At 39.7% G+C, this 46630-nt stretch carries 37 protein-coding genes, 1 tRNA gene and 3 pseudogenes; 16 read left to right on the forward strand and 25 right to left on the reverse strand.

Annotation, left to right across the window (positions count from 1 at the left end):
* Positions 1 to 629: 629 nt before the first annotated feature.
* The 3 genes from AB5062_RS17650 to AB5062_RS17660 form a co-directional block, all read right to left on the reverse strand.
* Entirely contained in the window at positions 630 to 1883 is a 1254-nt protein-coding gene (locus AB5062_RS17650) for a hypothetical protein (protein ID WP_008781520.1), read from the reverse strand.
* Between the two features lie 127 nt (positions 1884 to 2010).
* The gene (locus AB5062_RS17655; protein ID WP_016271276.1) at positions 2011 to 2235 is read right to left on the reverse strand and encodes a hypothetical protein; all 225 of its coding nucleotides are present in this window, start codon (positions 2233 to 2235) and stop codon (positions 2011 to 2013) included.
* A 637-nt stretch (positions 2236 to 2872) separates the two neighbouring features.
* On the reverse strand, positions 2873 to 3178 hold the full coding sequence (locus tag AB5062_RS17660) for a hypothetical protein (RefSeq protein ID WP_032952857.1): 306 nt from the start codon (positions 3176 to 3178) through the stop codon (positions 2873 to 2875).
* Positions 3179 to 3383: 205 nt separating this feature from the next.
* On the opposite strand from AB5062_RS17660, the pseudogene AB5062_RS17665 reads away from it, so the two are divergent.
* Positions 3384 to 3977 (forward strand): annotated as a pseudogene (locus tag AB5062_RS17665) (phage integrase SAM-like domain and Arm DNA-binding domain-containing protein); the annotation flags it as partial.
* Here the strand turns inward: AB5062_RS17665 and AB5062_RS17670 are convergent.
* On the reverse strand, positions 3973 to 4725 hold the full coding sequence (locus tag AB5062_RS17670) for a hypothetical protein (RefSeq protein WP_008669163.1): 753 nt from the start codon (positions 4723 to 4725) through the stop codon (positions 3973 to 3975). The pseudogene AB5062_RS17665 and the gene AB5062_RS17670 sit on opposite strands and share 5 nt — an antisense overlap.
* 603 nt (positions 4726 to 5328) lie before the next feature.
* Between AB5062_RS17670 and AB5062_RS17675 the strand changes: the two are divergent.
* Together AB5062_RS17675 and AB5062_RS17680 are read left to right on the forward strand one after the other, a co-directional pair.
* Positions 5329 to 5732, forward strand: a pseudogene (locus AB5062_RS17675) (hypothetical protein); the annotation flags it as partial.
* Positions 5733 to 6150: 418 nt separating this feature from the next.
* Complete coding sequence (locus AB5062_RS17680; protein WP_085930164.1) at positions 6151 to 6393, forward strand: hypothetical protein; 243 nt, start codon at positions 6151 to 6153, stop codon at positions 6391 to 6393.
* Between the two features lie 124 nt (positions 6394 to 6517).
* Here the strand turns inward: AB5062_RS17680 and AB5062_RS17685 are convergent, their stop codons facing one another.
* From AB5062_RS17685 to AB5062_RS17715, 7 genes are read right to left on the reverse strand one after another with little or no spacing between them, the layout of a single operon-like run.
* Complete coding sequence (locus tag AB5062_RS17685; protein ID WP_005846452.1) at positions 6518 to 6859, reverse strand: DUF1622 domain-containing protein; 342 nt, start codon at positions 6857 to 6859, stop codon at positions 6518 to 6520.
* 51 nt (positions 6860 to 6910) lie between these two features.
* Positions 6911 to 7441 (reverse strand): alpha-ribazole phosphatase, encoded by a 531-nt coding sequence (cobC, locus tag AB5062_RS17690; protein WP_005846450.1) that lies wholly within the window; start codon positions 7439 to 7441, stop codon positions 6911 to 6913.
* Positions 7435 to 8184 carry an adenosylcobinamide-GDP ribazoletransferase gene (locus AB5062_RS17695; protein WP_005846448.1) on the reverse strand — a complete coding sequence of 250 codons (750 nt, stop codon included), beginning with the start codon at positions 8182 to 8184 and terminating at the stop codon, positions 7435 to 7437. The genes cobC and AB5062_RS17695 overlap by 7 nt, the downstream gene beginning before the upstream one ends.
* 2 nt (positions 8185 to 8186) lie before the next feature.
* Positions 8187 to 9224: a nicotinate-nucleotide--dimethylbenzimidazole phosphoribosyltransferase gene (gene cobT / locus AB5062_RS17700; protein WP_005846445.1), complete on the reverse strand. Its 1038-nt coding sequence runs from the start codon at positions 9222 to 9224 to the stop codon at positions 8187 to 8189.
* An 8-nt stretch (positions 9225 to 9232) separates the two neighbouring features.
* Entirely contained in the window at positions 9233 to 9742 is a 510-nt protein-coding gene (gene cobU / locus AB5062_RS17705) for a bifunctional adenosylcobinamide kinase/adenosylcobinamide-phosphate guanylyltransferase (RefSeq protein ID WP_005846444.1), read from the reverse strand.
* Positions 9743 to 9746: 4 nt separating this feature from the next.
* The gene (locus tag AB5062_RS17710; protein WP_005846443.1) at positions 9747 to 10271 is read right to left on the reverse strand and encodes an FHA domain-containing protein; all 525 of its coding nucleotides are present in this window, start codon (positions 10269 to 10271) and stop codon (positions 9747 to 9749) included.
* A gap of 15 nt (positions 10272 to 10286) precedes the next feature.
* Positions 10287 to 11417: an SPOR domain-containing protein gene (locus AB5062_RS17715; protein WP_032952854.1), complete on the reverse strand. Its 1131-nt coding sequence runs from the start codon at positions 11415 to 11417 to the stop codon at positions 10287 to 10289.
* 118 nt (positions 11418 to 11535) lie between these two features.
* Between AB5062_RS17715 and AB5062_RS17720 the strand changes: the two genes are divergently transcribed.
* The 3 genes from AB5062_RS17720 to AB5062_RS17730 are packed head-to-tail and all read left to right on the forward strand — an operon-like array spanning position 11536 to position 13986.
* On the forward strand, positions 11536 to 12849 hold the full coding sequence (locus AB5062_RS17720) for a UDP-glucose/GDP-mannose dehydrogenase family protein (RefSeq protein WP_005846440.1): 1314 nt from the start codon (positions 11536 to 11538) through the stop codon (positions 12847 to 12849).
* A 23-nt stretch (positions 12850 to 12872) separates the two neighbouring features.
* Positions 12873 to 13661 carry a DUF4738 domain-containing protein gene (locus AB5062_RS17725; protein WP_008669171.1) on the forward strand — a complete coding sequence of 263 codons (789 nt, stop codon included), beginning with the start codon at positions 12873 to 12875 and terminating at the stop codon, positions 13659 to 13661.
* A 49-nt stretch (positions 13662 to 13710) separates the two neighbouring features.
* On the forward strand, positions 13711 to 13986 hold the full coding sequence (locus tag AB5062_RS17730; RefSeq protein WP_012055566.1) for a hypothetical protein: 276 nt from the start codon (positions 13711 to 13713) through the stop codon (positions 13984 to 13986).
* Positions 13987 to 14371: 385 nt separating this feature from the next.
* Here the strand turns inward: AB5062_RS17730 and AB5062_RS17735 are convergent, their stop codons facing one another.
* Together AB5062_RS17735 and serB are read right to left on the reverse strand one after the other, a co-directional pair.
* The gene (locus tag AB5062_RS17735; RefSeq protein ID WP_005853389.1) at positions 14372 to 15649 is read right to left on the reverse strand and encodes a DEAD/DEAH box helicase; all 1278 of its coding nucleotides are present in this window, start codon (positions 15647 to 15649) and stop codon (positions 14372 to 14374) included.
* 20 nt (positions 15650 to 15669) lie between these two features.
* Positions 15670 to 16902 (reverse strand): phosphoserine phosphatase SerB, encoded by a 1233-nt coding sequence (gene serB, locus AB5062_RS17740; RefSeq protein WP_005842290.1) that lies wholly within the window; start codon positions 16900 to 16902, stop codon positions 15670 to 15672.
* Between the two features lie 272 nt (positions 16903 to 17174).
* Between serB and AB5062_RS17745 the strand changes: the two genes are divergently transcribed.
* Together AB5062_RS17745 and AB5062_RS17750 are read left to right on the forward strand one after the other, a co-directional pair.
* Positions 17175 to 17669: a thioredoxin family protein gene (locus AB5062_RS17745; RefSeq protein WP_005842288.1), complete on the forward strand. Its 495-nt coding sequence runs from the start codon at positions 17175 to 17177 to the stop codon at positions 17667 to 17669.
* A gap of 158 nt (positions 17670 to 17827) precedes the next feature.
* The gene (locus AB5062_RS17750; RefSeq protein ID WP_005842285.1) at positions 17828 to 18448 is read left to right on the forward strand and encodes an HAD family phosphatase; all 621 of its coding nucleotides are present in this window, start codon (positions 17828 to 17830) and stop codon (positions 18446 to 18448) included.
* Here the strand turns inward: AB5062_RS17750 and AB5062_RS17755 are convergent, their stop codons facing one another.
* Genes AB5062_RS17755 through lon form a run of 3 tightly spaced genes read right to left on the reverse strand, consistent with a single transcriptional unit; the run spans position 18449 to position 23242 of the window.
* Positions 18449 to 19621 carry an LptF/LptG family permease gene (locus AB5062_RS17755; protein WP_005842283.1) on the reverse strand — a complete coding sequence of 391 codons (1173 nt, stop codon included), beginning with the start codon at positions 19619 to 19621 and terminating at the stop codon, positions 18449 to 18451.
* Positions 19622 to 19631: 10 nt separating this feature from the next.
* Positions 19632 to 20762: a tRNA guanosine(34) transglycosylase Tgt gene (tgt, locus tag AB5062_RS17760; RefSeq protein ID WP_005842281.1), complete on the reverse strand. Its 1131-nt coding sequence runs from the start codon at positions 20760 to 20762 to the stop codon at positions 19632 to 19634.
* 2 nt (positions 20763 to 20764) lie between these two features.
* The gene (gene lon, locus AB5062_RS17765; protein WP_005842279.1) at positions 20765 to 23242 is read right to left on the reverse strand and encodes an endopeptidase La; all 2478 of its coding nucleotides are present in this window, start codon (positions 23240 to 23242) and stop codon (positions 20765 to 20767) included.
* 181 nt (positions 23243 to 23423) lie between these two features.
* On the opposite strand from lon, the gene AB5062_RS17770 reads away from it, so the two are divergent.
* Positions 23424 to 24128, forward strand: a complete 705-nt coding sequence (locus tag AB5062_RS17770) for a tRNA1(Val) (adenine(37)-N6)-methyltransferase (protein ID WP_032952853.1) — start codon at positions 23424 to 23426, stop codon at positions 24126 to 24128.
* A gap of 80 nt (positions 24129 to 24208) precedes the next feature.
* On the opposite strand, the gene AB5062_RS17775 is transcribed toward AB5062_RS17770, so the two are convergent.
* Entirely contained in the window at positions 24209 to 25243 is a 1035-nt protein-coding gene (locus AB5062_RS17775) for a diacylglycerol kinase family protein (RefSeq protein WP_005853394.1), read from the reverse strand.
* 244 nt (positions 25244 to 25487) lie between these two features.
* On the opposite strand from AB5062_RS17775, the gene AB5062_RS17780 reads away from it, so the two are divergent.
* Together AB5062_RS17780 and AB5062_RS17785 are read left to right on the forward strand one after the other, a co-directional pair.
* Positions 25488 to 26675 carry an aminotransferase class I/II-fold pyridoxal phosphate-dependent enzyme gene (locus AB5062_RS17780; protein WP_005842272.1) on the forward strand — a complete coding sequence of 396 codons (1188 nt, stop codon included), beginning with the start codon at positions 25488 to 25490 and terminating at the stop codon, positions 26673 to 26675.
* Between the two features lie 87 nt (positions 26676 to 26762).
* Entirely contained in the window at positions 26763 to 27650 is an 888-nt protein-coding gene (locus AB5062_RS17785) for a DMT family transporter (RefSeq protein ID WP_005853396.1), read from the forward strand.
* A gap of 7 nt (positions 27651 to 27657) precedes the next feature.
* On the opposite strand, the gene AB5062_RS17790 is transcribed toward AB5062_RS17785, so the two are convergent.
* The 8 genes from AB5062_RS17790 to AB5062_RS17825 all read right to left on the reverse strand — a co-directional run bounded on the left by AB5062_RS17790 (position 27658) and on the right by AB5062_RS17825 (position 41750).
* Positions 27658 to 30009 (reverse strand): ABC transporter permease, encoded by a 2352-nt coding sequence (locus AB5062_RS17790; RefSeq protein WP_032952851.1) that lies wholly within the window; start codon positions 30007 to 30009, stop codon positions 27658 to 27660.
* 59 nt (positions 30010 to 30068) lie between these two features.
* Positions 30069 to 30743, reverse strand: a complete 675-nt coding sequence (locus AB5062_RS17795; protein WP_005853399.1) for an ABC transporter ATP-binding protein — start codon at positions 30741 to 30743, stop codon at positions 30069 to 30071.
* 19 nt (positions 30744 to 30762) lie between these two features.
* Positions 30763 to 33162 (reverse strand): ABC transporter permease, encoded by a 2400-nt coding sequence (locus AB5062_RS17800; RefSeq protein WP_032952850.1) that lies wholly within the window; start codon positions 33160 to 33162, stop codon positions 30763 to 30765.
* Between the two features lie 20 nt (positions 33163 to 33182).
* Positions 33183 to 35552 (reverse strand): ABC transporter permease, encoded by a 2370-nt coding sequence (locus AB5062_RS17805; RefSeq protein ID WP_032952849.1) that lies wholly within the window; start codon positions 35550 to 35552, stop codon positions 33183 to 33185.
* A gap of 13 nt (positions 35553 to 35565) precedes the next feature.
* On the reverse strand, positions 35566 to 37962 hold the full coding sequence (locus tag AB5062_RS17810; protein ID WP_032952848.1) for an ABC transporter permease: 2397 nt from the start codon (positions 37960 to 37962) through the stop codon (positions 35566 to 35568).
* A 10-nt stretch (positions 37963 to 37972) separates the two neighbouring features.
* Complete coding sequence (locus AB5062_RS17815; RefSeq protein WP_012055571.1) at positions 37973 to 39223, reverse strand: efflux RND transporter periplasmic adaptor subunit; 1251 nt, start codon at positions 39221 to 39223, stop codon at positions 37973 to 37975.
* A gap of 84 nt (positions 39224 to 39307) precedes the next feature.
* Positions 39308 to 40777 (reverse strand): TolC family protein, encoded by a 1470-nt coding sequence (locus tag AB5062_RS17820; RefSeq protein WP_005842256.1) that lies wholly within the window; start codon positions 40775 to 40777, stop codon positions 39308 to 39310.
* A 49-nt stretch (positions 40778 to 40826) separates the two neighbouring features.
* Positions 40827 to 41750 (reverse strand): tetratricopeptide repeat protein, encoded by a 924-nt coding sequence (locus tag AB5062_RS17825; RefSeq protein WP_032938546.1) that lies wholly within the window; start codon positions 41748 to 41750, stop codon positions 40827 to 40829.
* Between the two features lie 223 nt (positions 41751 to 41973).
* Between AB5062_RS17825 and AB5062_RS17830 the strand changes: the two genes are divergently transcribed.
* From AB5062_RS17830 to AB5062_RS17850, 5 genes and pseudogenes are all read left to right on the forward strand, one after another.
* Positions 41974 to 43341 (forward strand): sigma-54 dependent transcriptional regulator, encoded by a 1368-nt coding sequence (locus tag AB5062_RS17830; protein ID WP_005842251.1) that lies wholly within the window; start codon positions 41974 to 41976, stop codon positions 43339 to 43341.
* Complete coding sequence (locus AB5062_RS17835) at positions 43338 to 44669, forward strand: PAS domain-containing sensor histidine kinase (protein ID WP_005842249.1); 1332 nt, start codon at positions 43338 to 43340, stop codon at positions 44667 to 44669. The genes AB5062_RS17830 and AB5062_RS17835 overlap by 4 nt, the downstream gene beginning before the upstream one ends.
* Before the next feature lie 158 nt (positions 44670 to 44827).
* Positions 44828 to 44902, forward strand: a tRNA-Pro gene (locus AB5062_RS17840).
* A 155-nt stretch (positions 44903 to 45057) separates the two neighbouring features.
* The gene (locus AB5062_RS17845) at positions 45058 to 46302 is read left to right on the forward strand and encodes a site-specific integrase (RefSeq protein WP_229097097.1); all 1245 of its coding nucleotides are present in this window, start codon (positions 45058 to 45060) and stop codon (positions 46300 to 46302) included.
* A gap of 134 nt (positions 46303 to 46436) precedes the next feature.
* Positions 46437 to 46630: pseudogene (locus tag AB5062_RS17850) on the forward strand (IS256 family transposase); the annotation flags it as partial.

The raw sequence follows: 46630 nt of genomic DNA on the forward strand, positions 1-46630 counted from the left end.
TTTAACTCCATAAGCTATGAATTTGGAAACAAAGATAACAATTTATAAATTTACCCCTCAGCTTTTTACATTGACCCATGAATACAGGTGGTTTGAACATCATTATGTAAATTGATTGAGCAGTATATGGCTAATGAGAAATATGGGAACAGATTTGTTTATAAAGGCCCATGCAGTATATTCATACGCTAAAGTATCGGCACTTACACGAATTGCATCTGCATTGCTGCTTTCTATAACGATTTTCCTTGGTTGGATTGATGTGTACATCCGATAATGAAAAGACAGGAGAAATATGAAAACGTTATTTTCATAATCTCAAATTATATGTGAAGAAACAATGTCTTTAGAAAAGTAATAAAAAGTGCAATCCATCAATAATCAGAATTGCACTTTTATTTTCCACTAATTTATATTCTTAATTTTCTTTTTTGAGGGATATCCAAAGATACAAAAACTAACTGATTAGCAATAATTTAACTTGAATAGGTTGTATAATTTTGTACTATTGAAAGAATATCCCTAAACATATTGGATTTACTGGGTACAGATATAGAGAAAGTCCTTATTTTTTGATAATCAGTCAGAAGCTTCTTTATTAATTGGTGCAAAAATGCCAAGTACACACATTACAACTCCAGTTCAACCACAAATATCCATTTCCCTATTTTTAAATTCCCAGACACAGCCAGATCAATAGCCGCTTCGTTATTTTTTGTCTTGTCAGTCAAGCCGACACATAAGGTATACTTTCCCTGCAATTCTGCCGGAATATTAAACCGACTCAAATAATTGTATGATATTCCCTTCAACCATTCGGAAGGTTCTGCTTCCGGTTCTGTATAAAGAAATACAATTTCCTTTTTTTCATTCATCAAAACAAAACTAACCTGATATTTATAATTCCAATTGGGATGATTATTAGGCAATACACCCACACCATAGTTTTTCCATGAATGAAACAAAGTCAACGTTTTGTGGTCTTGCTCCACCTTTATATAGTCCGGATAAAGACGATAACCGCCTAAAGTTATAAAACGCTGAACTTGGTCCGGCAGCTCTTCTATCCAGAATTTGCACTGTAAAGGCATACGCAAATCCAGCGTGTTACAATGGCTGTCCAAAGCATCAGTCACAGAAACGGTAAAAGCTTCTTTGAAATCGTTCATGGCAAAACGTTTGTCTCCTTGGAAATGCTTGTATTTTGAGTTATCACCATCTTGTGCGTTAAACCACCAGCATCCCTCACCAATAAGAGCTCTTTTTGGGAAAAGTTCGTCATGCACCATCGCACGTTCTTCATTAGAAAACCAAAAACTGCCTATACCATCCCTGCGAGGAAGAAACCCCAGCTTGTCATATACTAGCGGCTTGGAAAACCTGTAGTCGCTCTGCGAAAGATTCATTACCGTAAGCACTTTTTTGAAGTGTCTTGCATACGATTCGGTTATCTGTCGGATAACGCTTTCCAGATTATCTTGCTTTTCGAGTACCAGTCCATGTCCTTCTCCCCATCTTCCCAATCCATATGCATCAATATAATCTACCTCATCCGGATTGTCATATTCCTTTGCAAAAGCCTCTATGAACTTGTCCAGCTTTTCAAGGAATACTGGATTATCATAATAAGGCTGGGTTTTGCCTTCATCGTCTATTGGGCTTTCTGTGGCTCCGGCTTCGTACACATAGGACGGTACTCCGTCTACACCATGAAAGAACACCCTGAAGGCCAGTTTAAGCCCTTTGTCTTTGGCTTTTTGTATATACCATTTATACCGTTCATTGTAAATCCATGCATATTTGCCCTCCTCGGGTTCCAAATCTTTCCACAGCATTCTGATGTACAGAATATTGGAATAATCAGCTGCTTTGCATTCTTCCATCTGTTTCCAAAAAACTTCGGGAGTATAGATGTTGCTTTTATTGTGGCGTGTTCCCTGAAAAGATCAGCCTTCTTCGTACATCATCCATCCCATGGCAGGATTTTTCAGTACGGTGGTCAAATCCGGGCTATAGTTTACCCATTTGTTCATTTGGGCTTGAAGTGAGGCGGATCCCAATAGGTGCATGCTGCACAAAAGGATTGCGGTTAGGCGTAAAATGGAAATACTTTTCATGGTTAGAATTAATATTATTAAAAATGTATTTTATAAAATCATTACAAAAGGTTTTTGATAAAAAAATAATCTGAGTCATTGCATGAGAGTTAATGAAACGATATACTTTTATGTCCATTGCTAAGACATTTTTTCTTCTCTAGATCCTAATATTGAAAGATACCGCTTTCGTTACTTGCTAAAACTTCAGTTGAATTACCTTGATAAATGTTTATATTAATTATTAAAAGTAAAGTAATTAGAATTGCAATCGTTTTCATGTGTCATTATATTTAAAGTTTATATATAAGCAAATTTAAGGAATAATCTGTTACGTTGTTTTCAGTAATAGGACTTTAACTAAATTTCTTTTAGTTTTTTTTGACAACCTCAATAACATACTCTTTCGGATTGGCTATCAGTCATGCGTCTTTCTTTTGTTCTTTCAGAATGTTTGTGTCAATGACCCTGTATTACAATATTGTTTTAAATGTGTTGTATGTTGGTCTATATATAGTTTATTCTGTGCATTTTTTATGCATAAGATTTTTCTTTAAAATATTTGTTATAGCTTTGCTATCACAAATAACTGAATGTGTTTTTATTTTTAGATTCATTAAACTGGGATGTTGTAAGGCATCTTGATAAGTAAAGCAGTTTGTATTGAAAAAGGCAGGATTGGTGAATCCCGTCTTTTTATGTATCTTTTTGTTATAAGAATAGCCTCTGCTTGTAAAGGTAGAGGCTATTCTTTATTCAAAGAGACGCAAAATATATTATTTCAGTATTTCACCTTTTTCATTGAAGAACACCGTACTTTCAGTTCCTTCCTTGTCTGTCAGAACAACCTGATAGGTCTTGCTGCCATCCTCTGCCGCTTCCACCGCCGCTTCCTTGACGGTTGATTCCGCAAAATTTTTGGCGATTGCTTCCGTTACCGCTGCCGGAAGGTCTTTCACTTCAATAGGGGTGAAGTCATTTACTGCCATGACTGTTTCAACACCTGAGGTCAAATTTTCGGCAAATGCCACTGTTGTTCCTAATCCTATTACCAATGCTACTGCAACAAAAGATTTTTTCATAATCTTATATTTTTAATGGTTATTGTTTTACGATAATGATAGGACAATTTTTATGCCAAAAGAATAACTAATCTGATTATCAGTTGGTTAATATTTTACTAATTATATGTGAAATGGAAAAAATCCTCATATAGTGTGGGATGATGTGGAAATGTTCCACATTGATACCTTTCTTCCATTAATCTTTTCGCACCTTTGCGGAAAAATGGATAAAATCAGATACCGTCTTGTATATAACCGCCAGAACACACTTAACAGGCAGGGCACGGCTCTTGTATAGGTTGAAGCCTATTTGAACCAAAGGAAAATCTACCTGAAGACCAATGTTTACCTCAAACCGGAGTGCTGGAGCCGTGAGGGGGCACAAGTCATTAACCACCACCAATCTAACGAACTCAACGCAATGCTCTATGAATACATCCTGTATCTGCAAGGCATAGAATTGGGGTATTGGAAGCGCGGAATACCTGCCACACTCTCACTGCTGAAGGATGCTGTCAAGAAGAAAAGTGCCGTGAATATCAGCTTCTCCACTTTCGCCAAATCAGCCATTGACAATTCGGACAAGAAGCAGTCCACCAAGGACAACCTGCACTCTACACTGGCGGTCTTGAATGACTTCCGTTCCGGATTGGACTTCAAGGATATTACCTATACATTCCTTCGTGATTTTGAGCAATACTTAAGGGAAAAGGGCAATGCGGACAATACGATAGCCAAGCACATGAAACAGCTCCGTATCTTGGTCAATGAGGTAATCAACCAGGGATATATGCACGCGGATGCTTATCCGTTCAGAAATTAGAGATGGTTTTACCGTTTAGATCCAATACAAGTTCCTTCCCTTTTGCCACCTCAACCGGTTTCTCCAGAATAATGTCATCAGACAATATAAAGCTACCTCCGTTCTGGGCGGCTTCATCAAGAGCACCCGCACCAAAGAATTTCACGATACGGGAAACTGAAATTTCCTGCCCGTTGTTATCTATAAGAGTCACTTTCAGAACGGCCTTTTCTCCACTTATTCCTTTCTTGTTGATTTTGACTGTCGTTCCGGTACATTTCCCATCCGTAAATACAGGTTCCTTAATTTCCACATCCTTATTTTCAGCACGGGGCACAATCTCTATATCTGTAGTACCGTCCTCGCTTCTCAATTCCGCAACCAAAGCCTTATAATTTTCTGTTGTCAAACCAATAAATTCAATATCAATTGTATTACTAACGGAAGTTACCGAGAAAATATCGCAACCATCCTTGAACTTGACAGATAATATTTTGGTACGTGGTACGGTCAGCTTGGTCTTTCCGTCAGCCAGAGTGAATATGACATTATCAGGATCACTTGTGTAGTCCACTCCGTTTTCCGCAAATACCGCATCACCTCTGTCGCCTTTCTCCCCGGTCGCCTTAATCCCTGTCGATTTCCAGTTTTTGCCGCCATCCGTTGAGATTTCCCATTCATTTGTCGTGGCGTTGATTTGAACTTGGGGGGCAATGGCATCGTCCCCTTTGGCTCCTTGCGCCTTTATTTTTGTATCAGTCATACCTATCCACCAATTACCGTTCTCGCCGATATGAGGTGTGATGCCGTCAGATTTACTTTATGATGTAAGAAAAATCATACTATCCCTTCTCATTTGGAGAATCCATATATCCCGATTTACAAGACGAACATAACGCTTTTTAAACTAATGTTATCAGATATTTATTAAATAATTGGTGCAAAATTAACTAAAAAATGATGCTGGCCTGTAATATAATTTTTTACATTCCAGACCGATTCAATATATTTATATTCTTCTTTGGTAAATCGTTTTTTATTCTTATTTTGCAGAGTCTTTTTTATTGACATATCGTGACAATGGATTTTAGTGTTTTGGCAGCGATGGTGCAAGCGGATAGGATTTTTAAGTGTGTATTTTATAATCAATCAGATAAACAATAGGCAGAATGGAATTAAATGACTGGTTGGCTATAACTGGGGCTTTAAGGGATTGGAAGCTGTCCGCTGGGATTCATATTCTGTGTAAACCGCAAAACGCACGGAAGGAGAATGCGTCTGCCGATTCGGTGGAGAATGAGAACGAGCGGAAGCAGGTTGACTGGTTGGAAAAGCGTATAGTCCAGTGTACTGCCAAGAGTGTAGAAAGGACAGCACTCGTAAGTCGGTCAACATCGTATATGGCTCTATCATCTCTTTGAATGAACTGATTGCAACCAATGGCAACTACGTGATTAATTTTCGGATTTATGGTACAAGAAAACCGTCTGACAGCCCGACCAGGAAAGTTTTGTTACTGGCTGACGGTCACGTAGAAGGTGATTTCAGCAAGAATAGAAAGAAGGAAACTACAACCAAAGACTGTACGGAGGTGAAAGCCGACAAGGAAACCACTTCCGATATCCATGAGGAAAAACGGTCAGAATCATAAAGGATAAAAAAGAATCCACTTTGCTTAAACAAAAAGACTTTACCTGTGTTTGTGTAACTGTTTTGTTTGTCGTTGTGCTGATAGTAAAACATTGGCGCAACAGACAATCTTCATCATAAGACTTTAAATTTATAAATTGGACTGCCCCGGCTCGTGATGAGTCGGGGTATTTGTTTAAATACAATTTCCCAATTGGATTACACAATCAACTGAAGAAAATAGAATTTTATGTATTTTTGCCTTGTATTGTGGGGTAGAAGCCAATCTCATAACAAAAATTACTCCTTGTTTTGGGGATCTATTGTAATACGCAATAATGTGACAAAAAATATTTTTAGAAATAGGCAAATCCTTTTGAACAAATTCGTCATTGTTTTGTTCTTGAAGAATAAAGTAGATTGTCAAAACGTAACTAATCTGAACCGTTCCGGCTTGTGATAAGTGGGAGCGGTTTTATTTCAACAATATTTTTGTTAAAAGATAGCGCGTGAATTATATGTTCTTTTATTTTTGTACACAGTTGACATGAATTTATGTATCATGGTGAAAAAGAAATCTTATTCCGAAGAGAAATTAAATGAAATGATCGTATGGCTCAATAATCATGCCAATGAACTTCCTAAGGAAATGCAGATAAATAAATTCGCTTTCACACCAAATTTGAAACTTACTGTTGAAAGTTGCATCATGCAGGCTAAACAATGTTTGGGTAACTATAAGATGGCTGGAGCTTTTAGACTGCTCCAACAAATCGGAGAGAACCTTGAAAACAATAAATGATATTCTTCTATTATTTAGTAAGTAAATCAAGATGTTTCTTTCATCGACAAAAATATGAAAGTATGCAATGTGTGTGCAACTTAAAAAGCCAATATGTATAAATGATTAGTTTTTCAGTGCTTTTTTATTTTTCTTCACTTTCCAATTCTTTTATCTCTTTATTGAGGAATACGGATAGGATGGTTCTTAAAACAACAATACCTCCCAATAGGGCCAATTCATTCAAAGTGGGCTCCAATACTGTTTTCAAAATATCCGAAGCTATCAGAAATTCTAAGCCAAGAAGCAGATAAGTTCCGAATGTAGCTCTTAATTTTCGTATATTGGTAATGGAATACCCTCCGGTAAAACGTCGTATTTCATTCTTCAAAAAAGAGATGATACCTATCAACGCTCCGTATGTGACAATCAAAAGGCTTGTCACACTTATAACAGCTGCTAATAAATCCAAGAAATGAGTAAGCATATTTATTTGTCTTTATGAATAGAACAAATAAATAAGCGATATGTTCTTACATCATGATAACTCTATCTTGACAATTCCTCCATAAGGAGTGAGTGCGCCAAACGCCTCTTCGGGTTTAATGATACCTGCATAAATCTGTGCGTTCAGTAAAATGCCGCCATGAGCAAAGATCGCGACTTGTTCATACGGTTTTTGGCGAAGTTCGTCTAGAAAATCGGCAACACGCCGGTATTGATCTTCAAAGGACTCTCCATTGGTCGCTTTTACATGCAGATAATCTGCATACCATCTTTCCAGATTAGCGTCGGCAATTTCATCGAACCGATGCATTTCCCAATCTCCGAAATTTAGTTCCTTTAGGCGGTCGTCCCGTTCTGCATCCGGGTAGCCGCAAAAGGTAGCCAGGCGTACACAACGGGTTAACGGGCTGGTATAAACCTTATCAAAAGATAAGCCTTGTAAATGGGCTGCCGTTTGAGTTGCCTCCATTTCAAAAGTCGGCTTTAAGGGTACATCCGTCTGTCCGTAACAAACGCCTTGCGGAACATCAACAGCAGTATGACGCATGAAGTATATTACCATAGATTTGTATAGATTAAGTTTATAGTCAGATAAAAAGAAAACTCACATAATAGGAAAGTCGCTCCGCAACAATCACCGGTATATCCTTGCAGGCGTCTGCGCATGAGTGACATTAAAAGGATGAACATCATAGCAGGAGCGATGGCTGCCCACCAGTATCCTTTATCCAGTAATAAAAGCATAGGTAGGGCTCCGGCCATAAAAGCGGATAATAAAACACCTGGGCTCATACGGTCATATATGACTTTTGCTTTCGATTCTTCTTCTTTACGGGCGTATGGAAGCGTGTTGATGATTTGTGCGGCACAAAACTTGCTCCAGGCATCTCCGCTTAATATGGCCGCACATGCCAAGGGTACAGAAAGTGTGGTGAGTATATTCCACATCAATCCATAATAGAATAATAATCCGAGCACTCCGTATGTGCCGATATGTGAATCCTTCATGATGGACAGAATCTTGTCACGTGATGTACCGCCCCCGAAGCCATCGCAGAAGTCTGCCAATCCATCTTCGTGTAAAGCACCTGTTACTAATAACCGGGCAGCCAACGCCATGAGCACAGCTATTTGTACAGGCAGAAATTCTGCTGTGATCCATAGAGTGCCTGCCATGATACCTCCTGTCAGCCATCCAACAAAGGGCCAGTAGTCCACTACTCGTTTAAAGTAAACAGGTGGTACGTCAGCTATTTTCCAAAACGGAAGGCGTGTGAAAAAAATGAGGGAGGCAAGCAGTTTCATGGTTAAAAATATTTAGTGATGGAGGCATGGGCGAAATTGTCCATCTCATTCATCATGTTTACAGAGGAAACAACGATGGGATAAGCGCATATCGCTCCTGTTCCTTCTCCCAAGCGCAGACCTAAATTTAATAAAGGGCGTACTTTCATGGCGTCCAATACTAGTTTATGACCGGTTTCATCTCCCTGATGTCCGAATATGGCATACGACAAAACTTCCGGATGAAGTTTTGAGGCGGCCAGTATGCAGTTGGTCATGATGAAGCCGTCTACCAGAATAATCATTCTTAATTCTGCCGCCCGGAGCATGCCGCCTATTGCCATAACCATTTCATATCCTCCGAACCAGGCGATGATATCTTTTGCAGAACCGTCACCGGCATAATGGTCAACCGATTGTTTCAATACATTGTATTTATGGCGGATGCCTTCTGAATCCAGTCCGCTTCCCGCACCTACACATTGCTCTAATGAAATACCTGTCAGCAAATGCATCCAGACAGAGGAAGGGGAGGTGTTGCCAATACCCATTTCGCCAAAACTGACCACATTGCAGCCGTCAGCATGAATCATATCCGTTATCTTTGCTCCACGTTCCAGGCATAATTCCATTTCTTCCATACTCATTGCAGGACCTTTTAGAAAACTGTGCGTGCCACGTCCTACGCTACAGTTGATAATGCCTTTCTCGTAAGGAAGATCGTAATCGACTCCTGAGTCTACTAATACAAGCTTAAAACCATGTTGGCGGCATAAAAAATTAACTCCGGCACCTCCATGTAAAAAATTACTTAGTTGTTGCCAAGTGATTTCTTTGGGAGACTTGCTTACCCCTTCTTCTACTATACCATGATCGGCTGCAAAAAGTACGTTGTGCGGATGGCTTAATGTAGGGGAGAGGGTTTGTTGGATTAATCCGATTTGCAATGCAAGGTCTTCCAGAACGCCCAATGAACCTTTGGGCTTTGTCAAATTGTTGATTTTGTCTATCAATGCCTCCCGAAGACCTTCATCGGGATACTCAATATGAAAGTTTTTCATTGTATTTATTATTTTATAGGAACAGGAATTCCCGATACCATCAAATATACTTGGTCTGCTTTTGAAGCTATATATTGATTCATCCAGCCCTGTAAATCTGTAAAGCGGCGTTGGATGGCGTTTTCGGATACTGCTCCGGAACCTATTTCATTGGTTACGAAAATAAAAGTGGCATCTTGCCGGATAAAATTATCAAACTCCTGTTTGACAGCCTGCAATGCAGCCTCTACATCCGCATCCAAATCAAAGAAAAAGTTGGTACACCATAAGGTGACACAGTCAATCAATACTACATTATCCTTTACTTGATGGCGGCTCAGTTCTTTTTCTTCTTCTATATTCGTCCATTCCGGTCCGCGCCTTTCTTGATGTTTGATAACGCGTTGGCGGAATTCTTCATCCCAAATACGGGAAGTAGCTATATAAACGGGAGTGGGTGATAAGCTTAATGCCAATTTCTCCGCGTATGAACTTTTTCCCGAACGTTGGCCTCCTGTGATTAAGATAATACGTCTCATTGTCTTACTTCTCGGTGGCACGCAGAATCAACGTAGTCGCACCTAATGTGATGATAGCGCCTTCCTCGATCCGTATCCGGTCCTTGTTCCCCAAAATCTCGTTCATCAGAAATGTTCCTGTAATGCTGTCATTATCACGCAGGGTATAAATGACTTCCCCTTGTTTGTTGCGTTTCACATTAATGATACAATGCCTTCTGTCCATGCTCGGATCTGATGTTTCGATGGGAATGTCCACTTCAGTGCCTTTGCTTCTGCGTCCTATCAGGTTGTCACCTTCCATCAGGGGTAATACTTGTTTGTATCCGAATACATTTTCTACTACCACGATACTTCCAAAATCCTCTTTATTGGCTTGTTCGTCCAATATTTCTTCTTTACGGGTTGCTTTCAGTTTGGATTTTCCGATACGGATACTGAATTGTTTTTTACAATGGTCGCATACAAAGACCAACGACTGGCCTTCTGTATATTTGGTTTCATCAAAAGTTATATAGTTGTCACATTTGGGACACAAAACTCTTTTCATAAAAAATAATCTTGTTTATTTGGAACTCAATATCCATGCATTCTTGAATGCATCATTTTGTTTCAGTTCATTTAATTTTTTATAAGCAGCGGCTTTATCTGCAAAGTTGCACAAAGACAGGCGATAACGTCCGTTACCTTCTATGATTGTTACCTCCTTGTATCCTTTTTGCTTGTACTCATTAAGTACTTGCTGTGCGTCATTGGCTGTCGGTAAACTGGATACGATGATATAATACTTATTTTTTTTACTGCTCGAAGGTGTTGCTGTTTCTTTCTTCTCAAGGGCAGGTTTACTTACAGTAACAGGCTTGGCAACTGGCTGTTCTGTGCTGTTCAATTTTGCTGCAACAGTATTCTTGGGCACTGCTTCTTGTGCTTTTCCTACCTTTTCTACTTTTACAGTTACAGGTTTCAACGTGTTTTGATTATTTTTGATATTCGTCTTCTTGGGTTGCTGCGGTCTGGAAGGAACGGTTACCAAGGTCGTTGCCAAAGATTGGGAACGAATGGCGTCAAACAGACCATCCGTACCTAAAGAAGCATAATTACCTTTGTCCACATATGTGTTCTCTACCGGAACAGACAAGAAGAAAAATAAGACTACAGCTATAGCCACAGCTACTGCATTTCCTATCCACTGACGTTTGAAACGTACAGTTCTCTTCCTTTTTTCTTGTCGGGGAAGTAATTCTCTGGTTGCTGCAGATGTTGTTGAAGTAAGATATTCTAATCTGTTGATGGAAAACGAACTAAGCCCGTATAGGGTAGGTGATAATGCACCGTCCTCATTGGGATGGAACTCGTATGTGCTATGAATATTATAATGTAAGACCCCTATGCCATGCATTTCTGTACATCCATTTTGGTATAGTTGTTCTTTCAATCCGGCTACCTCTTCTTCTATCATGCGTGTGGCATCAGGAAAATCGGTGTGATGGGCTTGCATATACGATTGAACTAATAAACCATCGTTTATAGTCAATTGGGGATTGAAACCAATAGTACGTACAGGGGGAAGATAAAGATTTTCTTCCTTGATATACCGTGCCGGTTGATAGTGCGCTATAAAACCGCCAAAGTCTGGAATAATCACACAGTCATTTTCCAGTAACAGAATTTCTATATGTCTAGCCAATTCAATCATATCGCAAAATTAGCATTTTTATTCCGTTTCAGCGCAACTTTTATGGAAGAAAATAACAACTCACTCATAATTTATTGTAATTTTGCAGCGAAAAAGTTAGACTAACGAATTAAATAAAATGAATATAGCGATTGTAGGAACCGGGTATGTAGGACTTGTTACCGGAACATGTTTTGCCGAAACTGGCGTAGACGTAACTTGTGTAGATGTAAATGCGGATAAGATTGCTAATCTGCAACAGGGTATTATTCCTATTTATGAACCGGGATTGGAAGATATGGTCTTGCGTAATGTAAAGGCTGGACGTCTTCATTTCACCACCTCTTTAGAGAGTTGTCTGGACAATGTGGATATTGTGTTCAGTGCTGTGGGCACTCCTCCCGATGAAGACGGAAGTGCCGATTTGCGTTATGTGCTTGAAGTTGCCAAGACGATTGGTGCTAATATGAAGAAATACACCTTGGTCGTGACCAAGAGTACGGTGCCCGTGGGTACGGCCCGGAAAGTAAAAGCGGCTATCCGGGAGGAATTGGAGAAAAGAGGGGAGTCGATAGATTTCGATGTGGCTTCTAATCCGGAATTCTTGAAAGAAGGTAATGCTATCGATGACTTTATGAGTCCGGACCGTGTGGTAGTGGGCGTAGAGTCGGAAAGGGCTAAAAAACTGATGACCAAGCTTTATAAACCTTTCATGCTGGTTAACTTCCGCGTTATCTTCATGGATATTCCTTCTGCCGAGATGACCAAGTATGCGGCAAACTCCATGTTGGCCACCCGTATCAGCTTTATGAACGATATTGCCAACTTGTGCGAACTGGTGGGAGCTGATGTAAATATGGTACGTGACGGAATAGGTTCCGACAGTCGTATCGGGCGTAAGTTCTTGTATCCGGGATGCGGTTATGGTGGATCTTGTTTCCCGAAAGATGTGAAGGCGTTGATTAAGACTGCCGAGCAGAATGGTTATTCCATGCAGGTGTTGAAAGCGGTGGAAGATGTGAACGAGAATCAGAAAGGCATTTTGTTCGAGAAACTGGTAAAAGTATTCAATGGAGATTTGAAAGGCAAAACAGTGGCTTTGTGGGGACTTGCATTCAAGCCCGGTACGGACGATATGCGTGAGGCTCCGGCTTTGGTACTTATTGAGAAATTGAAACAGTCGGGTTGCAATGTCCGCGCATACGATCCTGCTGCTATGGATGAGTCCCGCCGCCGGATAGGAGAGTCGGTTTATTATGCGCACGATATGTATGATGCGGCTCTTGATGCGGATGCGTTGATTCTGGTAACCGAGTGGAAAGAGTTCCGTCTTCCTACCTGGGGAGTAATCAAGAAGGCGATGAAGCAGCCTGTAGTGCTTGACGGACGAAATATTTATGATGGTGACGAACTACAGGAAATGGGGTTTGTTTATCATTGCATCGGTCGATAAATAAAAAAATAGAGAGAATAACCATGTACAAACGTTTTTCGATAATAATGTTGGCTGTTGCGCTGTCTTCTTGTGGAACTCCGCAACAAAAAGCATCCGCTCTGGAAGAAAACAAGGAGGCAAAATCTTTGTTGGAAGGTATATGGTTGGACGATAATACGGAAACGGCATTACTGAGGGTGAAAGGCGATACCCTGTTTTATGCAGATGCCGCTACGGCTCCCGTTGCTTTTAAAATTATAGGCGATTCGTTGATTACGTATGGTGCACGGACTAATGGTTATAAGATTGAGAAGCAGGGGGAGCATATTTTTTGGTTTCATTCGGCTGTGGGAGATGTGATACGCCTGCATAAGTCTGATGCGGAGAATGATTTTCTGGCATTTATCCATACTCGGGAAATCCCTGTTTATAACGAAGTTATTAAGAAAGATTCGGTGGTGACATACGATAATGTCCGTTATCGCGGATATGTGTACATTAACCCGTCAAAGATTAAAGTAATGCGTCCGGGAGTTTCGGAGGAAGGACTTGGGGTGGATAATGTATATTATGACAATATCATACACATTTGCGTGTATGAAGGCAGGAAGAGTCTTTATGCCAAAGATATCACCAAGCAGATGTTCAAGGGGGTGGTTCCGGATGATTTCTTGCAATGGGCTATATTGTCGGATATGGATTTTATGGGTGTCGATTCGAAAGGGTATCATTATCAGGCCACGGTGTGCATACCTGACGGCGCGTCTTGTTATATGGTCAATATCACTGCCGGCAAGGATGGAGGACTTGCATTCGAGTTGGTAAGGTAGTCGTGGCTATGTCATTTTTTTATTTCGCGATTACTATTTGGTCACTATCATGCTCTATAGAGAATATCCTGAAAAATCCTTCAAAAGCTTCAGCCTGCTCGCAAATGCCCTGCCCATCGGTATTCCGGCTGAAGGATTGGACTTGGGAATTCTTCAGCCGGAGATTGGAATCCTTCAGCCGGATTGGTATTCTTCCGATTCTTGGGGAATTGGTTTTCCTGAAGGATATTTTTCGGCTGAAACATTTCACAATGCATATCCTTCAGCCGGAATGCCGATGGGCAGGGCGTTTGCGGAATGGCTGAAAGATCTGAAGGAAAAATAAGGCGTTTCGGCATGTAGATGCCGTTATGGAAAAAACAACAGGTCAAATTTTAAAAAGCTCTTGTTCTTTCAATGAAAACGTCCTGTTCTTTTTTTTAAAGACCTTGTTCTTTTCTGAAAAGAACAGGACGTTTGAGAGGTTAGTAACGTACATGCCGGAAGGTTAGTAACGTGTCACCCCATACGTTACTAATGTGTGGGGTGTAAGGTTAGTAATGTTACAGGTGAAAGATTATATATCCTACAAGCAATACATATAATGGATGTTTGTGATTGCCTCGCATCTATTTTGCAGATGAGCCATGAAGTGACCCTCTCCATAAAATAAAATTGGAGGAAAACAAGTCCGTCTTCCTCCAATGGTTTTTAGATATCATCTCTTCCGTCTATTCTTTTGGGGTGTTTCTTCTATTATTGGCATTGGGCTTGCCCGTACCGTTCTTTTTCCCCTTATAATTGCCTTGTTTTCTGGAGCCGCCACCTTTGTGATTGCTACGACCGGCGCCACTTCGCGGGTTGTATTCGGGCGCTTCTCCCAATTCCTCGGGAACCGGGATTTTATAGATGTTCCTACCCAGGAAATTTTCAATAGCTTTGAATTGGGTCTGCTCTTTCTCACTGACAAAAGTAATGGCGCAACCATCATGGTTGGCACGAGCTGTACGGCCGATGCGGTGTACATAATCCTCGCTGTCATGTGGAACATCGTAGTTGATTACCAAACGAATATCGTCAATGTCTATTCCTCGCGAAACAATATCGGTAGCAATCAGAATATTGATTCTGCCACTTTTAAATTCACGCATAATCTGTTCCCGTTGGGACTGCTCCAAGTCTGAGTGCATTTCACCTACGTTCAGTTTCATCCGCTTGAATGCTTGTGTCACCTCCTTTACTTTCAATTTGGAAGAGGCAAAGATAATGACACGTTCGGGTGTTTGATCCTGGAAAAGGGATTGAATAATTCCCAATTTCTGGCGTTCATAACAGATATAAGCCGTTTGGATAATCTTTTCCGCAGGTTTTGAAACCGCTAATTTTATTTCTACCGGATTGTTTAAGATCGTTTTTGCCAATTGTTGTATTTTAGCCGGCATAGTGGCCGAGAACATGATGGTCTGACGTTCTTTCGGCAGATATTTCACTATTTGCATAATGTCATCCGAGAATCCCATATCCAGCATACGGTCCGCTTCATCAAGAATAAAGAAAGAAACTTTAGACAAGTCTACGTAACCTAGGCTGAGATGACTTATCAGACGTCCCGGAGTAGCAATGACTACATCGGCCCCCAAAGTTAAACCTTTCTTTTCTTGCTCGAAGCGCACACCATCGTTTCCTCCGTAAACAGCCACGCTGGATGCCGGTAGAAAATAAGAGAAACCTTCCATTTGCTGGTCTATCTGTTGCGCTAATTCGCGTGTGGGTGACATGATCACACAATTGATGGCATCTTCCGGATATCCGCCTTTGCTTAATTGATTAAGAACGGGCAAAAGGTATGCGGCAGTCTTGCCGGTTCCGGTCTGTGCCACTCCGATCAAATCTTTTCCTTCAAGAATGACCGGTATGGTATGTTCTTGTACAGGAGTGCATTCTTCAAATCTCATGGCATCTAATGCCTGAAGCACCCCTTCTTCTAAATTTAGTTCTGAAAATTTCATATATATAGTTACTTCTTTCTTTAGAGTTTGCCGCGTTCTTCCAGGTAAGAGTCCTTGAAGCCCAGGAAATAGAGGACGCCGTCCAATCCGATCGTATTAATGGACTGTTGTGCGTTAGCCACTACTTTGGGTTTTGCATGGAATGCTATACCCAAACCGGCTTCGGACAACATGGGCAAGTCATTCGCTCCGTCTCCTACAGCAATAGTTTGTGCTATGTCCACACGTTCTACTTGAGCGATCAGTTTCAGCAGTTCGGCTTTACGTTTTCCGTCAACTACATCTCCCAGATATCTTCCGGTTAATTTGCCATTTACTATTTCCAGTTCATTGGCATATACGTAATCTATGCCGAATTTATCTTTCAGATAATTGCCGAAATAGGTGAATCCACCGGATAGGATGGCTATTTTGTAACCATATCTTTTCAACACGAACATCAGACGTTCCACACCTTCGGTGATGGGAAGGTTTTCTGCGATTTCTTTCATTACGCTTTCATCCAGTCCTTTCAGCAAAGCCACCCGTTCTGTGAAGCTTTCTATGAAATCAATTTCTCCACGCATGGCGCGTTCTGTGATTTCTCGTACTTGGTCACCCACACCGGCGCGTTCGGCTAATTCATCTATACACTCTGTCTGTATCAATGTGGAATCCATATCAAAACAAATCAAGCGTCGCATACGCCGGTACATATTGTCCAGCTGGAAAGAAAAGTCCATTTCCAGGTCACTGCTCAGTTTCATTAACGCCTGTTGCATCTCTTCCCTTTGGCGGGGGGTGCCACGGACGGAGAATTCGATACAAGCCCGTACATTCGCTTTTCGTTCATCCAATGGAATACGCCCTGTAAGACGTTTGATAGCATCAATATTCAAACCTTGTTCCGCCAATATTCCTGTGACTGCCGCGATTTGTTTGGCTGTCAGCTTGCGTCCCAGTAAAGTCAGGATGTACCGGTTCTTGCCTTGCATGTTTACCCATTCCTCATATTCTTCCACAGTAACGGGATAGAAACGGATATTGATGCCTAATGCGGAAGCTTTAAATAGCAACTCTTTCATGATATTCCCTGAATCTTTTTCCTGGCTTTTGAATAAAATGCCTAATGACAGGGTGCTATGAATATCGGCCTGGCCAATATCCAAAATGGTAACATCATATTTTGACAAAATTTCCGTAATGGAAGCGGTTAATCCCGGCCGGTCAAGACCGGTAATTCTGATTAAAATAAGTTCAGTATTATTATTCATACTTTGTGGTTGCTATTTACAGATTGCAAAAGTACGTAAATAAATCCTTATCAGCTATATTTTCTGCATTCTTTTTTCTCGATGAAAAGGACGATTTTATGCTATATAACATATTTTTTGAGAAAAAATCTTGGAGTTAATTTCAAAACTCCTTACCTTTGCCGCAGATTTCCAATTTAAATGGTATTGATTATCAGTACTAAAGATAATGTTCCGGGTGGAAATCACTGTTTAAGGGCAGTCTCGGATAGTATTAACTAAGATCGAATTACATGATTAAAAATGTAAAGTGGATTTTTGTTGTATTAATTATTAGTTCCTTGATTTCATTCTCTTTTGTAGGGAAAAACACGCCGACAGAAGGCTTGACCATAGGAGACAAGGCTCCTACATTTACTATCTGTGGCGAAAAGCAGTTGATTGACTTGAAGGATTTAAGAGGTAAATATGTACTGCTAAGTTTTTGGGCCAGCTATGATGCTTTGTCAAGGATGCAGAATGCTACTTTGAATCATGCCGTCGCGCAGGCCGACAATGTAGAAATGGTTTCCGTTTCATTTGATGAATACAAGTCGATATTTAACGAGACCATTAAAAAAGACCAGATTTCAACTTCTAATTGTTTTGTGGAATTGGCTGGTGTTTCATCGGATCTATATCAGACTTATCGCTTGAAAAGAGGCTTTAAGAACTTTTTGTTAGATGAAAATGGTGTTATCGTTGCCAAGGATGTCACCGTATCCGAACTCTCTTCTTATTTGAATTGAGAGAACATTTCCGAAAGGAAGAAAAATACAACAAAAATAATTACCGTGGATTCTCAATGGAATCTGCGGTTTTTTTTGCTATATGGTATTTTATTGACTTACATCATTTACCATTCACAATCAAATGCCTACCTTTACAGCGGATAAATAAAAAGATTATGAAACAGATTAAGAATATTGTGTTTGATTTCGGCGGGGTTGTCATTGGCCTTGATCGTGAACAGGCTGTAAAGGCATTTGAGCGGATAGGAGTGAGGGAAGCGGACAGTTTATTAGGGAAATACCACCAGCAGGGGATTTTTCAGGAAGTAGAAAATGGAAACATAGATGCTGAGACTTTTCGCTGTGAGTTGAGTAAAATCTGCGGGAAAGAATTGACTTATCAAGACGTGGAAAATGGGTGGAAAGGATTTGTTACGGACGTGCCGCAATATAAATTGGATTACCTGAATGAGCTTCGTAAGAAGTACAAGGTATATATATTGAGCAACACCAATCCTTATGTGATGGGATGGGCGAGGAGCAATGCATTTACTTCTGCGGGAAAGCCATTGGACGCTTATGTTGACAAGATTTATACTTCCTACGAAGCCGGTTCCACCAAGCCGGATCCTGGCATCTTTAACTATATGATCAAAGATAGTAAACTGAATCCGGCTGAAACAATATTTGTAGATGACGGTGCGGCCAATATTGTTATTGGTAAAGAACTGGGCTTTATTACGATGCAACCGGAGAACGGCGAGGATTGGCGTCAAAAACTAGAAAAGCTCCTATGATTATTTAGGAGCTTTTCTGTATAAATAGATAGCAATAAATGTGTAAAGTATATTAGGAATCCATACCGCTATAATAGGAGGGGTGTTTCCGTTGACAGCAAAGGTTGCTGACACTGTTTGGAACAAAATGTATGAAAAACTAAGTGCTAACCCTACTCCTAAATGCAGTCCCATTCCTCCTTTCATTTTTCTGGATGATAAGGAAACACCAATGGTTGTCAAGATAAAAGCGGCAAAGGACATGGCTATACGTTGGTAATATTCAATTTCAAATTCCTTTATGTTGGCGAACCCACGTCTTTTCTGCTTGTCTATATATTCTTTCAGTTCAGGGCTTGTCATGGTTTGTTGCTGCCCTTTCATAATCAGAAAATCTTGAGGCTCCATTTTAATGATCGTATCCAAACGGTCACCCCGAGTGATTTTCTCACGCATACCTTCCATCTCACGTATCATATAGTTCTTGATTGTCCATTTGTGTACAGATGCTGTATCATAAGTGACACTTCGGGCAGTAAGGTGGGCAACCAGTTTCTTGTCATCAAACTTGTCTAAAGAGAAACGGTATCCCGTTTTATTATAATTTTCATAACGTTCTATGTAGGCAATGACCCCGCTGTCTACTTCCAGTTGCACATTCCGCACATATTCCTGTTTCTTTTTTTTCTTATAACGGTCCTCAAAATCCAAACGGGTTACATTTCCCTTAGGTATGACGTATGCTCCCAGTCCGAAAGTAACAACGGAAATGATTGCGGCCGAAATCATATAGGGCCGCATCATTCGTTTAAAACTCATTCCGGTGGAGAACATGGCAATGATTTCCGAGTTTTCTGCCAGCTTGGAAGTAAAGAAGATAACAGCGATAAAGACAAACAAGGGGCTGAACAGATTGGAGAAGTAGGGGATGAAGTTCATGTAATAATCAAATACAATCGCTTTCAGCGGAGCTTTGTTATTGATGAACCTGTCTATATTTTCGTTCACATCAAATACTACTGCAATGGAGATAATCAATGCAATAGCGAAAAAGTAGGTTCCCAGAAACTTCTTAATGATATATATGTCCAGTCTTTTCACCCATTTATCCAGTTTCAGCCAACTGATATTCGGCTTCCACCATTTTTTATCCTTTGGGGATGAATCTGTGTTTGTCTTGAACCAATTCTTCATTTCTAGTAATTTATAATCTTGTAGATAAGCGTTTTACCATCATTGGTTTCCACGTAGAGAAATCTCCTGCAATGATGTGTTTACGGGCCTCGCCTGCTAGCCACAGATAGAATGCCAAGTTGTGGATAGAAGCGATTTGCATGGCCAGCAGTTCTTGTGCGTGGAACAGATGGCGCAAGTAAGCACGGCTGTACATGGTATCTACATACGATGCTCCTTCGGCCTCGATAGGAGAATAATCATCCTCCCATTTCTTGTTGCGCATGTTCATTATGCCGTTTTTAGTGAATAACATTCCATTGCGTCCGTTCCGGGTCGGCATTACACAATCAAACATATCTACACCGCGTTCTATACCCTCCAGTATATTTACCGGTGTACCGACTCCCATCAGATAGCGGGGCTTGTCTTTGGGTAAGATTTCATTGACAACCTCTATCATTTCGTACATTTTCTCGGTTGGCTCACCTACGGCCAGGCCACCGATGGCATTTCCGTCAGCTCCCTTGGAGGCAATATATTCCGCTGATTGTTTGCGTAAGTCGGGATAGACACAGCCTTGTACTATGGGAAATAATGACTGTTGATAACCATATTTGGGATCGGTTTCGTTGAAATGCTTTATGCAACGGTCCAGCCAACGATGGGTAAGCTGCATTGATTTTTTTGCGTATTCATAATCTGCGGTTCCCGGAGTACATTCGTCAAAAGCCATCATGATATCTGCACCGATAGTCCGTTCTATGTCCATCACCCGTTCAGGAGTGAACAGGTGTTTCGAACCGTCTATATGTGAGCGAAATTCCACACCTTCTTCTCTCATTTTGCGGATACCTGATAAGGAGAATACCTGAAAACCACCACTGTCAGTCAGCATAGGACGGTCAAAGCCGTTGAATTTATGCAGACCTCCGGCACGTTCTATTATATCCAGTCCCGGTCGTAAATACAGGTGGTAAGTGTTGCCCAGGATTATCTGTGCTTTAATGTCCTCTTTCAACTCATGTAAATGCACGCCCTTCACCGTTCCCAATGTGCCTACAGGCATAAAGATGGGGGTTTCTATTTGCCCGTGGTCAGTTGTTATCAATCCGGCACGGGCATTCGATTTGGGGTCTGTATATTGTAAGTCAAAAGTCATATTTATTTCTTTTCTTCTGTTTTTTGATTGGTAATATTAAAATCAATGGCATCGTTTACTTTTTCATTGGTGAGAGCCAAAGCCAATACTTCCTTAATATCCGTGACATAATGGAATGTCAGTCCTTCTAGATACATCGGCTGAATTTCTTCAATGTTCTTGCGGTTTTCCTCACATAAAATGATGTCTTTGATTCCGGCGCGTTTAGCGGCTAGGATCTTTTCTTTGATACCGCCTACGGGCAGGACTTTTCCACGTAATGTGATCTCGCCTGTCATTGCCAGATTTGCTTTCACTTTACGCTGGGTGAGGGCGGATGCCAATGAAGTCACCATGGTGATACCGGCTGACGGACCATCTTTAGGGATGGCTCCTTCAGGTACATGGATGTGGATATTCCAATTGTCAAAGATATCTTCCTGTAAATTCAGCAGTTTGGTATGTGCCTTGAGATATTCCAAAGCCAGCATGGCCGACTCTTTCATTACGTCACCCAAGTTCCCGGTCAATGTCAGTTTACCGCCTTTTCCTTTGCTTAAACTGGTTTCTACAAACAAAATTTCACCTCCGACAGCTGTCCACGCCAGCCCTGTGACAACACCGGCGTATTCATTTCCTTGGTATTTGTCGCGGCTATATTCTGGCGTGCCCAGATATTTGCGTACATCGGCAGGTTTTATTTCATGCATCACTTCATAGCCGTCACGTGCAAATTCCAACGCTATTTTACGCATTACCTTGTTTATCTTCTTCTCAAGTTCGCGCACCCCGCTTTCACGAGTATAATTTTCTACAATACATTCCAAGGCAGCTTTAGAGAACTTCACATATTCTTTTTTAATGCCGTTGGCTTCCAGTTCTTTGGGAACAAGATGCCGGCGGGCTATTTCTACTTTTTCTTCTGTGATATATCCGCTGACCTCTATCAACTCCATACGGTCCAGCAGAGCAGGAGGGATGGTGCTCAAATTGTTTGCCGTAGCGATGAACATTACTTTAGACAAGTCGTAATCTACATCCAAATAGTTATCGTGGAAAGTGTTGTTCTGTTCGGGATCAAGCACTTCCAGCATAGCGGAACTGGGATCTCCGCGGTGGTCACTGCCCAGTTTGTCTATTTCGTCCAAAATGATAACCGGATTAGAGGACTCGGCTTTTATCAAACTTTTGATGATACGGCCCGGCATGGCACCGATATAAGTTTTACGATGGCCACGGATCTCGGCTTCGTCATGCACACCACCCAATGACATACGTACATATTTACGTTTCAATGATGCCGCTATGGAACGTCCTAAAGAAGTTTTACCGACTCCCGGAGGACCATAAAGGCAGATGATGGGTGATTTCATATCACCTTTTAGTTTCAGCACTGCTAAATGTTCAAGGATACGCTCCTTTACTTTCTCTAGTCCGTAGTGGTCTTTGTTCAATGTCTTTTCGGCATTACTTATATTCAGGTTGTCAGTGGTAAAGACATTCCAAGGTAATCCTAACAGGGTTTGCAAATAGGTAAGTTGCACATTGAAATCCGGTGATTGGGAATTTGTCCTTTCCAATTTGGAAACTTCTTTTTCAAAGAGTTCTGCCATTTCCGGACTCCATTTCTTGGTTTTTCCTTTTTGGCGGAGTTCATCTATTTCATCTTCCTGTCCGGCACCCAGTTCATCCTGTATGTTTTTAATTTGTTGCTGCAAGAAATATTCGCGTTGCTGACGGTCAATATCTTCGCGTGTACGCATTTGAATGCTTTGTTTGATATCAGCCAATTGTACTTCACGATTTAAGATCTTGACCAGCATATACAGGCGGCTTTGCAAATCGCCAGCTTTTAGCAATTTTATCTTTTCTTCTACCGGAATAGGGAAGTTTGCACAAATGAAATTTACCAAAATTTCCGGATTGTCCAAGTTCTTGATTGCAAAAACCGTATCCGGACTCATCTTCTCGGAAGCCTCTATGAACTTACTCGTCAAATCCTTGCAGGTGTCAATCAATGCTTTGAATTCGTCCGTTTCCAGTTGGTCATTTGCCTCCGGAATAGGAGTCACCATCCCTTTCAAATATGGAGACGTTTTGGTGATACTGTCCAAATGTACTTTGGGCCCGTTTGACTGCATAATTACTGTGGTATTTCCACCTGGCATTTCGAATACACGGAGAATCTTCCCGATAACTCCTACATGGTACACATCATTAAAACCGGGATCGTCCATATCTCCCTGTATCTGACAAACTACCGCTATGGGAAGTTTTTTCTTGTATGCAGCATTTATCAATTTCAATGTGCTGGGGCGTCCAATGGTCACAGGCATTACTACAGATGGAAACATTACCATGTTGCGTAAAGGCATAACAGGTATTTCTTTATTAAATTCCATAGCAGTTACTTCATCCGGATCCGTTTGGATTTCAGCTAACATAGAGATGTCATCGTTATCAGTATTCAACAAAATATCCTCTTTCTTATTCCTCTTCATAATTTATTCCTCTTGTGTTAAATTGAGCCCAATGCCCAAAACGGGGACAAAGTTAATCATTCCTTGTCGAATAAGGAAAATTCATGGGAACTAATTGAGTTTTAAAAATCAAATATTTCCTAATAATTGGAGTAATTAAATGGATTTTCCTATTTTTGACAGCTAATTTAATAAATATAGTATGCCAAATCCTTATTTTTCTTTTAAGCAATTTACTGTTTATCATGATAGATGTGCCATGAAGGTTGGTACGGACGGAGTTTTATTGGGAGCTTGGGCCGATGTGGTTTCCGCCCGTAATATTTTAGATATTGGTACTGGAACCGGATTGATTTCTTTGATGATGGCACAGCGGTGCAATGCCCGGATAAGAGCGGTTGATATAGATGCGGATGCTGTGGAACAGGCTCGTGGAAATGTGGCGGCATCTCCGTGGCAGGATAGGATAGAAGTGGAGTTGCAGGATATTTGTCATTTTACATCGGAAACACTCTTTGATGTCATTGTTTCCAATCCTCCTTATTTTACCGATTCATTGAAATGCCCTGGGAAACAGCGTAATATCGCCCGACATACAGATTTTCTTGATTTTGACAAATTAGCAGGATCTGTAGCCCGTTTGCTTCATCCCGAAGGCGTTTTTTCTGTGATTATTCCTGCTGATGGTAAAGAATCTTTTTTGATGGCTGCCACTCGTTACGGATTACATCTCTCACATCAGACTTTCATTCATACAAAACCTGGATCGGAGCCCAAACGGGTGCTGCTTGCTTTCAAATTCTCTGTGGATAAGTGTGTTACAGACGATTTGACCATCGAATTATCACGTCATGTGTATAGTGAAGAATATATAGCCTTGACTAAAGAATTCTATCTGAACATGTAGAGAGCGGATTATTCTGAACATCATAAAGAAACTGTTTTTATTTGCAGAGTCTTTACTGATGTTCAGAAAAAAGATATTTTTTATTGTTTTTTGGATAGACGACGCAATAAACTTTTGTTAAGTTCAAATAAATGGCTGTGCCGGAAAGCAAAAGTTTCAGCTTTAGGTTTCATGCCACTGAATATTTCGGATATTTGCTGTAAGAGACTAAAAGGTTCGTTCTCTTTTTTTTTATCAGAAACAATGATGTTGAGTCCGTGTGGAATCAATTCTACCTCAATATCTTTTCCTCCCATGATCGGATCTCCGTCATAATGCATAACTCCGGGTTTTGAACGATGTATTTTAATCTTTTTAGTACGGAATGTCTTGATCCGGCTGTTTTGGTCTATGGTTTTGTTGAAAAGTTGAAAAGATAAAGAAGGAACATCCAGCACTGTGAACGGCTCTAATATTGTGACATCCATCAACCCATCGGTTAACGAGGCCTGTGGAGCAATATATGCGTTGTTCCCATATTGGGAGGCATTGCCGCAGGCTATCAGGAAAGCTTTGTATTTTACCGTTCCTTCTTCATTTTCTATTTCATAAGTTTCAGGTTTGTAACTCAGACTTTCATGCAAGGTATTTTCCAGATAGGTTAGTAGTCCGCGTTTACCTGAATCAGCAAACTTTAAGCTGACAAACGCGTCAAAACCTACTCCGCATGTGCAGAAAAAGGGTATATTGTTTATTTTTCCGTAATCAATACAGGCAACAGAACTTTCGTTTATAATGTCAATAGCAGCCTTGGGTTCCAAAGGAATTTGTAAATGCCGTGCCAGTCCGTTTCCCGATCCGCAAGGTATAATGCCTAATGCCGTATCCGTATGTATCAACGCACGTCCTATTTCGTTTATAGTTCCATCTCCTCCAATAGCCACTACTATATCTACTTTCTCTTTGGCAGCTGTAGCCGCAATCTTTTCAGCATGGCCGGCATATTGTGTTTTGACAATCGTATAATCATAGAGTGTACGGTTTATACGTTCGTCAATCCATTTTAATATGGCTCTTTTCCCCTGTGTCCCCGAGATAGGATTAACGACAAATACAATTTTCTTTTTCGTGGTCATACTTTTACTTTGGTAGTTTAGCTCTTTATTAAACGCAAAAGTAATACATTTTGTTTATAACTGCCCTAAATCCTAAAAGTTTTGATGCCCCTAAATATTTTTTTTGAAAAAAAGTACAATCGGTTGTAGAATTTACTATCTTTGCAACCTGTTTTGACGGGAACACCTTGAAAACAGAATGTATTAGTGAGTTTATATACATTATTTTAAAGTAGGCCGACGAGGCTTACATATACAATAGGATATGGGATTATTACAAGACAAGTTAAGTAAATTCAGATTGCCTCAACTATACATGGAAAGAGGCGTTTACCCTTATTTTCGTGAGATAGACAGCCATCAGGATACAGAGGTTATCATGGATGGTAAAAAGGTGCTGATGTTTGGCTCCAACTCATATATGGGGTTAACCTACGATGAACGGATTATTGAAGCAGCTGTTGCTGCAACCCGTAAATATGGTACAGGTTGTGCAGGTTCACGCTTCTTGAATGGTACGCTTGACCTGCACGTTCAGTTAGAAAAGGAATTGGCGGAATTCGTAGGGAAAGATGATGCATTGGTTTATTCTACCGGTTTTACTGTAAATGAGGGTGTGGTATCTTGCCTGACAGACCGCAATGACTACATTATCTGTGATGACCGTGACCATGCTTCCATCGTAGACGGACGTCGCCTTTCTTTCTCCACCCAGTTGAAATACAAGCACAATGATATGGAAGCCCTTGAGAAAGAACTTCAGAAGTGTAAACCGGAATCTGTGAAACTGATTGTGGTGGACGGGGTTTTCTCTATGGAAGGTGATTTGGCTAACTTGCCTGAGATTGTTCGTTTGAAAGACAAATACAATGCAAGTATCATGGTGGATGAAGCACACGGCTTGGGTGTGTTCGGTCGTGACGGGCGAGGTGTCTGTGATCACTTCGGACTGACAGATCAGGTAGATGTTATTATGGGTACATTCTCAAAGTCACTGGCTTCTATCGGTGGTTTTGTTGCTGCGGATAAAGATACAATCAACTGGTTGCGTCACAACTCACGTTCATATATATTCTCTGCAAGTAATACTCCTGCTGCAACAGCTGCTGCACGTGCTGCACTTCATATCCTCAAGAGTGAGCCCGAACGTCGTGAGAATTTGTGGAAGATTACAAATTATGCTTTGGATTGTTTCCGTCAGGCCGGTTTTGAAATCGGTGATACTGAAAGTCCGATTATTCCACTTTATGTTCGTGATACGGATAAGACATTCGAAGTGACTAAACTGGCATTTGACGAGGGTATATTTATTAATCCTGTTATTCCACCGGCTTGTGCACCACAAGATACTTTGGTGCGTGTTGCTTTGATGGCTACTCATACAAAGGAACAAGTTGACTATGCTGTGGATAAACTGACCAAATGCTTTAAGAAGTTGGAAATCATAAAGTAAGATATCACAGGTTGCCTTTACAAAGGCAACCTGTTTTTTTATTATGTATTATTGTCTATCTTTGTATCCGCTTTACTTGAAAAGGACATGAATCGGATAAAAGGTATTTTATATGCAGCAGTGTCTTCTGCGACTTTCGGATTGGCACCGTTTTTTTCCATAAGCTTGTTGGCTATTGGATATTCTTCTTTCGAAGTGCTGACTTATCGTTGGGGAGTTGCTACAGTTGTCTTGCTTGTTTTTGCTTTTCTTACCAAATGTGATTTTCACATAGGGTATAAAGATTTTAAAACAATTTTCGGACTGAGCTTGCTGCGTGCGCTTACTTCGTTCAGTCTTGTCATAGCTTATCAGAATATTGCAAGTGGTGTTGCTTCTATCATCCATTTTATGTATCCGCTGGCTGTTGCAGTAACAATGGCTGTTTTCTTTAGAGAAAAAAAGTCTATTGTGACTTTCGCTGCTATCGTTTTATCATTAGTAGGAGCATCTTTATTATCTTCCGGAAATATAGAATATAATGGTGGAAATAGAATGATGGGATTGATAGCGGCCTGCATATCGGTTTTCTCTTATGCCGGTTATATAATAGGTATAAGAAAAACCAGAGCAGTGGAAGTTAATTCTACGGTATTAACTTGTTATGTGATGGGGCTGGGAGCCTTGTTCTTTTTGCTGGGAGGACTTTTCTATGATGAGGGGGTCCGTTTGGAAACCAATGTAATCACTTGGCTCTATATCGGAGGACTGGCACTTCCTGCAACTGCGATCTCTAATATTACGTTGGTGAAGGCTGTAAAATTGGCAGGACCGACGTTGACTTCCTTATTGGGTGCATTGGAACCTCTTACGGCAGTCCTGGTAGGGGTATTTGTATTCAAAGAACTCTTTACTACATACAGTGCTTTGGGCATAATCCTTGTTGTGATTTCTGTAAGCTTGGTTCTTTTTCAGCAAAAGAGAACATATACATAGACGTTTGCTATTCAGCTTTCAGGCTGTTTACCGGATTAGTGCGTGCACTGAGATAACTATGTATTGTTATCGTAATGGTTGTAATTACCAATACAATAAGAACAGGGGTCAGGAAATTCCATTGTGTGGCTGAAATTCGATAAGCAAATTGCTCCAGCCAATGTTGCATTAATAACCACGTTATCGGAATAGCGATGATGTATGCTACTAGTATTTGCCATAGAAACGAACGGTTTAGTAACCATACTATTTCCCAATTGGAAGCACCGTGCACTTTACGGATTGCAATTTCACGGGTACGATGACGTACAGCGTACCATGAAATACCGAACAGGCCAAAACAGGTCAGGGCCAATGCAATAAATGAGTAGCTGATAAGGATTCGGGAGAGTATAATTACTTTGTTATTACGCAACATAAATTCTTTATGCATATCTACATATTTGAAACCTCTGTCACCATTCATTTCCTTCCATAATTTTTCAATAGATACCAATGTTTCTTTATAATATTCAGGAATGAGTTTTATTTGTATGAATGTTCCTTTCTGAATTAAATCTTGTTCTGTTCCAATAGATATTTGTTGACCACCGATTTCCTCTTCCAGGGAGTTTAATGGGAAGTTCTTGAAAATACCTGCAATAGTACTTAATGAATCCGAGAATTCATCAAATTCATTTAGTTTATGACCTATGTGGGAAACATCTATGTTCAGCAGACGCGCAAGCTTTTCATTGATAAAAGCCGGATGAGTATATTCCCGACAGGCTTGGGAGGGAGATACTCCGGCAATTTGCCGGATATGCATGGTTTGGAAGAAAGTTGTGTCGGTAGGGATGTGTGCTATAGAATTATGTTGGATACTACCGTCTGTTTGTCGGATAGGAAGTTCACGAAGCCAACAGTAAAGTACAGAACTCATGGAAAGACTTATAGACTCTATTCCATCCATTTGTTTCAGTTCCTGATAGAGCGGAAACAGAGGAAGGGTGCCACTCCCTATTTCTATTGTATTTTCGTAATGGTATGCACGGGATTTGATTAAATCCATTTGTTTTTGTGCAAGAGTGGTTGCATACACTAACCCGATTGAAAATATAAACTGGATGGTAACAAGCAACCATATAAATTGTTGCTTTTTCTTTCCTGTATAAGCTTGCCGATACTTGCTCAAAGTCTGTTGAGAGAGTTTATGGCTGATATACAGACCAGGAATGACAGCCATGAGGAAAATGAAGGATAAAAGTAAAGGTAGAACTTGCCGGCTGAAAAAGAAAGAGAAGGAAAGACGGGTAGACAACAGGTTGTTAAACCACGGCAGCATGTCATTAATAAGCAATAATGATAACAGGAATGCAAATAAAACGGTAAGTGCTGCATCAAGAAATAACTGACTGCGGATTTCTTTTGATTTTGCTCCCATCAGCTTTTCTATATGTATCATTTTAAGTTGCTGCAGGGTACGTGAGAGAGTCAGATTTGTATAGTTGAAACAAGCGATGATAAGCACAAGCAGGGCCGAAATCAGACTGATATATAGTAATAATACATCACAATGTTGGAAAAAAGCCAACTGTTGCTGCTTGCTGTCTTTTCCTGTATTAAAGTATAGTTCTTTTATCGGATCAATATAATATCGTGAATCCGGTACTAATGCTGGAATCTTGTCTTTTTTAATTTTTTCCTGTAAAGCTAAGGGAGATGCACCTGGTTGTAGTTTCAATAATACAGGACCTCCCCATGATTTGTCGGATAGTCCTGTCAGCAAATCAAAATGCAGAAAAGATTGTGGACGATCTTCTAATATAGCTGCTACTTTATAACTTTTACTTTGTCCTTCTTTATTGATTATTTCCAAGATTTCTCCAATACCGGAATGATTTCCGAAAAGTTGGTGGGCAAATCTTTTGTTTACAGCAACTTTGTCCGGAGTCGTGAGGACTTCTTCCAGGCTGCCTTCTGAAGTTGTATAAGGAAAAAATTGATTTAAAGTAGAGTCGGCACTGATAAAAAGAAACTGTTTGATATCTGTTCCATTATATTTGCAAAGATTACCAGACATTCCGTTTACACGCAGAATATCTGTAATTTCAGCATATTTTTCTTTTATCTGTGTGGCTGCGTCTGAGGTAGAGTAGGCTACTTTAATACCTTCTTCCATTGGAGAGTCTTGACGTAATAGATAAATGAGGTTACGGTCGGTATTATATTTTTCCACATTATATTCATGGATAAAAAAAGTCATAAGCAGATTGGTGCATCCTAATCCAGCTGTAAGACTGAATAGCGAAATCAGAAAAAAAAGTTTGTTTCGCCACCAGTTGCGGGCAATAAGTTTGATGTTTAAGAAGACGTTCATTGTTATAATATCCTTTTGTTATTATAGAGGTGGTTAAACCACCTCTATAATAAATTGACTTATATTTTTATTTCATTCACCACCTGCCCGTCAAACAAATTAATGGTTCTCCCTGCATAGCCGGAATCGTGTTGGGAGTGGGTAACCATAACAATTGTTGTTCCTTCTTTATTCAGTTCGGTCAGAAGTTCCATTACTTCCTTACCGTTTTTGGAATCCAGATTACCGGTAGGCTCATCTGCTAGAATCAGTTTCGGATTTGCTACTACAGCACGGGCTATTGCAACACGTTGTTGCTGTCCGCCGGATAGTTGTTGTGGGAAATGTTTTACCCGATGGGCAATAGCCATACGGTTCATGGCATCTTCTACCCGGCGTTTGCGTTCTGCCGCCGGAATCCCCATATACAATAAGGGTAACTCGATATTTTCGAATACATTCAATTCATCAATCAGGTTAAAGCTCTGGAACACGAATCCGATGACCCCTTTACGTAAATTGGTGCGTTGTGCTTCGGTAAATTTGGAAACGTCTGTTCCGTTCAGTTCGTAAGTGCCTTCCGTGGGATTGTCCAAAAGGCCGAGGATATTCAGCAGGGTGGACTTTCCACAACCGGATGGTCCCATGATGGCTACAAATTCGCCTGCTTTGATTTCTAGATTGACATTGTTCAATGCCCATGTTTCGACTTCTTCTGTTTTGAAGATTTTCTGTAAGTTTACTGTTTTGATCATAATCTTATATTTTATAAAGTTATTCGTTCTTGATTACTTTTGCAGGGTTAATTCGTGCAATTCCCAGAATACGGAATAATACCGTGAGGGCCGTAATAAATGTTATTCCGATGAAAATTCCTGCCCAATATATGATACCGTCATTAAAGAATACAATATATGCTTTTTTCCATATTTGTATGACTATATAAATTAATGGAAATGCAATAATTGCGGAAACAGTCAGCAGTTTTATATAAAGGCGGGCAAACAATAAAATAATCTGTTTCAATCCTGCTCCATTTACCTTCCGGATAGCTACTTCCTTTTGTCTGCGTTCCGTATCCAATGTGATGGTCGAATAAACTCCCAACAAAGTAATGAGCAGGCTGACGATAGAAAAGAACAGAATAATCCCTTTCAATTTATTTTCTATTGCTTGTGCTTCATATATATCTTCCTGCAATGTAGTGACATGAGGATGAATACTTTCCGGGAGTGTTTCTTTCAATGTCTTTTCTATCATTTTTTTTATATCAGCCGTTTTCCCCGGCTCGCATTTCAGATAGCAATGACCTACATAATAATTGAAGTCGCTGGGTAAGAATACAAATCCAGGACTTTGATTATATACATCGGCGATAAAATCGTCACATACACCGCAAATGGTATAGCTTTCCGAGTAATTGTATAAAATAGTTCCTAACAGATCTTTTTTCTGGCGTTCCGCCCATGTTTTGTCTACTACCAAATCCTCTTTGGCTTTTAATGTGTGTCCCGATAGTAAAGGTATGTTCATGAATTGGAAGAAGTTAGTGGAAACATTCATGACATTTACTTCAAAACTGCTTTCCGGGTTACCTTTTTCCATTTGCATCCCAGTACCTGATATACCTTTCAGATAACTGATGTCTGCCAATAATTTGTCTTGTACACCGGAAAATTTGGATATACGTTCTATTAAAGCCAGTTTCTCTTCATTCTTCATAAACATATAATCTATGGAGAAACTTAGTATATTGGCTTTTTCTTTTTCAGTCAATGTGTTGAATAGGGTAGATTCTGTTTTCTCCGCTTGCATATAAAGAGCTACGGTAAATGCGACAAAAACCCAGCATATAAAAAATTGGATGCCTAGCAGAATATTCCGCATTCCATGTTTATGACGTTTTATCTCACTGCCATGAATCTCTGTCTGGATGGGTGTGTAATGTATGCGCAATACAGTTATAAAGCATAATATCATACATAAAAATAAGATGAATACCATATACTCTGCGGTCTGTATAAACAAGAGGTTCTTTTCAATGATAAGAACGTAATTAAATAAATTGAAATTCAAATAGGGACTGATTATTTCAATCAAGCAGAACGTAAACAAGAAAGCGATGAATGCAATGATGACAGACTGGACAAAGAGTTGGTAAAAAAGTTGCTGGTTTCCACTGCCCATAACTTTGCGTATCCCGTATTCACGGTTACGATTCAAAAAAGTTCCCATAAGAAAATGGAAGAAATTAAGAAGTCCGGTCAGTAAAATCAACAGGCCTACTATCATGGTTATTCCTGCAAAATAAGGAGCAATGGACTTATCCCAAAATTCCTCTCCAAAGGGCGAGGCGGTTATAGCTGTTTCTTCGTCATATATGTGGTGCTTCATATTTATGGAGCGAAAACGGGCTTCTAATTTTCGAGCTGTTTTACCCGGATGTAGCAGGGCAAAACCAAAACCTCCGGTCATATTATTACGACCGTTGAATTGCAATGTTCCTTCACTGTCATTCAAAGTCAGCATATCCAGTTTCTCAAGAAAACTCAGGCTGGTATTCAGGGGAATATCTTCTATCACGGCTTGAATGGTATAGGCTATGCCTCCAGTACGAGGAGTGGTATCCGGTGCTGTAAAAAGACGTTGTGTCAATATCATACGTTTGCCTATGGGATTTTCTGATTCACCGAAAATCCTTTTTGCTAAAGAGCGGGTCAGTATGATGGCATTGGGGGTGTTGGAGGCTACTTCCCATGATCCCTGTAGTATTCGGGGAGTGAATACTTTCCTAAAAAGAGAGTCTACTTCCATTGTCATCAAATGATCGTATGGCAATTCTTTCCCTTCTTTTATCTCTACGTTGTAACTCCGCTCTCGGGGATAAACGGTAAAGGTAAAATCTTGAACCTCATCGAATCTAAGTTTGCGCAATTCTTCAATCGTTGTTGCCGGAATACCAGAATACAAATCTCCCCGTGTTGTACATAAATTTATGTCTGCTATGAGTTCTTTATTGGAAAAGCAAGAATCTACTTCGCTGATGAACCGGCTACAATAAAGACAGATACTAAAACATAATATCCCGACGGATAGCCCTACGATAGATATCAGATTTTGTATCTTATTTTTTAATAAGTGGCGCATTGCCATTTTTATATAATGCCTTAACATATTTCCGTTGTTTTATAAAATTATTCTGTTTTCATGATTTGTGTCGGATTAATATATGCCGCCTTTTGTATTTGGTATGCTAAGGTGCCCAGTGATATGATTATTACCAACAGCAATGATATGATAAAAATGTCTATACTGACAGGTGCCCTTACTGCAAAATCTTGAGTATAGGTATTTATCAGATAATAAGCCAAAGGAATAGCTATGACAAATGCTATAATTAAAACGGTTATATATTTGCGGAATAACAGTCGGTAAAGGTCTTTGGCACTTGCACCGTTCACTTTACGAATCGCTATTTCCCGATATCGTTGGCGAATGTCAAAAAGAGAAATCCCTAACAGACCAAGACTGGAAATAATAATAGCCATACCTGCAAAAATAGAATAAATAGTGGCTGTTTGGCGGTCTTGTGTATACATCGCTTTGATATCATCTTCCAGGAAAGTATATTCAAAGTCTTCACTTCCATAGACTTTATATTCCAAATTACGTAAGAAATCAATCACTTCTTTCTTTTTGCCGGGTGTATAAGCTATCTGATAAAGATCACCACTGAACCGTGCTCCGACAGGATAGATAGTAGGCTTGATTCCAGATGTCAAATGTCCTTCAAAATAATCCTCTACTACTGCAACGATAGGTTGAAGAGAAGCGTTAGCATTAGCCCTTTTTTGATTTTCTTCAATCACTCCAGCGCCATTGATTGAAGTATAGCCTAATGCTTTCAGTGCGGCTTTGTTTACAACAAAAACAGTGCGCCGGTCTTCTTTATTTATATCGGGTATCTCACCTTCAATTACTTTTATATCATATAATTTGAAAAATGCAGGAGTGGCGTAATGAATATTCAGAAACACCTTTTCTCCTTTATTGTTCAGATAATTTGTACCAAAGGTAGGAGTAAGGATATTCTCATAGCTAGGTTCGTACAATTCAATAAAAGGGCATGCATTAAGTTCATTATCCAATTGCATGACACGTTGGCGGCGTTGTTGCATACTTTCATAAGTATAACTGCTAAAATCTTTCGATTCATATACTAAATTTACATTCATTATGTTTTTAGTACGAAAGCCGGGTTCGGTATTTAACAACATTCCAAGTTGTCGATTAAAATAAAGTGATAATACCACTAACAAAAAAGTTATAATATACTGTGCCCCTAGAAAGAACATACGAAAATGTTTGGAATGACTTTGGACACCGATAGAGCGAATGGAAAGAATGGGGGAGGTGTAATTGTATTTAATGTATGGATAAATAGAAGTTATTACTGGTAACAATAATAAAATACTTGCCGAAAGCCATCCGTCGAAAGCCGTATAAGAAAAGTGAATGTCGAACAAATATTCAGTAGGGGCAGACATTATTTCAATAATAAGCCAGGATACTAATAAGGCGCTCAGAACTAGTAATGTATTTTCAATCCATATATTGGCAAACAATGTTTTGCCGCATACACCAAATACTTTCTTCAATCCATATTCTTTTCCGCGGCGTAATAATGCTACTAGGTAAAGATTAATAAAATTCAAAATGCCGGTGAGGAGCAATAACAGGCATACGCCCGACAAAATGATTAAGTGGGAATGGTTTCCCGAAAGAAACATAGCAGGTTCACGGTCTGTTAAAGAACCGTCCCAGTAAATATCCTTCACAGAAATTAAAGAAAAAGTATGTGTGCGAGTGTCATATTTAGGGTCATTTATATATCGTGGGACACTACCTGTCTTATTTATGGCATTTATATCTGTACCGGGTAGGAAACGATAGAGCTCTGTATTCATCCTTTCCCAATGTTGGGATAATTTAGAAGAGAGGATGATATCAAAGTTAATTGTAGTTTTACACTCAGGTTCTCCTACAATGCCTTCTACGGTAATATCTTTGCCATTGCTATAACGTAGTACTTTACCTATCGGATTTTCATTACCGAAAATCTTACGGGCGTATTTTTCTGTTAATAATGCCGACTGAGGTGTTGTGAGAGATAGCTTTCCTTGCACTATAGGATAATGAAATAACTGGAAAAATACACTGTCGGTAACGAGACTACGTGCCGGAATACGGTTGGTACCGGAAATGACATAGTCCTTTTCCAATGGAATATAGGTGGTCATAGCTTCTACGAAACGATTGTCGATAGAAATGGTATCATAGTTATATTGTTTCAGTCCACTCAGTCCCCGGTTACCTTCTGTATTGGTACAGATAGCATACACATGCTCCCTGTCGATGCAATGTGTGTCCACTGTCAGTTCCCTATGGATATATCGCATCAAGATGATACTGCATGCCAGACTGAAAGCCAGTCCCAGCAAATTAATGATAGTATACGATTTAGAACGCATTAAAAAGCGCCAGGCATATTTCAGTGTTTTCATATTTAATGTGTGTTTATTCTGATCTTATAATTTTTGCGGGATCAATTTGAGCAGCTTTGTGTATTTGCCAAATTAATGTGCTTGATGAAATAAAGGAAATGATAGCTAGAACTGTTAAATAAATTCCTATATCTACAGGTATTTTTAGTGCAAAATCCCGTGTATACATATATATGAGGTAATAAGCAAGTGGAATAGCCAATACAAATGCACAACCTATTACTTTGATATATTTGCGGAACAATAGCAGGTAAAGGTCTTTCATCCCTGCGCCATTTACTTTGCGGATGGCAATTTCACGATAACGTTGTCGGATATCAAATAAGGATAATCCAAATAATCCCAAACAGGAGATGATGATTGCTATCAAGGCAAAGACAAAGTAAATGTTTGCTGTTTGACGGTCCTGAGCATAAAGTTTGTGGACTTCATCTGTCAACCAAGTATAGGTGAAGTCTTCGGTATTATATATTTCTTTCTCTGTTTTCTTCAGATATTCTATGACTTCTTTTTCTTTATCGGGATTGACGGCAATCAAAAAATCGCTGTTGCCGCTGCTGGGCCCTACGACAAATGCCATCGGTTTTATTCCTTCAGTGAGATGGCTTGGGTAATAATCGGCTATTACAGCCACTACAGGCATAAGTTTGGTTCCACCTTCTTCCATTTCTCCTTTTTCGCTGACACTAATCCAAAGCGGGGATTCGCTGCGTACAAAAGCATCTTCTAGCCGAGTATAGCCCATAGCTTTCATTGCTGCTTTGTTCAGTACCATTTTATTGTCACTCCAACCTTCAAATTTTTTGGGGATTTCTCCTTCCAGTACTTTTAAATCATATAGTTGGAAGAATTGTGGAGAAGGAAATAGGGTGAGCATGGGTTGACGGGTATCCTGGTCATTTAACAACATGCAGATAGAGCCTCCTCTTAATATAGAATAATGGGAATTCATCCACATTTCAATGTGAGGACACTCGTTTAATAGTTGCTTGATACGGTCTTGGCGGGCAAAGCGCTCATTGCGCTTTTCTTCTGTATCAGAGCGCAGATAATTTTTGTTTTCGTGTAACAACTCAGCTCTGAGAATTCTTTCTGTCCGATATCCGGGAGAGGTATTCAGCAGGAAATGCAGTTGCTTGCCAAAGTAAAAGGACAGGATAAGGAGTAATATGGTTATAATGTATTGAAAAAAAAGGAATGTCATACGTACAGTGATAGCATGACGGTTTGATGTTATTGAACGGATAGACACAATAGGAGGGAGATAATTATATCTGATGTATGGATAAATAGAAGTGACCAAAGGTAATAATATGATGAATCCCAAAGACAATTGCCAGTCGAATGCCGAATAGCTAATTTGTTCATTCATCAACCGGCTGACTGGTACTTGGGTTGCTTCTATCAACAGCCAGGCGGTTAGCAATGCGGCAAAGGCTAATAACAGATTTTCTATCCATATTTGTAAAAACAAAGGCAGACGCTGCAAGCCGAATACTTTCTTTACTCCATATTCTTTAGAACGTTTCATCATAAATACCATATAAATATTGATGAAATTCAATATACCTACCAATAATAGCAATATGGTTACTCCTGAAAGAATATACAGGTGTGTACGGTTACCGAATTGCATGATGGAATCGTAATCGTCATCGTGACCAATGGAATTTCTCCAGTATAAATTTTTCCAAGTAATAAATTCCCAGCGTATTCTGTTTCCCCTTTTGTCCTTTCTGTACACATTGCTTGCTTTGTTTATCTTATCCAGATCTACACCGGGGAGTATGCGCATCAGTGATATATCCATACGTTGCCAGTGTTCCACCAATCTGTATGATACCAGTAGATCGAACCGAAGTAATGATTTGCATCCCAATTCTCCAATCACTCCCTTGATGGTGATGTTTTTACCATAATATTCCAATACTTTTCCTATCGGATTTTCTTTACCAAATATATTACGGGCATAGCGCTGGGTGATGATGGCGTCACCAGGGGCATCTAAATGGGCCTCACCGGCTGCAACCGGGTAGTGGAAGAAATGAAAAAAAGTGGAGTCAACTGCTGCTATATTCATTGCATAGTTACTGTTTTCATATACCACATTGTCTCGCTGCTGTAACATCAGGCGGCATTGTTCCACTATTTGATGGTCAGGAATATAAACAGAATCAGTTTCAGACCAACCTTGTTGCAAACTTCCCGGATGAAGATTTCCTTCTATATCCCGTATAGGAATGATGATATGTTCCGGATCTACGCTATGTGCATCCACCGTCAGTTCCCTATGGATATATCGCATCAAGATGATGCTGCATGCCAGACTGAAAGCCAGTCCTAGCAAATTAATGATAGTATACGATTTAGAACGCATTAAGAAGCGCCAGGCATATTTCAAAGTTTTCATGTTGCATGTTTTATTTTAATATCAATTCTTCTGCGTCACCAAAGGTATCATATCCTGTGATAATTACAAATTCTCCAGGCTGTAAACCTTCAGTGATTTCATATTGAAGCGGGTTTTGGCGTCCTATATTCAATGGAACTTTTACAGCTTTTGTTTTTGATGGGTTTATTTTGTAAATCCATTGTCCTCCAGTAGACTGGTAGAAATTTCCACGTGGGATAACTATAGCTTGTTCGGGTTGGCCCAATTCTATTTGTACCCGGAAGCTCTTTCCTACACGGACATTCTCGGGCATTTCTCCGGTAAATACCAAATCTACATCAAACATACGGTCTTTTACCTCAGGAACTACTTTAGTAATTCTCAGGGGGTAGCGTTTCCCTTGATAGTTTACGGTAGCCGGAAGACCTGTTGTGATGCGGTCAATGTAATATTCACTTAAAGAAGTATGAATTTTATATTGATCCAGCACTTTTATTTCAGCTATACTTTCTCCCGAAGCAACCTGTTGGCCGGGAGTTACTTTCACAAAACTTAGTTGGCCGCCAATCGGAGCTTTTATTATCAAATCCTCCAATCGTTCTTCCGCACGTTTCAGTTTTTTGCTTTCACGTTCCAGATCATTTTTCAATAATTCTTTGCGGATAAGGGTTACGGATGAATCATGTTTCAGGCTTTCCATTTGTAATGCCGTATTTTTCAGTTTATACTTATATTCATCTTCAGATACTTGAAGCTCAGCCTTGCTCTTAATTCCCATTTTGAATTCCTCTTTGTCCAGTCCGAAGCTCTTGCGCAGTCGTTCCATCTCATATTGTGCCTGTAATGTCTGTTGCTTCAGTGTCAGACTCTTTTGTTCCATTTCTATCTCTTTCTCTTTATAGGTGATTCGTTGTTTTTCCCATTCGTCACGTTGGTCTTCAATGGAACGAATCAGATCCGGATTAGTCAGTATCAACAAGGTGTCACCTTGTTTCATCATATTCCCTTCTTCTCCAACAATGCGGTCTACACTGCCGGCTTCACGAGTGTTTACTTTGATGGTAAGAATGGGTTGCACCAGTCCTTCCACATCTACATACTCCATAAATTTGTCATCTTTTACTTCGGCTATCTGAATGTTGTCTGTTTCGATACGCAGCTTGCGAGGACCTAATGAAAGGCTTATCACATAGATAAGGAAGATAATGAAGGCCAGTGCAGCTATCATATAGTAGCGATAGCGGATGTACCACGGTTTCTTTTCAATTTTTATATCCATTAGTTTATGTTTTTTGATATAATTTTTTTTATTTCTTTTTTTAGTATGGCGATAATACAAAGATCATTTATATCTGCCGTGTAGTTAAGGTTTAGGTATAGTACATGAAATCTCTGCTTTTCTGAGGAAATCATATCCCGTCATACTTCTAATACCATAATACAGACTCCAATAAGTTTTCAAAGCTGTTATATAATTTCTCCGTGCGGTATCTTTTTCTGTAATGGCGGCATTGAGGTCTAGAATTGTCGATTTTCCTAAGATATAAAGCCGGCGTGCTACATCGTGGCGCCGGTCGGCCGTCTTGTCCGTCTTGGCGGCTACTGCTACACGGTATGCTTGAAGATTGAATTGACGGACCATTTTACATACATTCAATTCAAAATCTTTCATTCCCTGTTCAGCCTGTGTATCTACTAAGTCTACATTGGAACGAGCTACACGAACGCGTCCTTTTCCACGACCCCAATCCAGGATAGGTAAAGAAATACCAATACTGGCATATTGTTGGTTCATGGGGTTTCGGTAAGAATCTGCAAATTTATTTCCGGTTTGAGAAAGCCCGAATTGTACATACAGGTCGGCTTTCAAACCTGCATTGGCTTTTGCAGAAGCTAATGCGCTGCGGCTTTCTAATTGTTTGCGTTTATAAGTGTCAGGATCGGGACTGTTTTTGAATGCCAGTTGTAATGCTTTTTGTAAAGGGATTTCGAGTTGAGGAATGCTGTCTTCCGGAATGACTCGTAAATTTATTTCCCGATTAATGCCAAGGAAGGAACGGAGTGTTTGCATTTGGTCCTCTACTTCGATGCGGGCATTCATCATATTGGTTTCTTCTGTCAGTTTGTTTATTTCCAGCTGTAGCATTTCGTTTTCAGTTATAGTTCCTATATTATATCTTCCCTCAGCATACCTGTATAAAGTATCGGCAGAAGCATAGTTGTAGGCGGCTATGTCAAGATTAGTTTGTGCAGTTGCCAGGTTGAAGAAAAGAGTGCTGGTTTCTGAGGCTACAAGTTCCAATGCTTCTGCATATGCTTTACGGGCTTCCCGGTAGCGAAGGGGTTCGATACGGTGATCCCATTTTAAAGAATTATATCCAAAAAGTTGCTGCTCGTAACCTATTACTATGGGTTGGGTGTTATACGCTGTATGATTATCTTCAAATTCATCAATGCGTTGGGTGGTACTTTTTACAAACAAGCTGCCACCGGTAAACCATATATTTTGATTTATTTTAAGGCTGAGATCTGTGCTTAACTGGTCTTGCTGGATAAATTGATTTGTTCCATCCGGTTGGGTAATCTTGTTTATCTCCCGATTTAGGGTAGGAGATGAAGTTAATGTGACGGAGGGAAGATAATTCGCCCGGAAAAAACGGTAGTTCCAATAAGCTGCCCGATAGGTATGACGGGCAGCTTGTGCTTCCGGTGAGTTTTCTTGTGCTATTTCAATAGCTTGTTGCAAACTCAATGTTATTGATTCTTCTTGTTGTGCTGTGGCTGTTTCCGGGCGAAGCAGAAGAGAAAGTGCTATAATACAATATAGTTTCATGTTCGTTTTTTTTTATGTCTTTATACCTATTAGTACTTTTGGCTTATAGTTAGGTGAACAGGAGTGGGTCTTCGGTGTCTTCTTTGGATAAGTCGCTTTTTATTTTGGTTAATGCTTCCTTTGCTTTTTCATGACCGTTGTCTATAGCTTTTTGGAACCAGAACCGGGCTTGTTGTAAGTCTTTTTTTACACCTTTACCCCACTGATACATGCGGCCCAGGTTGTATTGTGCAGGAGCATTCCCCTGTAAAGCAGCTTTGGTCAGCCACTCAGCTCCTTTAGCAAAGTCTTTTTCCATTCCTTCGCCATAACAATACATATTTCCTATATTATATTGAGCTATCGGATTATTCTTATCTGCTGCTTTTTTAAACCAAAAATAAGCTTCTTCAAAGTCTTTGGGAACCCCAAGTCCGTTTTTATATAAATAACCGATATTGTTCATGGCGTCCGTATTACCATGAGCTACAGAACGTAGGTACCAAGTCATAGCAATGTAACAATCCTTACGTACTCCCCAACCGTTTTTATAAAGGCTTCCCATGCCAATTTGAGCTTCTGGATTTCCTTGAGTGGCAGCTCTGTTCAACCATTTGAAAGCTTGGCTGTAATCCTTAGTGACTCCCAAACCATATGTGTACATAAAACCTATATTGTTTTCAGCATACGTGTTTCCGCCCGCTGCCGATTGATGAAAAAGTTTCAAAGCCTTATCATAATCAATTTCACCTCCTAAGCCTTTTAAATACATATCGCCTGTCAGATATTGGGCATGATGGGCCGTATCAATGTGAGCTATCTTTTCTAATAACTCGCGTGCTTTTTCATATTGTCGATTAACATAGTGAGTTTGTGCTTCTTCCCACAATTGATGGCAGTCACCTATATAAAGCATATAGATCTTATTGCCGAATAGAGTTACTATGCTTGCTATAAGGCATAAATTGATAGCTATTACTGATTTTTTTTTCATAACTTAATATATTAGTATTGTAGACTAATCAAATAGCGTGCCATTATCTTATCTCTTTGTTTACCAGATTTTTGTGGGATAAAAGATAATGATGTCTCTGTGCGGATACGCACTATTTTTGTGCGTATCCGCACAGACAACACATTAAAAAAAACAATATCTTTGCAAAAAAGCGGATAGAAAATCTTTTATTCGTATAACAAGATATATTGAGGATAAAATAATGAATGCAAAAGGAAAAATATTGATTATAGATGATAATGAGGACGTGCTTTTTGCACTAAACCTTTTATTGGATCCCTACGTGGAAAAAATAAAAGTTACTACTCAACCGACTCGTATTGAGCATTTCATGACTACTTTTCAACCTGATGTTATTTTGCTTGATATGAATTTTCGTCGGGATGCTATCAGCGGGCAGGAAGGATTCGATTGTCTAGAGCAGATATTAAAGTTAGATCCGCAGGCTATTGTCTTGTTTATGACTGCTTATGCGGATACAGATAAAGCAGTACGGGCCATTAAGGCTGGAGCTATTGACTTTATTCCCAAACCTTGGGAAAAAGAAAAACTACTTGCTACGCTTTCATCGGCTATCAAACTTCGTGATTCTCGTAAAGAGGTCAGGCAACTGAAAGAACAAGTTGTAGCATTGAGCGCGCAGGATGAAGAGATGCCTCAAATGATAGGTCACTCAGCGCCTATGCGAGAGGTTTTTGATACTATTCGGAAATTATCGGATACTGATGCTAATATTTTGATATTGGGTGAAAATGGAACCGGTAAAGATTTGGTGGCCCGTTCTCTACGTTATTTTTCTCCTCGTCGTGAATGTCCTTTTATAACGATTGACTTGGGGAGCATACCTGAATCATTATTCGAAAGTGAATTGTTCGGCTATGAAAAAGGGGCTTTTACAGATGCCCGCAAAGCAAAGGCGGGACGTATGGAGGTGGCATCAGGAGGAACGCTTTTTTTGGATGAAATAGGGAATTTGTCATTACCTATGCAGGCCAAATTACTAACAGCCATAGAAAAACGGCAGATTTCACGTTTGGGAGCAACGGATATAATTCCTATTGATGTTCGGTTGATAAGCGCAACAAATGTAAATATCCGAGAATTGGTGGAGGAGGGTAATTTCCGTCAAGACCTGTTGTATCGTATCAATACGATTGAGATTACTATTCCTCCATTGCGGGAAAGGGGAGAGGATGTTCTCTTACTGGCTGATTATTTCTTACAAAGGTATACTCATAAATATAAGAAAGAGATAAACGGACTGAGCCGCGAAGCCAAGCAGAAACTCATGCGTTACCATTGGCCGGGTAATGTCCGCGAATTGCAGCATGCCATAGAACGGGCAATTATTCTTTCGGACTCGCCATTGTTAAAGCCTGCAAATTTCATGTTGCAGCCACAACCCGAGAAGAGGGTGAATACGGATGAGATACTGAACTTGGAACAATTAGAACGCAATGCCATAGAACGTGCTATGAAACGCAGCGAAGGGAACTTGAGTCGTGCAGCGGAATATTTGGGGATTACCCGTTACGCTCTTTATCGGAAACTTGAAAAATTAGGGTTATGAGTCGTTTACAAACTTTACGGATGATAGCTTGTATGTTATTAATGGGGGTAGTAGCTATAGCTGCATATCTCTTTTATCAACATTCGCTCTATTTTTGCTTGTTTTTTTCGCTGATGATTATGGCAGGTATTATCATTTATATCTGTCAGTGGCAGTATAAAACGACCCGTATGATATCGCGAATGATAGAAGGTATTCGTTATGCAGATTTCTCTTTGAGTTTTTCTACCCAGCACAAAACTCGTACAGAACAACGATTGGCACAAGAAATAAATAATGTTGTTGCTGAATTCCGTACTCGGTTGTCCGAGAATGAAGAGCGATATCAATATTATGAAACATTATTGAATACTGTTGACAGCAGTTTGCTGGTAGTAGATAGTCAGTGCAATATACATTGGATGAACCGGGCAGCCATGCAGGATTTGTGCGGTTATCGTATTCATTCTGTCAGGGAATTGGCTCTGTTAAATTCTGATTTTCCTACTATTATCCTGTCATTACAGCCTGGAGAAATTAAAACAGTACGAATACATAAAGGAGATATTATACAAGAATTGGCTGTTACGGTATCTGAATATTCCGCTCAACATGGTACGGAACTCCGGTTGGTTAATTTAAAGAATATCCATGCTGTATTGGAGGAAAATGAGATGGAAGCATGGCAGAAGCTGATTCGTGTACTCACTCATGAAATAATGAACTCCATTGCGCCCATTATTTCATTAAGTGAAACATTAAGTGAGCGTGCTGTACAAAATGGTATGAATGAGAGAGATTACAATATCATGTTGCAAGGGATGCAGACTATTCATAGAAGAAGTAAAGGGTTGCTGAATTTTGTGGAAAACTATCGTAAACTTTCTCGTCTGTCTGTTCCGATACTGGCTCCAGTAAATATAGGTGATTTACTGAGTGATATGAAAAAACTGTTTCCTAATAAAAACATACAATATATATATAAAGTAGAAAACCCAGAAACGACACTGATGCTGGATCGTTCACAGATAGAACAAGTATTAATCAATTTACTAAAGAATGCAGGTGAGGCTTGTGTAGAGCAAATCTATCCCGAAGTTATCATTAGCACACATTGTGATTTAGAAAAACATCTATTTTTCCTTTCTGTCTGTGATAATGGTAGTGGCATTCTTCCAGAAGTATTGGATAAAATCTTTGTTCCTTTTTTTACAACGAAGCCAACAGGTAGTGGTATAGGACTCAGTTTATGCAAACAAATTATGAATTTACATGGTGGAAGTATCTCGGCGAGTAGTGAAATCGGAAAGGGGAGTTGTTTTACACTGAAATTTCTTTGTTGCGGATAAAAAAAGTTTTAAGGTTAATGTTTTGATTTATAATTTGATAAGTAATAATGCGAAAAAAAGTAGAAAAAAATCGCTTTAAATATTTGCATATATAAAAAAAAGCCGTACCTTTGCATCGCTTTTGAGAGATAAAGCGATTGAAAAAATAAAAAAAGATTCGGGGTGTAGCGCAGTCCGGTTAGCGCACCTGCTTTGGGAGCAGGGGGTCGTGGGTTCGAATCCCGCTACCCCGACAAAAGAAAAAGGCTTTGATAATCAGTGGTTTGATGCTGTTTTCAAAGCCTTTTTTATTATAAAAATCTTCATTTTATTGATTAAAAAAAAGGAATTTTTGCCCATCAATGGACACAAAAACTTATCCAAAACTTATCCTTTAATTTTAATCAGTATGGCAACTCTCAAACTAACAATTTTCAAAGCAAAAGTTTTAAAAGATGGCAGACATAAAATTAGAGTGGCCGTTTGCCATAAGCAGGAAACTTGCTACATTATCACTCGGTTTATCATAGATAATCTCTCCCAGTTCAAGAACGGACAGGTGGTAAAACGCCCGGATGCCGCAATGATAAATACAAAATTGCGTAATCTTCTCAATAAGTATCAGGAAAGATTGGACAAGATAGATAATCTAGGTATCTATTCATGTACACAGTTGAAGGATTTCATCTTAAGGGAATCTGTGGATACACAGGGGGAATCATTTAAGTCTGTGTGTGATGCATATATTGAGGAACTGTTTAAAAACAGTAAAACCAACTATGCTAATATGATGAGGGAAAGTGAGGCTCATTTCTTGAAGTTCCTGCGTGGGGATGTACGACTTGTCGATATTACCCCGGAACTTATAGAGCAATATGCAGCGTATCTTGAGAAAAAGAATTGGAGCCGGGCGACATTGGGGATAGTAATGAGAAATACGCGGACAATCATAAACAGGGCGATAAAAAAGAGAAAGGTTTCATATAATGTACATCCTTTTGTAGATTATTCTATTCCGCAATCTCCTGTACGCGATGTCAGTATCAGGCTGGAGTCTTTGTCCAAGATACTTAATGCTGAGGTTGACAGTAATTATCTGTCAGTAGCCAGAGATTTGTTCTCTCTTTCATTTTATCTCGGAGGTATTAATATGACTGACTTGATGGATATGGATTTTAGAAGCTCTAGGTATATACAATACTCCCGTAAGAAGATTATGGGGCGGACTTCCAATGCAAATGTCATTATATTGCCTGTTCACGAGAAAGCAGCCTGTATTATAGCAAAATGGATGAACCCAAGAACCGGTAAGCTGGATTTTCATTATAATTTCACTTATAAGAATTTCTCTCGTCATATATCACGGGGAATAGCGAAGCTTGCAAAGGAACTTGGGATAAAGGAACGTGTGGTTTACTACTCCGCCCGGAAAACCTTTGCACAATTAGCTTCAGAACTAGGGATACCTGATGGAGTGATAGACTACTGTTTAGGGCATTCGGACAAGAGTAGGGGAGTGATACGCTATTACGCTAAGGTAAAGGAGAAACAAGCGGAAATAGCCATCAACCGGGTGATTGATTATGTGGACCATCCGGAGAAATATAAGGAGTTTTTGGAAATGAGAGCAGACATAATGCTGATGAAATCCTAACTCAAAAATCAAGCGGTTATCTATAAAATATAGCCGCTTGATTCGTTTATCGAGGCACTATAAAATATTTTGTGTAAATGGAAATACGGGATTCAGAAATGAGTCTCGTATTTTTTATTTTATACATTTGCAAAATGAAGAAGCTTATGAAAGAAAAGAATCAAGTAGTGCCTGATGAGGTTTTAAGCAAGTTTATCAGTCAGTTCAAGACAGAAGCCGATGTGAGCAAGTTTCTGAAGCAGTTGCATGCCCAAGTATTGGAAAAGATGCTTGAAGGTGAAATGGATGCCCATTTGGGATATGAAAAGAATTCTGTGATAGGAAATAA

Origin of the sequence: Phocaeicola sp. RTP21359st1_B8_RTP21360_211022 (genome assembly GCF_040911965.1) — a bacterium.
In the GTDB taxonomy this organism is placed as follows: domain Bacteria; phylum Bacteroidota; class Bacteroidia; order Bacteroidales; family Bacteroidaceae; genus Phocaeicola; species Phocaeicola vulgatus.

Coding starts and splice junctions, on each gene's coding strand:
- AB5062_RS17750 (WP_005842285.1), top strand. CDS start 17,828: ATGAAACAGATTAAGAATATTGTGTTTGATTTCGGCGGGGTTGTCATT.
- AB5062_RS17725 (WP_008669171.1), top strand. CDS start 12,873: ATGTACAAACGTTTTTCGATAATAATGTTGGCTGTTGCGCTGTCTTCT.
- AB5062_RS17785 (WP_005853396.1), top strand. CDS start 26,763: ATGAATCGGATAAAAGGTATTTTATATGCAGCAGTGTCTTCTGCGACT.
- AB5062_RS17745 (WP_005842288.1), top strand. CDS start 17,175: ATGATTAAAAATGTAAAGTGGATTTTTGTTGTATTAATTATTAGTTCC.
- AB5062_RS17770 (WP_032952853.1), top strand. CDS start 23,424: ATGCCAAATCCTTATTTTTCTTTTAAGCAATTTACTGTTTATCATGAT.
- AB5062_RS17655 (WP_016271276.1), bottom strand. CDS start 2,235: ATGGACATAAAAGTATATCGTTTCATTAACTCTCATGCAATGACTCAG.
- AB5062_RS17800 (WP_032952850.1), bottom strand. CDS start 33,162: ATGTTAAGGCATTATATAAAAATGGCAATGCGCCACTTATTAAAAAAT.
- AB5062_RS17805 (WP_032952849.1), bottom strand. CDS start 35,552: ATGAAAACACTGAAATATGCCTGGCGCTTTTTAATGCGTTCTAAATCG.
- AB5062_RS17720 (WP_005846440.1), top strand. CDS start 11,536: ATGAATATAGCGATTGTAGGAACCGGGTATGTAGGACTTGTTACCGGA.
- AB5062_RS17825 (WP_032938546.1), bottom strand. CDS start 41,750: ATGAAAAAAAAATCAGTAATAGCTATCAATTTATGCCTTATAGCAAGC.
- AB5062_RS17660 (WP_032952857.1), bottom strand. CDS start 3,178: ATGAAAAAATCTTTTGTTGCAGTAGCATTGGTAATAGGATTAGGAACA.
- AB5062_RS17670 (WP_008669163.1), bottom strand. CDS start 4,725: ATGACTGATACAAAAATAAAGGCGCAAGGAGCCAAAGGGGACGATGCC.
- cobC (WP_005846450.1), bottom strand. CDS start 7,441: ATGGTAATATACTTCATGCGTCATACTGCTGTTGATGTTCCGCAAGGC.
- AB5062_RS17845 (WP_229097097.1), top strand. CDS start 45,058: ATGGCAACTCTCAAACTAACAATTTTCAAAGCAAAAGTTTTAAAAGAT.
- AB5062_RS17815 (WP_012055571.1), bottom strand. CDS start 39,223: ATGGATATAAAAATTGAAAAGAAACCGTGGTACATCCGCTATCGCTAC.
- AB5062_RS17775 (WP_005853394.1), bottom strand. CDS start 25,243: ATGACCACGAAAAAGAAAATTGTATTTGTCGTTAATCCTATCTCGGGG.
- serB (WP_005842290.1), bottom strand. CDS start 16,902: ATGAATAATAATACTGAACTTATTTTAATCAGAATTACCGGTCTTGAC.
- AB5062_RS17685 (WP_005846452.1), bottom strand. CDS start 6,859: ATGCTTACTCATTTCTTGGATTTATTAGCAGCTGTTATAAGTGTGACA.
- AB5062_RS17650 (WP_008781520.1), bottom strand. CDS start 1,883: ATGGAAGAATGCAAAGCAGCTGATTATTCCAATATTCTGTACATCAGA.
- AB5062_RS17810 (WP_032952848.1), bottom strand. CDS start 37,962: ATGAAAACTTTGAAATATGCCTGGCGCTTCTTAATGCGTTCTAAATCG.
- AB5062_RS17820 (WP_005842256.1), bottom strand. CDS start 40,777: ATGAAACTATATTGTATTATAGCACTTTCTCTTCTGCTTCGCCCGGAA.
- cobT (WP_005846445.1), bottom strand. CDS start 9,224: ATGAAAAACTTTCATATTGAGTATCCCGATGAAGGTCTTCGGGAGGCA.
- AB5062_RS17830 (WP_005842251.1), top strand. CDS start 41,974: ATGAATGCAAAAGGAAAAATATTGATTATAGATGATAATGAGGACGTG.
- AB5062_RS17710 (WP_005846443.1), bottom strand. CDS start 10,271: ATGAAAAGAGTTTTGTGTCCCAAATGTGACAACTATATAACTTTTGAT.
- tgt (WP_005842281.1), bottom strand. CDS start 20,762: ATGACTTTTGACTTACAATATACAGACCCCAAATCGAATGCCCGTGCC.
- cobU (WP_005846444.1), bottom strand. CDS start 9,742: ATGAGACGTATTATCTTAATCACAGGAGGCCAACGTTCGGGAAAAAGT.
- AB5062_RS17790 (WP_032952851.1), bottom strand. CDS start 30,009: ATGAACGTCTTCTTAAACATCAAACTTATTGCCCGCAACTGGTGGCGA.
- AB5062_RS17795 (WP_005853399.1), bottom strand. CDS start 30,743: ATGATCAAAACAGTAAACTTACAGAAAATCTTCAAAACAGAAGAAGTC.
- AB5062_RS17735 (WP_005853389.1), bottom strand. CDS start 15,649: ATGAAATTTTCAGAACTAAATTTAGAAGAAGGGGTGCTTCAGGCATTA.
- AB5062_RS17695 (WP_005846448.1), bottom strand. CDS start 8,184: ATGAAACTGCTTGCCTCCCTCATTTTTTTCACACGCCTTCCGTTTTGG.
- AB5062_RS17755 (WP_005842283.1), bottom strand. CDS start 19,621: ATGAAGAATTGGTTCAAGACAAACACAGATTCATCCCCAAAGGATAAA.
- AB5062_RS17715 (WP_032952854.1), bottom strand. CDS start 11,417: ATGATTGAATTGGCTAGACATATAGAAATTCTGTTACTGGAAAATGAC.
- AB5062_RS17780 (WP_005842272.1), top strand. CDS start 25,488: ATGGGATTATTACAAGACAAGTTAAGTAAATTCAGATTGCCTCAACTA.
- AB5062_RS17835 (WP_005842249.1), top strand. CDS start 43,338: ATGAGTCGTTTACAAACTTTACGGATGATAGCTTGTATGTTATTAATG.
- AB5062_RS17730 (WP_012055566.1), top strand. CDS start 13,711: ATGCTCTATAGAGAATATCCTGAAAAATCCTTCAAAAGCTTCAGCCTG.
- lon (WP_005842279.1), bottom strand. CDS start 23,242: ATGAAGAGGAATAAGAAAGAGGATATTTTGTTGAATACTGATAACGAT.